The organism is Streptomyces solicavernae (assembly GCF_029968095.1).
Taxonomy (GTDB): Bacteria; Actinomycetota; Actinomycetes; order Streptomycetales; family Streptomycetaceae; genus Streptomyces; species Streptomyces solicavernae.
Window position 1 is genome coordinate 1 of record NZ_JASCIR010000008.1, and the last position, 55,804, is coordinate 55,804.

Annotated in this window: 52 protein-coding genes, 2 tRNA genes and 2 pseudogenes (1 of these 56 cut by a window edge); 33 read left to right on the top strand and 23 right to left on the bottom strand. The window is 70.5% G+C overall.

The features are described 5' to 3' along the window. Window positions 1–41 precede the first annotated feature (41 nt). Window positions 42–506: a type II toxin-antitoxin system PemK/MazF family toxin gene (locus QIS99_RS11905; protein WP_282513191.1), complete on the bottom strand. Its 465-nt coding sequence runs from the start codon at window positions 504–506 to the stop codon at window positions 42–44. A 164-nt stretch (window positions 507–670) separates the two neighbouring features. Continuing rightward, window positions 671–1,033 (bottom strand): annotated as a pseudogene (locus QIS99_RS11910) (XRE family transcriptional regulator); the annotation flags it as partial. A gap of 371 nt (window positions 1,034–1,404) precedes the next feature. Between QIS99_RS11910 and QIS99_RS11915 the strand changes: the two are divergent. Further along, window positions 1,405–2,157, top strand: a complete 753-nt coding sequence (locus QIS99_RS11915) for an MBL fold metallo-hydrolase (RefSeq protein WP_282513192.1) — start codon at window positions 1,405–1,407, stop codon at window positions 2,155–2,157. A gap of 198 nt (window positions 2,158–2,355) precedes the next feature. Here the strand turns inward: QIS99_RS11915 and QIS99_RS11920 are convergent, their stop codons facing one another. Beyond that, complete coding sequence (locus tag QIS99_RS11920; protein ID WP_282513377.1) at window positions 2,356–3,579, bottom strand: PTS transporter subunit EIIC; 1,224 nt, start codon at window positions 3,577–3,579, stop codon at window positions 2,356–2,358. 346 nt (window positions 3,580–3,925) lie between these two features. Beyond that, complete coding sequence (locus QIS99_RS11925) at window positions 3,926–5,167, bottom strand: PTS transporter subunit EIIC (protein ID WP_282513193.1); 1,242 nt, start codon at window positions 5,165–5,167, stop codon at window positions 3,926–3,928. 200 nt (window positions 5,168–5,367) lie between these two features. Between QIS99_RS11925 and QIS99_RS11930 the strand changes: the two genes are divergently transcribed. The 4 genes from QIS99_RS11930 to rdgB all read left to right on the top strand — a co-directional run bounded on the left by QIS99_RS11930 (window position 5,368) and on the right by rdgB (window position 7,848). After that, window positions 5,368–5,619 carry a PTS glucose/sucrose transporter subunit IIB gene (locus QIS99_RS11930; RefSeq protein ID WP_282513194.1) on the top strand — a complete coding sequence of 84 codons (252 nt, stop codon included), beginning with the start codon at window positions 5,368–5,370 and terminating at the stop codon, window positions 5,617–5,619. A 180-nt stretch (window positions 5,620–5,799) separates the two neighbouring features. Further along, a complete protein-coding gene (rph, locus tag QIS99_RS11935) occupies window positions 5,800–6,552 on the top strand; it encodes a ribonuclease PH (protein WP_282513195.1) in 753 nt (250 codons plus the stop codon). A gap of 89 nt (window positions 6,553–6,641) precedes the next feature. Continuing rightward, window positions 6,642–7,037, top strand: coding sequence for a hypothetical protein (locus QIS99_RS11940; protein WP_282513196.1), 396 nt, complete (start codon window positions 6,642–6,644; stop codon window positions 7,035–7,037). A 208-nt stretch (window positions 7,038–7,245) separates the two neighbouring features. Next, on the top strand, window positions 7,246–7,848 hold the full coding sequence (rdgB, locus tag QIS99_RS11945) for an RdgB/HAM1 family non-canonical purine NTP pyrophosphatase (RefSeq protein ID WP_282513197.1): 603 nt from the start codon (window positions 7,246–7,248) through the stop codon (window positions 7,846–7,848). Window positions 7,849–7,891: 43 nt separating this feature from the next. Here the strand turns inward: rdgB and QIS99_RS11950 are convergent. The 4 genes from QIS99_RS11950 to bcp all read right to left on the bottom strand — a co-directional run bounded on the left by QIS99_RS11950 (window position 7,892) and on the right by bcp (window position 9,933). Beyond that, window positions 7,892–7,969: transfer RNA gene (locus tag QIS99_RS11950), tRNA-Leu, on the bottom strand. A 15-nt stretch (window positions 7,970–7,984) separates the two neighbouring features. Beyond that, window positions 7,985–8,662, bottom strand: coding sequence for an HNH endonuclease signature motif containing protein (locus tag QIS99_RS11955; protein ID WP_282513198.1), 678 nt, complete (start codon window positions 8,660–8,662; stop codon window positions 7,985–7,987). Then, on the bottom strand, window positions 8,659–9,318 hold the full coding sequence (locus QIS99_RS11960; protein WP_282513199.1) for an HNH endonuclease signature motif containing protein: 660 nt from the start codon (window positions 9,316–9,318) through the stop codon (window positions 8,659–8,661). Before QIS99_RS11960 ends, QIS99_RS11955 begins: the two co-directional genes overlap by 4 nt. Before the next feature lie 147 nt (window positions 9,319–9,465). Next, complete coding sequence (bcp, locus tag QIS99_RS11965) at window positions 9,466–9,933, bottom strand: thioredoxin-dependent thiol peroxidase (protein ID WP_282513200.1); 468 nt, start codon at window positions 9,931–9,933, stop codon at window positions 9,466–9,468. 164 nt (window positions 9,934–10,097) lie between these two features. Between bcp and QIS99_RS11970 the strand changes: the two genes are divergently transcribed. After that, window positions 10,098–10,421 carry a DUF3618 domain-containing protein gene (locus QIS99_RS11970; protein ID WP_282513201.1) on the top strand — a complete coding sequence of 108 codons (324 nt, stop codon included), beginning with the start codon at window positions 10,098–10,100 and terminating at the stop codon, window positions 10,419–10,421. A 102-nt stretch (window positions 10,422–10,523) separates the two neighbouring features. Continuing rightward, complete coding sequence (locus QIS99_RS11975) at window positions 10,524–10,871, top strand: GroES family chaperonin (RefSeq protein ID WP_282513202.1); 348 nt, start codon at window positions 10,524–10,526, stop codon at window positions 10,869–10,871. Here QIS99_RS11975 and QIS99_RS11980 read toward each other — a convergent pair. After that, the gene (locus QIS99_RS11980) at window positions 10,852–13,167 is read right to left on the bottom strand and encodes a transglycosylase domain-containing protein (RefSeq protein WP_282513203.1); all 2,316 of its coding nucleotides are present in this window, start codon (window positions 13,165–13,167) and stop codon (window positions 10,852–10,854) included. The two genes, QIS99_RS11975 and QIS99_RS11980, sit on opposite strands and share 20 nt — an antisense overlap. Before the next feature lie 248 nt (window positions 13,168–13,415). Between QIS99_RS11980 and QIS99_RS11985 the strand changes: the two genes are divergently transcribed. After that, window positions 13,416–14,072, top strand: coding sequence for a DUF1707 SHOCT-like domain-containing protein (locus QIS99_RS11985; RefSeq protein ID WP_282513204.1), 657 nt, complete (start codon window positions 13,416–13,418; stop codon window positions 14,070–14,072). Between the two features lie 114 nt (window positions 14,073–14,186). On the opposite strand, the gene QIS99_RS11990 is transcribed toward QIS99_RS11985, so the two are convergent. Further along, on the bottom strand, window positions 14,187–15,500 hold the full coding sequence (locus tag QIS99_RS11990) for an SGNH/GDSL hydrolase family protein (protein WP_282513205.1): 1,314 nt from the start codon (window positions 15,498–15,500) through the stop codon (window positions 14,187–14,189). Between the two features lie 243 nt (window positions 15,501–15,743). Here QIS99_RS11990 and QIS99_RS11995 point away from each other — a divergent pair, with 243 nt between their 5' ends. The 4 genes from QIS99_RS11995 (at window position 15,744) to QIS99_RS12010 (ending at window position 19,771) form a co-directional block, all read left to right on the top strand. After that, window positions 15,744–17,240 (top strand): DUF445 domain-containing protein, encoded by a 1,497-nt coding sequence (locus QIS99_RS11995; protein WP_408909535.1) that lies wholly within the window; start codon window positions 15,744–15,746, stop codon window positions 17,238–17,240. Between the two features lie 164 nt (window positions 17,241–17,404). Beyond that, window positions 17,405–18,370, top strand: coding sequence for a GlxA family transcriptional regulator (locus tag QIS99_RS12000; protein WP_282513207.1), 966 nt, complete (start codon window positions 17,405–17,407; stop codon window positions 18,368–18,370). 108 nt (window positions 18,371–18,478) lie between these two features. Then, window positions 18,479–18,919 (top strand): hypothetical protein, encoded by a 441-nt coding sequence (locus QIS99_RS12005; protein ID WP_282513208.1) that lies wholly within the window; start codon window positions 18,479–18,481, stop codon window positions 18,917–18,919. 309 nt (window positions 18,920–19,228) lie between these two features. After that, complete coding sequence (locus QIS99_RS12010) at window positions 19,229–19,771, top strand: GNAT family N-acetyltransferase (RefSeq protein WP_282513209.1); 543 nt, start codon at window positions 19,229–19,231, stop codon at window positions 19,769–19,771. A gap of 35 nt (window positions 19,772–19,806) precedes the next feature. Here QIS99_RS12010 and QIS99_RS12015 read toward each other — a convergent pair whose 3' ends face one another. From QIS99_RS12015 to QIS99_RS12040, 6 genes are all read right to left on the bottom strand, one after another. Next, window positions 19,807–20,055 carry a hypothetical protein gene (locus QIS99_RS12015; RefSeq protein WP_282513210.1) on the bottom strand — a complete coding sequence of 83 codons (249 nt, stop codon included), beginning with the start codon at window positions 20,053–20,055 and terminating at the stop codon, window positions 19,807–19,809. After that, a complete protein-coding gene (locus QIS99_RS12020) occupies window positions 20,055–20,363 on the bottom strand; it encodes a hypothetical protein (protein ID WP_282513211.1) in 309 nt (102 codons plus the stop codon). The genes QIS99_RS12015 and QIS99_RS12020 overlap by 1 nt, the downstream gene beginning before the upstream one ends. Before the next feature lie 19 nt (window positions 20,364–20,382). After that, window positions 20,383–23,529, bottom strand: a complete 3,147-nt coding sequence (locus QIS99_RS12025; RefSeq protein WP_282513212.1) for a DUF3427 domain-containing protein — start codon at window positions 23,527–23,529, stop codon at window positions 20,383–20,385. 149 nt (window positions 23,530–23,678) lie between these two features. Next, window positions 23,679–24,044, bottom strand: a complete 366-nt coding sequence (locus QIS99_RS12030) for a hypothetical protein (RefSeq protein WP_282513213.1) — start codon at window positions 24,042–24,044, stop codon at window positions 23,679–23,681. A gap of 437 nt (window positions 24,045–24,481) precedes the next feature. Beyond that, window positions 24,482–25,732, bottom strand: a complete 1,251-nt coding sequence (locus QIS99_RS12035; protein WP_282513214.1) for a helix-turn-helix domain-containing protein — start codon at window positions 25,730–25,732, stop codon at window positions 24,482–24,484. Between the two features lie 98 nt (window positions 25,733–25,830). Continuing rightward, entirely contained in the window at window positions 25,831–26,814 is a 984-nt protein-coding gene (locus tag QIS99_RS12040) for a tetratricopeptide repeat protein (RefSeq protein WP_282513215.1), read from the bottom strand. A 148-nt stretch (window positions 26,815–26,962) separates the two neighbouring features. On the opposite strand from QIS99_RS12040, the gene QIS99_RS12045 reads away from it, so the two are divergent. The 5 genes from QIS99_RS12045 to QIS99_RS12065 all read left to right on the top strand — a co-directional run bounded on the left by QIS99_RS12045 (window position 26,963) and on the right by QIS99_RS12065 (window position 30,706). Continuing rightward, a complete protein-coding gene (locus QIS99_RS12045) occupies window positions 26,963–27,763 on the top strand; it encodes a class E sortase (protein WP_408909536.1) in 801 nt (266 codons plus the stop codon). 150 nt (window positions 27,764–27,913) lie between these two features. After that, window positions 27,914–28,240: a DUF6412 domain-containing protein gene (locus tag QIS99_RS12050; protein WP_408909537.1), complete on the top strand. Its 327-nt coding sequence runs from the start codon at window positions 27,914–27,916 to the stop codon at window positions 28,238–28,240. 92 nt (window positions 28,241–28,332) lie between these two features. Further along, on the top strand, window positions 28,333–29,100 hold the full coding sequence (locus QIS99_RS12055) for a YidC/Oxa1 family membrane protein insertase (protein WP_282513217.1): 768 nt from the start codon (window positions 28,333–28,335) through the stop codon (window positions 29,098–29,100). 167 nt (window positions 29,101–29,267) lie between these two features. After that, window positions 29,268–30,125 (top strand): fumarylacetoacetate hydrolase family protein, encoded by an 858-nt coding sequence (locus tag QIS99_RS12060; protein WP_282513218.1) that lies wholly within the window; start codon window positions 29,268–29,270, stop codon window positions 30,123–30,125. A 23-nt stretch (window positions 30,126–30,148) separates the two neighbouring features. After that, complete coding sequence (locus tag QIS99_RS12065; RefSeq protein ID WP_282513219.1) at window positions 30,149–30,706, top strand: Uma2 family endonuclease; 558 nt, start codon at window positions 30,149–30,151, stop codon at window positions 30,704–30,706. A 3-nt stretch (window positions 30,707–30,709) separates the two neighbouring features. On the opposite strand, the gene QIS99_RS12070 is transcribed toward QIS99_RS12065, so the two are convergent. Further along, complete coding sequence (locus QIS99_RS12070; protein ID WP_282513220.1) at window positions 30,710–31,846, bottom strand: Gfo/Idh/MocA family oxidoreductase; 1,137 nt, start codon at window positions 31,844–31,846, stop codon at window positions 30,710–30,712. Between the two features lie 55 nt (window positions 31,847–31,901). On the opposite strand from QIS99_RS12070, the gene QIS99_RS12075 reads away from it, so the two are divergent. From QIS99_RS12075 to QIS99_RS12115, 9 genes are all read left to right on the top strand, one after another. Continuing rightward, window positions 31,902–33,038 carry an ROK family transcriptional regulator gene (locus QIS99_RS12075; protein WP_282513221.1) on the top strand — a complete coding sequence of 379 codons (1,137 nt, stop codon included), beginning with the start codon at window positions 31,902–31,904 and terminating at the stop codon, window positions 33,036–33,038. A gap of 268 nt (window positions 33,039–33,306) precedes the next feature. Continuing rightward, window positions 33,307–34,080 carry a hypothetical protein gene (locus QIS99_RS12080; RefSeq protein WP_282513222.1) on the top strand — a complete coding sequence of 258 codons (774 nt, stop codon included), beginning with the start codon at window positions 33,307–33,309 and terminating at the stop codon, window positions 34,078–34,080. Window positions 34,081–34,089: 9 nt separating this feature from the next. After that, entirely contained in the window at window positions 34,090–34,854 is a 765-nt protein-coding gene (locus QIS99_RS12085; protein WP_282513223.1) for a GntR family transcriptional regulator, read from the top strand. A gap of 180 nt (window positions 34,855–35,034) precedes the next feature. Continuing rightward, on the top strand, window positions 35,035–36,156 hold the full coding sequence (locus tag QIS99_RS12090) for a TIGR03364 family FAD-dependent oxidoreductase (RefSeq protein ID WP_282513224.1): 1,122 nt from the start codon (window positions 35,035–35,037) through the stop codon (window positions 36,154–36,156). An 11-nt stretch (window positions 36,157–36,167) separates the two neighbouring features. Continuing rightward, window positions 36,168–36,863, top strand: coding sequence for a phosphonatase-like hydrolase (locus tag QIS99_RS12095; protein ID WP_282513225.1), 696 nt, complete (start codon window positions 36,168–36,170; stop codon window positions 36,861–36,863). Next, window positions 36,860–37,927, top strand: a complete 1,068-nt coding sequence (locus tag QIS99_RS12100; protein ID WP_282513226.1) for an ABC transporter ATP-binding protein — start codon at window positions 36,860–36,862, stop codon at window positions 37,925–37,927. The genes QIS99_RS12095 and QIS99_RS12100 overlap by 4 nt, the downstream gene beginning before the upstream one ends. Beyond that, entirely contained in the window at window positions 37,920–38,849 is a 930-nt protein-coding gene (locus QIS99_RS12105) for a 2-aminoethylphosphonate ABC transporter permease subunit (protein WP_408909538.1), read from the top strand. Before QIS99_RS12100 ends, QIS99_RS12105 begins: the two co-directional genes overlap by 8 nt. After that, window positions 38,836–39,633 (top strand): ABC transporter permease, encoded by a 798-nt coding sequence (locus QIS99_RS12110; protein WP_282513228.1) that lies wholly within the window; start codon window positions 38,836–38,838, stop codon window positions 39,631–39,633. The genes QIS99_RS12105 and QIS99_RS12110 overlap by 14 nt, the downstream gene beginning before the upstream one ends. A gap of 26 nt (window positions 39,634–39,659) precedes the next feature. After that, complete coding sequence (locus QIS99_RS12115; protein ID WP_282513229.1) at window positions 39,660–40,718, top strand: 2-aminoethylphosphonate ABC transporter substrate-binding protein; 1,059 nt, start codon at window positions 39,660–39,662, stop codon at window positions 40,716–40,718. 68 nt (window positions 40,719–40,786) lie between these two features. Here the strand turns inward: QIS99_RS12115 and QIS99_RS12120 are convergent, their stop codons facing one another. Both QIS99_RS12120 and QIS99_RS12125 read right to left on the bottom strand, forming a co-directional pair. Then, on the bottom strand, window positions 40,787–41,566 hold the full coding sequence (locus QIS99_RS12120; protein WP_282513379.1) for an HAD-IIA family hydrolase: 780 nt from the start codon (window positions 41,564–41,566) through the stop codon (window positions 40,787–40,789). Between the two features lie 243 nt (window positions 41,567–41,809). Then, a complete protein-coding gene (locus QIS99_RS12125) occupies window positions 41,810–43,168 on the bottom strand; it encodes a recombinase family protein (protein ID WP_282513230.1) in 1,359 nt (452 codons plus the stop codon). A 68-nt stretch (window positions 43,169–43,236) separates the two neighbouring features. Between QIS99_RS12125 and QIS99_RS12130 the strand changes: the two genes are divergently transcribed. The 3 genes from QIS99_RS12130 (at window position 43,237) to QIS99_RS12140 (ending at window position 45,526) form a co-directional block, all read left to right on the top strand. Further along, on the top strand, window positions 43,237–43,770 hold the full coding sequence (locus QIS99_RS12130; RefSeq protein WP_282513231.1) for a hypothetical protein: 534 nt from the start codon (window positions 43,237–43,239) through the stop codon (window positions 43,768–43,770). A 21-nt stretch (window positions 43,771–43,791) separates the two neighbouring features. After that, a complete protein-coding gene (locus QIS99_RS12135; protein ID WP_282513232.1) occupies window positions 43,792–44,433 on the top strand; it encodes a class F sortase in 642 nt (213 codons plus the stop codon). 82 nt (window positions 44,434–44,515) lie between these two features. After that, window positions 44,516–45,526 carry a glycoside hydrolase family 6 protein gene (locus tag QIS99_RS12140; RefSeq protein WP_282513233.1) on the top strand — a complete coding sequence of 337 codons (1,011 nt, stop codon included), beginning with the start codon at window positions 44,516–44,518 and terminating at the stop codon, window positions 45,524–45,526. Window positions 45,527–45,604: 78 nt separating this feature from the next. Here the strand turns inward: QIS99_RS12140 and glxA are convergent, their stop codons facing one another. From glxA to QIS99_RS12160, 4 genes are all read right to left on the bottom strand, one after another. After that, window positions 45,605–47,551, bottom strand: a complete 1,947-nt coding sequence (glxA, locus tag QIS99_RS12145) for a radical copper oxidase GlxA (RefSeq protein WP_282513234.1) — start codon at window positions 47,549–47,551, stop codon at window positions 45,605–45,607. Further along, window positions 47,548–49,614, bottom strand: coding sequence for a glycosyltransferase family 2 protein (locus QIS99_RS12150; RefSeq protein ID WP_282513235.1), 2,067 nt, complete (start codon window positions 49,612–49,614; stop codon window positions 47,548–47,550). Before QIS99_RS12150 ends, glxA begins: the two co-directional genes overlap by 4 nt. Before the next feature lie 310 nt (window positions 49,615–49,924). Beyond that, window positions 49,925–50,638, bottom strand: a complete 714-nt coding sequence (locus QIS99_RS12155; protein ID WP_282513236.1) for a FadR/GntR family transcriptional regulator — start codon at window positions 50,636–50,638, stop codon at window positions 49,925–49,927. Window positions 50,639–50,953: 315 nt separating this feature from the next. Further along, window positions 50,954–51,027, bottom strand: a tRNA-Lys gene (locus QIS99_RS12160). A gap of 248 nt (window positions 51,028–51,275) precedes the next feature. Between QIS99_RS12160 and QIS99_RS12165 the strand changes: the two are divergent. From QIS99_RS12165 to QIS99_RS12180, 4 genes and pseudogenes are all read left to right on the top strand, one after another. Beyond that, window positions 51,276–51,872 (top strand): annotated as a pseudogene (locus QIS99_RS12165) (peptidoglycan-binding protein); the annotation flags it as partial. Between the two features lie 91 nt (window positions 51,873–51,963). Next, complete coding sequence (locus QIS99_RS12170) at window positions 51,964–53,316, top strand: SPFH domain-containing protein (RefSeq protein WP_282513237.1); 1,353 nt, start codon at window positions 51,964–51,966, stop codon at window positions 53,314–53,316. A 196-nt stretch (window positions 53,317–53,512) separates the two neighbouring features. Further along, a complete protein-coding gene (locus QIS99_RS12175; protein WP_282513238.1) occupies window positions 53,513–54,112 on the top strand; it encodes a lytic polysaccharide monooxygenase auxiliary activity family 9 protein in 600 nt (199 codons plus the stop codon). A gap of 219 nt (window positions 54,113–54,331) precedes the next feature. Next, window positions 54,332–55,804 carry the 5' portion of an AMP-binding protein gene (locus QIS99_RS12180; RefSeq protein ID WP_282513380.1) on the top strand. Its footprint extends 192 nt past the window's final position, so 1,473 of the gene's 1,665 nt are visible here — the first part of the coding sequence; the start codon lies at window positions 54,332–54,334; the stop codon falls past the right edge of the window.

The following is a 55,804-nucleotide window of genomic DNA, read 5'->3' on the forward strand; positions in this document are numbered from 1 at the left end:
GGGGGGGGGGGGGGCCCCCCCCCCCCCCCCCCGCCCGGCCCCTACTCCACCAGGTACTTGACCTGATCCCAGAGCGCCGGGTCCACGATCCCGACCCGGCGCCTGAAGTCCCACAACGGGACCTCCCGCAACTCGTCCGTCTCCAGGAAACTCGGCCGCCCGTGCGCGTCGCCGACCGAACCGGGCGGCAGCGGGATCACCCCGGCCCGCTCGTCGTGGTATCTGCTGGTGATCTTCGCGACGAGGGCCCGCTTCCCGTGCACACTCAGCACCAGACAGGGCCGGTCCTTTTCCCCCGGCCCGTCCTCGTACGGAACCATCGCCCACCAGATCTCCCGCGCCTGCGGCCGCCGCTTCGGCAGCACCCGCGGCCCGGCCGGCGGACGCCCGCGGCCACCGGGCCGCGCACGGGCGCCGGCACGGAAACGCCCCAGGCCGTCCACGACCGCGGCGACCAGGGCAACGGCCACGACAGCAGCGAGCGCAAGCCACCACGACGTGTCCATGCCCCGACGGTACCGGCGCCCCCACCCTCCCGCGACGCCTTGCTCCTGCTTGCTATGCCTTGCGTTCCGCCACGAAGTATCCGCCCGCAAGCCACGGCGCGTGGACCTGCCGGACGGCCCTCGGAGCCCGCCAGCCCGCCGGTCCAGGCCCGTCCGGCAGCCGCTCAGACCGGTCGCCCCCGGCTCCACAGTTCCTCGGAGGACTCCGCGAATCGGTCGAACACGCCGCCTGCCTCCGCCCTGCACAGGTGCAGCAGCGGGGAGTCGTGGCCTACGAGGCGGGCCAGATGAGGCGTCACGAGCGCCGAATCGTCGAATCGGAACGTCGACAGGGATACGTGATGCACGGCGTCCTCGGCGTCACTGAACCGCACTTCGAGCCCGTCCAGCGGTCCGAGCCGCGCCACTTCGTCCAGCGTCATGCGGATGCGCGTGGAGACGGTCAGCGCCACGGCTTCGATGGTTTCGCGGTCCCGGGTGGTCTGGCACTCCGGGTCACCCAACAAGATGCGGATACGGCAGCCTGCGGCGGAGGGCGACATCCTCGGCAACGTACGCCCACGCCCCATGCCCCCGGGCCGCGGCACCTTCGTCTCACGCCGCCGCGGGAACCCGCTGGTGCAGACGGGACTCATGGACGGGCAGGGCTGATCGGGCAGCACTGATCGGGCAGGACTGCATCGAGCAGGACGCGTCGACCGGGGCTGCCGGAGTGCCCTGAACACACCCTCCAGTCCCGCGTCGAACGGCTGAGCCCCACGTAACCCGGATGGCAGCGCCCGTCAGGTGAGTTCCCCCACAACCACCCGGCCCGGAGGAGTGAGGCGGGGTTTTGCGCCTTACGCTCGACGGACCGCACAACCCCCGTCCTTCCTGCCAGCACGGAGGTTCCCGCTCCATGAAGCTCACCGTCGTCGGCTGCTCGGGCTCGTTTCCGTCCGCGGACTCGGCTTGTTCGAGCTACCTCGTCGAGGCCGACGGCTTCCGGCTGCTCCTCGACATGGGCAATGGCGCCCTGGGCGAGCTGCAGCGCCACTGCGGTCTCTACGACCTCGACGCGATCTTCCTCAGCCATCTGCACGCCGACCACTGCATCGACATGTGCGGCTACTTCGTCGCCCGGTACTACCGGCACGAGGGCGGCCGCTGCGACGCGCTTCCGGTCTACGGCCCCGAGGGCACGGAACAGCGCCTGACCACGGCGTACGCGGACACCCCGTCCGCCTCGTCGATGAGCGAGGTGTTCGACTTCCACACGCTGAAGCCGGCCGCCTTCGAGATCGGCCCGTTCTCCGTGCGCACCGAGAAGGTCGCCCACCCTGTGGAGGCGTACGCGATCCGCGTCGAGCACGGCGGGAAGACGCTCACGTACTCCGGTGACACCGGGGTCTGCGACGGCCTCGACGAACTCGCCGAGGGCGCCGACCTGTTCCTCTGCGAGGCCTCCTTCACCGCGGGCAAGGAAGACATCCCGGACCTGCACCTCAACGGCCGCGAGGCCGGCGAGACCGCGCGCCGCGCGGGCGCGCGCCGCCTCGTCCTCACCCACATTCCCCCGTGGACGGACCCCAGCATCAACCTGACGGACGCCCGCGCGGTGTACGACGGGCCGGTCGAGCTGGCGGCGCCCGGTGTGACGTACGAGCTCTAGAAAGGGACGTACGAGCTCTGGAAAGGGACGTACGAGCTCTGGAAAGGGACGTACGAGCTCTGGAAAGGGACGTACGAGCTCTGGAAAAGGACGTACGAGCTCTGGAAAAGAACCTCCCCGGAACGGCACGAGGGCCCGGCCGTCGATCGCGAGTCGATCGCAACGGCCGGGCCCTCGCCCGGTTCGGCGGCGCCGGAGCTACTTGCCCTCAGCCTTCTGCAGCTCCGCCAGCTCCTCGTCCGACTCCCGGCCAGGCGTCGGCAGGTTGAACTTCGTGATCGCGAAGCGGAAGACGACGTAGTAGACGACCGCGAAGCACAGGCCCACCAGGGCCAGGCCCCACGGGTTGGACGCGATGCCCAGATTGAGGACGTAGTCCACGGCACCCGCCGAGAAGCCGAAGCCGTCCTTCATGCCGAGCGCCCACGTCAGCGCCATCGAGACACCCGTGAGCACCGCGTGAATCGCGTACAGGACCGGCGCGATGAACATGAACGTGAACTCGATCGGCTCCGTGACACCCGTGACGAACGCCGTGAGCGCCAGCGAGAACATCATGCCGCCGACGACCTTGCGGCGCTCAGGACGCGCACAGTGCGTGATCGCCAGGCACGCCGCCGGGAGGGCGAACATCATGATCGGGAAGAAGCCCGTCATGAACTGCCCGGCGCTCGGGTCACCGGCGAGGAAGCGCGCGATGTCACCGTTCACCGTGCCGTCGGGACCCTCGTACGAACCCGCCTGGAACCACGGGAAGGAGTTGAGCAGATGGTGCATGCCGACCGGGATCAGCGCACGGTTGGCGACACCGAAGATGCCCGCCCCGACCGCACCCGAACCGACCAGCCACTCACCGAAGTTGTGCAGACCCGCGCCGAGCACCGGCCAGATGAAACCGAAGAGGATGCCGATGACCAGACCCGCGAAGGCCGACAGGATCGGGACGAGGCGGCGGCCGCCGAAGAAGCCCGCCCAGTCCGGCAGCTTGGTCCGGTAGAACTTCTGGTACAGCAGCGCCACCACGATGCCCATCACGACACCGCCGAGCACCTTCGCGTCCACCGGAGCCTCGACAAGGGCGACCTTGCCGTCGACGACCTGCTCCACCTTCGGCAGGTTCGGGTCCGTGAACGTGGCGAGCACCTTCTGGAAGACCAGGTAGCCGGTGACCGCCGCGAGCGCCGTGGAGCCGTCGGACTTCTTCGCGAAGCCGATGGCGATGCCCACGGCGAACAGCAGCGGCATGTTGTCGAGCAGCGCGCCGCCGCCCGCCGCCATATAGCCGGCGATCTGGTTGACGAAGTCCGGCAGGGACTCCTTGCCGAGCATGTCGTCCGCGCCCAGGCGGACCAGCAGCGCGCCGGCCGGCAGGACCGCGACCGGGAGCATGAGGCTGCGGCCGATGCGCTGGAGCACGGACATCAGGCCCGCGCCCTTCTTCTTGTCGGCCGCAGGTGCGGCAGCCGTGGACACAACTTCCTCCAGTGGGCATGGCGCCGCCAGGGGGCATGTGGGGACGGCGGCGTCGCTCAGGGGACCACGGCCACAGGCCGCGTGGTCTACACCAATAGTGGTGTAGACCTGTTGTAACACGGTGAGCGCGGGATAAGGAACCCTGGCCGAGGCCCACCCGGTAACGAACCGGCATACATGACGAAGGGCCCGGACATGACGAAAGGCCCGGACTGCCGCGCGCGATCCAGGCCCTCGGCCCCGCAAGATTCCGTCGTACGACCTCCCCGGCCACCCCCGCCGGACATGCCCTACCTCACTTCAAGTTCTCCCGCTCCATCTCCTCAATCTCCTCGTCCGACTCCCGCCCCGGCGTCTTCAGGTCGAACTTCGTAATGACAATGCGGAACAACACGTAATACACGACCGCGAAACACAGACCCACCGGAATGATCAGCACCGGCTTCGTCGCGAGATTCCAGTTCAGTACGTAGTCGAACAGGCCCGCCGAGAACGTGAAGCCTTCCCGGATGCCGAGCGCCCACGTCACCGCCATCGAGGCACCCGTGAGCAACGCGTGGATCCCGTACAGCGCAGGCGCGAGATAGACGAACGAGAACTCGATCGGCTCGGTCACCCCCGTCACGAACGACGTGAGCGCCAGCGACGCCATCATGCCGAGCGTCGCCTTGCGGCGCTCCGGCCGAGCACAGTGCGCGATCGCGAGACAGGCCGCGGGCAGCGCGAACATCATGATCGGGTAGAAGCCGGTGGTGAACATGCCCGCCTCCGGGTCACCCGCAAGGAACCGGAACACGTCACCGTGCACCTCCTCGCCCTCCGGCGTCGTATAACTGCCGAACTGGTACCACGCGAACGTGTTCAACAGCATGTGCATACCGAACGGGATCAGCGCCCGGTTGATCACCCCGAAGATGCCCGAACCCCACGCACCCCAGCTCGACAGCGTCTCCGCGAACGCATTGAACGCATCACCGATCGGCTGCCAGCCATACCCGAAGACCACCGCCAGCACCACGCTGAGAAACGACATCAGCACCGGAATGAACCGACGCCCGCTGAAGAACCCCAACCAGTCCGGCAGCCGCGTCCGGTGGTACTTCTCCCACACCTTCGCCGTGATCAGACCGACCACCACACCGCCGAGCACCCCCGGGGCGACCGGCTTCCCCGTCACATCGTCCTCGAACGCCTTGATCAGCACGTTGTTGAACACCAGGTACGCGACCACCGCAGCGAACGCCGTCGACCCGTCCGCCTTCTTCGCGAAACCGATCGCGACACCCACACAGAACAGCAGCGCCATGTTGTCGAGAATGCCGCCACCCGCGCCCGCAAAGATCGCCGCCAGCTTGTTCCAGCCCAGACCGTCCTTGCCGAACACGTCGTCCTGGCCGAGCCGGAGCAGCACACCCGCCGCCGGCAGCGCGGCGACCGGGAGTTGAAGGCTGCGCCCCAGCTTCTGGAGCCCGCCGAGGACGACCTGCTTCCAGCTCTTGGCCGGCCTGGGCCTTGCCGCGGAGCTTTCCGAACTCATGCAGTCCCTCCCGGAACGAGCCACGTTTGGCGGTCGTCCGAAACTGGTGTAGACCAGTGCGAGCATCGTCGTGCTGCCGGACGACCCCGGCGGTCGCCGATGAGCGCCATCATTCGGCACTCAATGGGCCAACGCCCGCGAACGTGCGCCAAACGTGGGTTACCGTGCAGACCGGACCAGGGTGGGCCGAACAAGCCCGTATGAGCAGGGAGAAGGACATGGCCAGTAAGGCTGAGAAGATCGTCGCCGGCCTCGGTGGCATCGACAACATCGACGAAGTCGAGGGCTGCATCACCCGCCTCCGCACCGAAGTCCACGACCCCGAGCTCGTCGACGAAGCCGCCCTCAAGGCCGCCGGCGCCCACGGCGTAGTCAAGATGGGCACCGCCATCCAGGTCGTCATCGGCACCGACGCCGACCCCATCGCCGCGGACATCGAAGACATGATGTGAGCCGACCCCGGCTCACCACCCCCGAAGGCCCCGCACCCGCCACCGACCAGGCAGGCACGGGGCCTTCGGCCCGCCACCGACCAGGCAGGCACGGAGCCTTCGGCCGCCACCGACCAAGCAGGCACGGGGCCTTCGGCCCGCCCGGAGGGCAACAACCCCACGGGCGATAGGCTCGACGCCATGTCTCGCTTCGACGGCCGCACGCCGCAACAGCTCCGCCCAGTCACCATCGAACGCGGCTGGAGCAAGCACGCCGAAGGCTCCGTCCTCGTCTCCTTCGGCGACACCAAGGTCTTCTGCACCGCCTCCGTCACCGAAGGCGTCCCCCGCTGGCGCAAGGGCAGCGGCGAAGGCTGGGTCACCGCCGAATACTCCATGCTCCCCCGCGCCACCAACACCCGCGGCGACCGCGAGTCCGTACGCGGCAAGATCGGCGGCCGCACCCACGAGATCAGCCGCCTCATCGGCCGCAGCCTCCGCGCCGTCATCGACTACAAAGCCCTCGGCGAGAACACCATCGTCCTCGACTGCGACGTCCTCCAGGCCGACGGCGGCACCCGCACCGCAGCCATCACCGGCGCCTACGTAGCCCTCGCCGACGCCGTCACCTGGGCCCAGTCCAAGAAGCTGATCCGCGCCAAGGCACAACCCCTCACCGGCACCGTCGCCGCCGTCAGCGTCGGCATCGTCGACGGCATCCCCCTCCTCGACCTCGCCTACGAGGAAGACGTCAAGGCCGACACCGACATGAACGTCGTCTGCACCGGCGACGGCCGCTTCGTAGAGGTCCAGGGCACCGCCGAAGCCGAACCCTTCGCCCGCGACGAACTCAACGCCCTCCTCGACCTCGCCGTCGCCGGCTGCGACGAACTCACCGCCCACCAGCGCAAGGCCCTGGAGGCAACGATCACACCCGGCACAGCAACCAACTGAGCCCCACCACGCGTTCTCACAGGTACGACACCAGCCCGGGAACACGGCGACCCGCCGCCCGCCCGGGCACAGCCAGGGAGGAACCGTTCATGGCTCCGCGCCGCCGACGTACCGCACGCATCGCCCTCGCCACCGCAACAGTGGCCCTCGTCACGCCGCTCGCCATCGGCTGCGGCGCCGTCGACACAGCACTCGACTGCGTACGGACCGCCGACGCCATCGCGAACAGCGCCGCCGATCTCCAGCAAGCCGTGGAGAACGCCGCCGACAACCCGCTCGAAGCCGAGAAGGCCCTCGACAAGATCGACAAGAACCTCGGCGAGATCGGCGACAAGACCGACAACGCCGACGTCGGCAAGGCCGTCGACGACCTCAGCAAGTCCGTCGACGAGGTCCGCAAGGCCATCGAGAACGGCGACCCGACCCCCGACATCTCCGGCGTCACCGACGCCACCGGCGAACTCACCAAGGCCTGCAAGCCGTAGCGCATCCGCAGGACCCCGCGCACGGGCGGGCGGTGACGGGCACCTGGCGGGCCCGCCACCGCCCGCCCATTCGTACGCCTCGCCCCTGCACGCCTCGCTCTTGCAAGCCCCGTCCTTGCACGCCTCGTCCTTGCAGGCCCCGCCCTTGCACGCCTCGCTCCTGCGCCCCCTCGCTCCTGCACTCCTCCCACGCGCCGATAATCGACGCATGACACGCCTGATCCTCGCCACCCGCAACGCCGGAAAAATCACCGAGCTCAAGGCCATCCTCGCCGAGGCCGGACTCCCGCACGACCTCGTCGGCGCCGACGCCTACCCCGACATCCCCGACGTCAAGGAGACCGGCGTCACCTTCGCCGAGAACGCCCTCCTCAAGGCCCACGCCCTCGCCCGCGCCACCGGCCTCCCCGCCGTCGCCGACGACTCCGGCCTCTGCGTCGACGTACTCGGCGGCGCCCCCGGCATCTTCTCCGCCCGCTGGGCCGGCCGCCACGGCGACGACACCGCGAACCTGGAACTGCTCCTGGCCCAGCTGTCGGACATCGCCGAACCCCACCGCGCCGCCCACTTCGCCTGCGCGGCGGCCCTCGCCCTCCCGGACGGCACGGAACGCGTCGTCGAGGGACAGTTGCGCGGCACGCTGCGGCACGAGCCGGCGGGCTCGGGGGGCTTCGGCTACGACCCGGTCCTCCAGCCGGAGGGGGAGAGCCGTACGTGTGCGGAGCTCAGCGCGGAGGAGAAGAACGCGATCAGCCATCGGGGGAAGGCGTTCCGGGCGCTGGTGCCGGTGGTTCGGGAGTTGTTGGGGTGAGCTGTACGACGAAGGGCGCCACCCGCTGGTGGCGCCCTTCGCGTGGTGGGCCCGGTGGGACTCGAACCCACGACATACCCGATCTAAACGGGCATCCTCTTGCCAGCTGGGATACGGGCCCGCGGCGCCGTCTACCTTACTGGTCGCTGCGGGCCTGTGGTGCCGAGGCCTGATGTCGACCTCCTCGACACCACGTACTAGTGACCGCATGACAGTTGGGGCACAGCAACCGCAGGTTCTCCTGTCGGTCGTCGCTCCAGTCGCCGTTGATGTGGTCGACCTCCAGGGTCATGGGGTCGCCGAGCCATTCGGGGCCGGTGCCGCATTCGGCGCATTTCTCCGGTACGCCTATCTCGCGGAGTGCCCGGCGCAGCAGGCGGGTTTTCGTCCGACTTCGCCCGTCGTGACGGACCAGGATCTTGTCCGCGCTTCTGGCCGACCCAGGCTTTCCGCGCTGATGTGCCTGTCCGAGGAAATGCGAGGTGTCGAGGTTGTCCTCGGCGATCCACTCGCGGAAGAGGTCGCGTTGGCGTGTCCCGTAAGGAGCCAGCCCCAGGGAGCGGAGGGTACCGGCTACGGAAGTTGCCTCCTTTACCGCGAGGCGGAGTTCGTCGGCAGGTGGCTTGGCGGCCAGGCCCGCCCTGCGGGGCATGTGCGAGACGTCGATCCCGAAGTGGTCGAAGCGACGGAAGAGGTAGCGGCTGAGGTTGTCGTACGGCCGGGTGCCGAGGAAGGCGATGACCTGGTTGATGTCGGAACACTGAGCGGCAGCCTCGGCCAGCAGCTCGCGGGTGTACTGCACCCCCCGGCTCATGAGGCACCGCCCCGGTTGCTGCGTCCCTTCCCGCGACCGCGGTAATTGTCCGTTGTGGAATGGCAGTTGGGGCACAGGATTCGTAGGTTCTCTATCCTGTTGTCCCGCCAGTTGCCGTCGATGTGGTCGACTTCGAGAGGGAGCGGGTGACCTCGCCATACCGCTTTCACACCGCAGCGGGCGCATTGCTCCGGGATGCCCAAGGAGGTCATCGCCCTTTTGAGGCGGTCGCTTTGAATGCGTCGCGCGCCCTCGACGGGTTGCGCGACGAGTAGCGCCCCCTGAGTGCGAGCCCGCCGTGTCTCGCCGCGGCGTGACGGTACCCGGAAGTGCGAGGTGTCGATCCCGTAAGCCTTGATCCTGCGGCTGATGTGCGTGTGGTGACCGCCCACGACATCCAGGCCGAGGTGCCGGAGCACGTCGCACATGTGCGTGGACGCCGAGACCGCAGCTTGCAGGACTTCCCGGGTCCACTTCACCCCTTCCCGCTCGAACTGGGACGTGTCCACGCCCAGCTTCCTCATGCGCTCCGCTATGTAGCGGCGCCTGGAGCTCTTCGGGTCGACTCCCAGCCGTTCCAACGCCTCCGACAACGTCCGCGCCCCCTTCGCCGCCTCCTCCAGCCGTTCCTTCGTGTACGGACTGCTTGCCCTCATCGGTTGCCCTCCCGTGTCGGCCGCGTGTTCGCGGTATCGCACGGAGTAACGAACCGAATATCGGATGGTTACGGCCGAAATGCGGAACGGCCCGCACCACTTGGGCGAATTCCAAGTGCGGGCCGTTCCGTAAAAGCGGGAGGGCGCTCAGATGCCCAAGTCGCGGATGATCTTCGCCACGTGGCCCGTCGCCTTGACGTTGTAGAAGGCGTGCTCGACCTTGCCGTCCTCGTCGACGACGACCGTGGAGCGGATGACTCCGGTGACGACCTTGCCGTACAGCTTCTTCTCGCCGAAGGCGCCGTACGACTCCAGGACCGTCTTGTCCGGGTCGCCGACCAGCGTGACCTTGAGGTTCTCCTTCTCGCGGAACTTCGCGAGCTTCTCCGGCTTGTCGGGGGAGACGCCGATGACGTCGTACCCGGCGGCCGTGAGCGCGTCGAGGTTGTCCGTGAAGTCGCAGGCCTGCTTGGTGCAGCCCGGGGTCAGGGCGGCCGGGTAGAAGTAGACGATGACCTTGCGGCCCTTGTGGTCCGCGAGCGAGATCTCGTTGCCGTCCGCGTCGGGCAGGGTGAAGGCGGGGGCGGTGTCGCCGGGCTGCAGGCGCTCGCTCATCTTCGGTCTCCTCAGGAGGTGGGTCGGTACGTCCGGGCGTACCGGAGAGCGTAATGGGGGGTGCTGTGCGGTGCGTTCGGCGCGGAGCTGACAGACTGTCCATCAGGACGGAAAGCGATCAGCGACTGATCAAGAGACCGAACACGATGACACGGAGGCGCGCGGTGTCGGAAGCTCAGGCCAGGACCCCCGCTGAGATCGAGGCGGACATCAAGCGGCGGCGCGCCCAGCTGGCCGAGACGCTCGACGAGATCGGGGTGCGGGTGCACCCGAAGACGGTCGTCGGGGACGCCAAGGCGCGTGTCGCGAGCACCATGGACCAGACCCTCGGCCGTGCGTATGTCTCCACCCATCGTGCCGTGAGTGATGTGAAGGCCCAGTTCGTGGACGCCGAGGGTGCGCCCCGGATGGAGCGGGTCGTTCCGGCGGCGCTCGCCGTGGTCGGGGTGGTGGGCCTGATCGCCCTGGCCCGGCGCAGGAAAGGCTGACCCGGCGCAGGAAAGGCTGACTCGGCGAAGGAAAGGCTGAGCCGCGCAGGAAAGGCTGACCCGGCGGCGTACGGGGCGGGTGTCGGCAGGTAGGTTCGGGGTGTGAGCGCCAACAGCCAGGAACACCACGACAAGCTGCCCATCCGGATGCTGCACGACCGCGTCCTCGTCCGCACCGATATCGCGGAGGGTGAGCGGCGGTCCACGGGCGGCATCGTCATCCCCGCGACCGCGGCCGTGGGGCGGCGGCTCGGGTGGGCCGAGGTGGTCGCCGTCGGGCAGAACGTCCGGACGGTGGAGCCTGGCGACCGTGTCCTGTACGACCCGGAGGACCGGGCCGAGGTCGAGGTGCGGGGTGTGGCGTACGTGCTGATGCGGGAGCGGGATCTGCACGCGGTGGCGGCGGACCGCTTCGAGGGGTCGGAGGACTCTACGGGGTTGTACCTGTAGGTGGTCGGGATGGGGTGCCGCCGCCGGTCGGCTCGGGTTGAAGCGGAGGCTGGGGTTGCTGCTCCGGCTGGGGTTCCTGCTCCGGCTGGGGTTGCTGCTCCGGCTGGGGTTCCGGCTGAGGCCGGGGTTGCTGCTGAGGCCGGGGTTGCTGCTCAGGCGGGGGTTCCTGCTCCGGCTCGGACTCCGGGGGCAGTAGTGGGGGTTGCTGCGCGCCCGGTTCCAGGATGAGGTCGAAGCCCTGGACCGGCCGGCCCTGCAGGGCGTTGCGCGTGAACTGGGCCCAGATGCGCGCCGGGTAGGCCCCGCCGTTGATGCGGGGTTGGCCGAGTGCGCCGTACAGCGGGGTCTGGCCGTAGGGCGGGTTCGGGTCCTGGCCGAGTACGGCGACGACCGTGGCGAGCTCGGGGGTGTAGCCGGCGAACCAGGCGGCCTTGTCCTCCTCGGCCGTGCCGGTCTTGCCGGCGGCGGGGCGGCCCGCGGCCTGGGCGGCGGTGCCGGTGCCGTTCTCGACGACGCTCTGCAGGATCGACGTGGTGGTGTCGGCGGCCTCGCGGCTGACGACCTGCCGTTTCTCCCGCGCGGGCAGCGCGATGCGCTCGCCGTGCTTGGTGATCTCCTCGACGAGGGTGTACGCGCCGTGCTCGCCGTGGTTCGCGAGGGTCGCGTACGCCTGGGTCATGTCGAGGACGCTGGCCGTGGCCGGGCCGAGGGCGATGGACGGGGAGGCGGTGAGGTCGGGGGTGGTGGCCGGGATGCCCAGGTCGACCGCGGTCTGCGCGACCTTGTCCGAGCCGACGTCGACGGCCATCTGCGCGTACACGGCGTTGACGGAGAGCTCGGTGGCGGCGCTGACGGTGATGTCTCCGTAGGAGCGCTGGTCCTCGTTCTCCGGGGCGTAGGTGCCGCCGGGCCAGCCTTGTACGGGGCGCTGGTTGGTGCCGTCGTAGACGGTGCCCGGGGTGATGGGGCGGCCGTCCTGGGTGGTGGAGCGGTTCTGCACGGCGGCGGTGAAGACGAACGGTTTGAAGGTGGAGCCGACCTGGTAGTCGCGGCGGGTGGCGTTGTTGACGTACTGCTTGGTGTAGTCGATGCCGCCGTACATGGCGACGACCTCGCCGGTGGTGGGGTCGATGGCGGCGCCGCCCGCGCGGACGTGGCCGTCGACCTTGCGGGCTTCCGGGTCGACCTGGGACAGGAGCTGGTCCTCGACGGCTTCGGCGAAGTCGTCCTGGCGGGGCTTCTGCAGGGTGGTGGTGATGCGGTAGCCGCCCTTGGCGAGGGTGTCGGTGTCGAGGATCTTGTGCTCGGCGAGGTAGTCCTCGACGGCCTTGACGACGTAGCCGCGCTGGCCGGACAGGCCGGAGGGGGCCTTGGCGGGGTTCGGGTCGGGGAACTTCATGGCGGCGCGGTCGGCCTGGGGGAGCCAGTTCTCCTTGACCATGCCGTCGAGGACGTAGTTCCAGCGGCCTACGGCGCGGGACTTGTTCTCGGGGTGGGCGGAGACGTCGTACGCGTTGGGGGAGTTGAGGAGGGTGGCGAGGTAGGCGCCTTCGGCGACGGTGAGGTGTTCGGCGTCCTTGCCGTAGTAGGCGTGGGCGGCGGCCTGGATGCCGTAGGCGTTGCGGCCGAAGTAGCTGGTGTTGAGGTAGCCGAGGAGGATGTCGTTCTTGCTGACCTGGCGGTCGAGTTTGATGGCGATGAAGAATTCCTTGGCCTTGCGGGTGACCGTCTGTTCCTGGCCGAGGTAGTAGTTCTTGACGAACTGCTGGGTGATCGTGGAGCCGGACTGTTTGCCCTTGCCGGTGAGGGTGTTCCAGGCGGCGCGGAGCATGGCCTGCGGGTCGACGGCGGACTCGGAGTGGAAGTCGCGGTCCTCGGCGGCGAGCACGGCGTGCTGGGTGTGTTTGGGTACCTGGCTGAGCGGGATGTTCTCGCGGTTGACCTCGCCGTCGCGGGCTAGTGGGGAGCCGTCGGCGTAGAGGTAGACGTTGCTCTGCTTGGTGGCGGCGGCGTTGGCGGGCGGGATGTCGACGAGGAGGTAGCCGGCGACGAGGCCGCCGCCGATGAGGAGGCAGAGCAGCAGGAAGGCGCCGAGGAGCATGCGCCAGGTGGGGAGGATCCGCCGCCGGCCGGAGGCTTTGCGCTTGGCCTTGCGGTCTGCTGTGCGGGCTGCTTTGTACTGCTGCTTGGCCTGTCTGCGGGTGAGGTTCTGCCTGCCGTCCCCGGCCGACGCCTGGGGCGCCTGAGGCTTGAGGGGCGCCTGAGGCTGCTGAGGCTCGTCGGGCTCGTCGCTCATGTCTTCCGGAACTCCCGTTTCGCCTGGATACATCCCTCGTACGACCTATTGGACACTGTTCCACCGCGATCGCGCCGCATCGGCGTCGTGTTCGGGCAGCGCGCGGCTCGACGTGATCTGCGAGGCGAAGGTGCGGTGGCGTCGGCGTGCCCGGTCGTGGGCCTGTCGGTCGGGGAGTCGGACATCGGGGCGGTCATGGCCCGGATGTACGGGGACCGATCCGCGGGACAGGCTCTAGGCTGACTTGTATGACCGACGAGTTGCCGGAGCTGCGGGCCTCGGACGCGGACCGGGAGCGGGTCGCCGAGCGGCTGCGGGAGGCCGTGGCGGAGGGCCGGCTCGACATGGAGGAGTTCCAGGAGCGCCTGGACGTCACGTACAAGGCGCGTACGTACGGCGAACTGGAACCCGTGACGCGCGACCTGCCGGAGGCCGCCGCAGCGTCCGCGCCGCCCGCGGTGCCTGCGCGGGCCGCCGGTGCGGGCGCGTGGGCCGGGCGGATCGGCGGCGCGGGGACCTCGGCCGGAGCGGTCGCGATCATGGGGGGTTTCTCCCGCAAGGGCGTGTGGACCGTGCCGCGCCGTTTCAACTGCTTCACGTTCTGCGGCGGCGGTGAAGTCGACCTGCGTGAGGCGAAGTTCGAGGCGCCGGAGGTCGTGGTCAACTGTGTGGCGATCATGGGCGGCGTCGATGTGGTCGTGCCGCCGGGCGTGGAGGTCGTGGTGCGCGGCGTCGGCGTCATGGGCGGCTTCGACGAGCGCCTGAGCGAGGACCCGCCGGAGCCGGGCGCCCCGCGCGTGATCGTCACGGGGTTCGCGTTCTGGGGCGGGGTGGGGGTCAAGCGGAAGCTGAGCAAGGCCGCGAAACGGCGCCGTAAGGAGTTGGGGGATGACTCCAGCCGGTGACTCCAGCCCGTCCGGCGCTTGAGGACGGGCCCGCAGGGTGATCGAGGGTGCGGCGGTCGAGGGTGCGGTGGTCGAGGGTGCCGTGACGGCGACGTGAGCCGACCCCGCCGGGGTTCACAGCTGCGCCGCCGCCGAACCCTTCAACGCTGACAGGTTGACCGCGTACGCCATCTTCTTGAAGCCCGCGTCGCTCGGGTGCAGGTGGTCCCCGGAGTCGTACTGCTCCTCCAGTTTGTGCGGCGCGTACGGGTCCCGCAGCGCGCGGTCGAAGTCCACGACCGCGTCGAACACCTTCCCGGCCCGGATCTCGTCGTTGATCTGGCGGCGGACCTGGTCCAGCTCCGGTGTGTAGCCCCGGTGCCCGCCGAACGGCATCAGCGTCGCGCCGAGCACCCGCAGGCCGCGCTCGTGCGCCTGCCGGGTCAGCTCCCGCAGCCCGTCGAGGACTTCGTCGGCGGAGGTCTGCTCCGGGTTGCGCAGGATGTCGTTGACGCCGAGGGCGATGACGACGGCCTTGACGCCCGTACGGGACAGCGCGTCGCGCTCGAAGCGGGACAGTCCGCTCGGGTTGTCGGCGGGGCGGCCGAGGCCGTCGGAGAGGATGCGGTTGCCGCTGATGCCCTGGTTGAGGACGCTGTAGCGGGGCCCGCCCTGCTCCTCGCGCAGCCGGTCCGAAAGGACGTCCGTCCAGCGGGCGTTGGCGCCCATCGTGGAGCTCACGCCGTCGGTCAGCGAGTCGCCGAGCACGACCACGGCGCCCTCGGCCTCACGGCTGAGCACGTCGACGGCTGCGAGGTAGCGCCAGTACGGGCTCTGCTGGGTGTACGCGTCGCCGCGCAGGTCCGAGACCCGGTCGCCGTCGGCCACGTAGCTGATCTGCCGGGCGTGCGGGTGGTAGGTCACCGGGCCCGACGGGGTGGGCGAGAACGTCGACACGAGCAGGTCGGCGTCGTGCGGGACGCGCAGCCTGACCGGGTCGCTGACGGCCTTGCCGCCCGGCTCGATGACGACGGAGTGGTTGCCGCCGAAGGAGAGGCGGCGCAGGGTTTTGGCGGCCGCGCCCGGGCTGTTGGGGGCGGCCGCCAGGGCTATGGAGGCGTGCGTGATGGACAGCGGTGTACGCCCGTACAGATTGGAGAGCGTGATGCGGGCGCTCGTACCGCCGACGCTGGTGTGCACGACGTTGCGGATGGAGCGGCCCGCGAAGCCGGCCTCGGTGCGCGGCTCGGCGGCCGCGGGCGAGGCGGACCAGGTGCCGACCCAGGTGCCGGAGGAGGCGGGGGCGGCGGAGCTCTTCGGGTGGCGCGGCCCGGCGCGCAGGTCGGCGTCCCGGGCATCGCCGGACACACCCACGTATATGGCCGCGGAGATCAGCACCACGACGGCCGCCAGGGCAGCCAGTAGGGCATAACCGTTACGCCTGGTCACGCGGCCTTTTTCTCCTCGGGCAGGGGAGCCCGGGGCTCCAGTTCGACAATCCCATCTTGGTACATGGGCAGGGAGGTCGCGCACGGCACCCCCTCCGCGACAACAAGACGCCGGGAACTCACGGTTCGTTCCAGGAGTAGGTCACGTAAGGGCAACGCCGGGACAATGTGACGGGGGGGCCGGGGAAGCCGGGGATGCCGGGGGAGCTGGGTTAGGACGGGGGCAGGTCGGACGGTGGAGCGGATGGAACGCAAGAAAGCCGAAGAGGCGGAAGAATCGGGTGAACGTGGCGTGAGGGAGCATTCCCCGGTGAACGGCCACTCATCCGGCACGCCTGGGACCGGGACCCCTGCTTCCTCTGGGACCGGGGCCCCTGCTTCCTCTGGGACCGGGGCCCCTGCTTCCCTTGGGACCGGAGCCTCTCCTGCCCCTGGGACCGGGGGCCCTGGTGCCGGGTCGCCTGCTTCCCCGGGCGCCGGTTTCACGTACAGCGCCGCCGACGAGGAGAAGTTCCGCGGCGTGCGCCGGATGAAGCTCACGGCGACCGGCCTGCTGCTGCTCGTCGCCCTCGTCTACGTCCTCGCCAAGTGGGCGCAGAGCGCCGGCGCGGGCGGCTGGACCGGGTATGTCGCGGCGGCCGCCGAGGCCGGGATGGTCGGCGCGCTCGCCGACTGGTTCGCCGTCACCGCGCTCTTCAAGCGCCCGCTCGGCCTGCCCATCCCGCACACCGCGATCATCCCGACCAAGAAGGACCAGCTCGGCGTCACCCTCGGGCAGTTCGTCGGCGAGAACTTCCTCTCCGAGGACGTCGTACGGCGCAGGCTGCGCGGCGTCGGCCTCGGCTCCCGGCTCGGCGCCTGGCTCGCCGAGCCCGAGCACGCCGACCGCGTCACCGCCGAGCTCTCCACCGCCCTGCGCGGCGCCCTCACCGTGCTGCGCGACTCCGACGTCCAGGCCGTCGTCGGCGAGGCGATCACGCGCCGCGCGGATGCCGCCGAGATCGCCCCGGGGCTCGGCAAGACCCTCGACAAGGTCGTCGCGGACGGCGGCCACCACCGCGTCGTCGACCTGGTGTGCGTCCGCGCCCACGACTGGCTGGTCGCGCACGCCGACTCCGTGATGGACGCGGTGGAGGGCGGCGCTCCGGGCTGGACGCCGCGCTTCGTCGACCGCAAGGTTGGCGAGCGGGTCTACAAGGAGCTGCTGCGCTTCGTCACCGAGATGCGGGACATGCCTGAGCACCCGGCCCGCGGCGCCATCGACCGCTTCCTCACCGACTTCGCCGCCGACCTGCAGTCCGACAGCGACACCCGGGCCCGCGTCGAACGCCTCAAGAGCGAGGTCCTGGGCCGCGGCGAGGTCCAGGACGTGATCGCCTCCGCCTGGTCCTCCGTACGCGCGATGATCGTCTCCGCCGCCGAGGACGAGCGCAGCGAGCTGCGCCTGCGGGTGCGGGCGTCCCTGCTGTCCCTCGGGCAGCGTCTGGCCACGGACCCGGAGCTGCAGCGCAAGGTGAACGCCTGGGTGGAGGACGCGGCGGTGTACGTGGTCACCACGTACCGCTCCGAGATCACGTCCCTGATCACCGAGACCGTGGCGGGCTGGGACGCCGAGCACACCTCGAAGAAGATCGAGGCCCACATCGGCCGTGACCTGCAGTTCATCCGCATCAACGGCACGGTGGTCGGCTCCCTCGCGGGCCTGGCGATCTACACGGTCTCGCGGACGTTCGGGGCATGAGGGGGTCTTCAGGCGTGAGGGGGTCTTCAGGCGTGAGCGGGTCTTCAGGCGTGAGCGGGTCTTCCGGGGAGAGGGCGCCTGTCGGAGGGAGGGCGCCCGTCGGGGGAAGGGCGCCTTCCGGGGGGAGGGCGCCTGGCGGCGGACGGAAGCCGTCCGGCGCGCGGGTGCCGCACCGGGTCGCGGTCCTGGTCCGGCACGGCGTGCTGCCGATGGAACTCGGCCTGGTCCACCAGCTGTTCGGCTCGGCCCGCTCCACGCACGGCGAGCCGCTGTACTCAGTGGTGACCTGCGCCCTCACCCCCGGCATGATCCGTACCGACGCAGACTTCCCGATCCGCGCGGACCACGGCCCCGAGGCCCTTCAGGAGGCGGACACGGTCCTCGTACCGGCCTCGCACGAGGAGGACGAGTCGTACGCGGACGGCCTGCCGCCCGCGCTGACCGCGGCCCTGGACCGGATCCCGCCCGGCTCCCGCATCGCCTCGATCTGCACCGGCGCCTTCGTCCTCGCCGCCCACGGCCTCCTCGACGGCCGCAGCGCCACCACGCACTGGCTGTCCACGGACCACTTCGCCCGCGCGCACCCCACGGTCCGGGTCGAGCCCGAGGTCCTCTACGTCGACGGCGGCCGCGTCCTGACCTCCGCGGGGGAGGCCGCGGGCATCGACCTGTGCCTGCACATGATCCGCTGCGACTTCGGCGCGGCCGTCGCCGCCGACGTGGCCCGCCGTACGGTGGTGCCGCCGCACCGTGAGGGCGGCCAGGCGCAGTACATCCCGCGCCCCGTCGCCGCGCCGGCCTCCTCGTCCACGTCCGCGGCCCGCGCCTGGGCCCTGAGCCGACTCGAACAGCCGCTCACACTCCGGGAGTTGGCGGACCGCGAGGCGATGAGCGTCCGTACGTTCAGCCGCCGCTTCCGGGAGGAGTCTGGCCTCACCCCGATGCAGTGGCTGGCCCAGCAACGCCTGGCGCGGGCCCGGCAGTTGCTGGAGGAGACGGACTGCACGGTGGACCGGGTGGCCGCCGAGTCGGGCTTCGGCACGGCGGCGTCCCTGCGCCAGCACTTCCAGACGGCGCTCGGGGTGTCGCCTCGGGCGTACCGGGTGACGTTTCGGGGGCCGGGGCGGTAGCCGAGCTGGGCCGGGACCGGGGACCGGGGGCCGGGTCGGGCTTCGGAGGTGACTTTTTGAGTACGCGTACTCAGTCGCCGGGCCCGTCCCCCACCGCACCCTGGACGTATGACGACGAACGCACTGAGCCCTCTCGCCCTGCGGCCGCTGCCCGAGCGGGGTCTGCTGCGGGCGACGGGGGCGGCGCTCGCGGCGGGCGCGTACCTCCTCTGCCTCCCCTGGGACCTGCGCAACCGAACCGAGGCGCCGGGCGCGCTGCAGGAGGTGACTCCGGTCACCGGCGCGGGAGTTGCCGCGCTCGCGGCCGTACTCCTGCTCCTCGCCGCCTCCTTGGGCGCCTGCGACCGCCTCGCCTGGACGATCCCGCTGATCGCGGCGCCCCCGGTGGTCCTGCTCTACGTGTCCCTGTCGACGCACGCGGCCCCGGACGCGTCGCCGTGGCCCTTGGCGTGGGCGTTCTTCGCGCTGCTGATCGTGGGCGGGGCGACGGGTGCGGCGCTGGCGGGCCGGGCGGTCGGCCGTTGGCGCGCGGGGCGGGCTCGGCCGTAGGCGCGTCGGGCGGGCTCGGCCGTAGGCGTGTGGGCTGCGGTCGTCGCGACACGCCCGGGAATCGACGGGACTCGGTCCCCGTCCGGGAACGTTCGAGACTGTGTGCGGCCGTCACGTGTGAAGTGCCCGTCTCGTGGCCATCTCCCTTTGGCCCAGGGCCAGTTGAAGATCACGTAGACGCGAATCCGTACCCCCACAACCCACCCGCACCATCACACACAGCGGAAACGACCTAGATTGGGACACAGCGGAATCGCCGCCACCACACCATCGGGTCGGCGGCCACCGAAGAGCAGTGGGAGACGCACGGTGATCTGTTACGGAGCGACCGTCCTGGACCTCGCCGAAGACCTGGTGGACACCTACGCCGAGGTGTTCTCCGCGCCCCCGTGGAACGAGGATGAGGAAACCATTCAGCGGTTCCACTACCGGCTCCGCAGCGACGCGGAACGCCGCCCCGGCTTCCGCGCCGCCCTCGCCCAGTCCCGCACCGGCATCGACGGCTTCGCCCTCGCCCGGCTGACGCCCCGCACGCTCCCGGACACCCCGACCTACGCGAAGGTCGTCTCCCAGCTGGGCGCGGCCCGGGTCGAAGAACTCCTCGTCGGTGCCCTGGAGTTGGACGAGCTCGCGGTCCGCCGCCCCGCCCGCCCCCAGGGCCTCGGCCGCACCCTCCTCGCGGAACTCGCCGCGGACGCCCCGTCGGGCCGAGCCTGGGTCCCGATGTCCCGCCACGCGAAGGCGGCGGTGGCGAGCTACCGGCGTTTGGGCTGGCGGGAGGTGGAGCCCCTGCCGGGGGCGGGGAACGGGGTGGTGGTGTTTCTTTCGCCTGGGCATCCGGCGGTGGTGTAGGGGGCTCCAGGTTGGTTACGGGGTGCCCTCATCCCTTACTCGACGTAGTGCGAGTCGCCCGGCTCGTCGTGCTCGGCGTGCGCGGCGATCACCTCGTCGGCAACGTCCTGCCGCCCGAACGCGCGGAAGAGTTCCGCGAGCGTGTTGGCTTCGGAGCACTGCAGGTGGCATTCGTAATCGTAGGTGAGTGTGGGCGCCAGATGCTGCCAGGCGTCCACGAACGCGGTTGCGGCACTGATGACTTGACGGTCACTGGGCATGAACTTCGCCGACGTCTCGTTCACTACCGCCCCTTCCGGTCTACGACCACCCACGACGCCAGCGCGACCCCACCTGCCGCGATCCCGACCGCCGGCCACGCCCCGACCTTCTTCGCCAGCGGATGCGCCGCCCCGAACCCGGCCACGTACGCCCCGGTGAGCGCCGCCGCGACCTTCCCTCCGGCCTGTTGCTGCCACTGCCGCGCGGCAACCGCCCCGGCCACAGCGAGCACGGCACCGCCGAGGGGACGCTTCTTGGTCCAGCGGGCTGTGGCGTATCCGGCGAGGAGGCCGGTGGCTGCTGTGGGGGTGGCGAGGGGGTAAGTGGGCATCGGGGCTCCAGGTTCTTGACTAGTTCGGCTTGGGGGACGAGTACATCCATACGTCGGCGGGGAGCTCATGCTCCAGCTGCCACGTAATGGCCATCGGCTTGCTTCCCGTGTGCTTGTCGTAGGTTGCAGGTCCGAGCAGCATCCACGGTTGTGACTTGCCGATGTCCGTGTTCTTGTAGCGGCGCAGAAACGGTAGGACGTGGCTTCCTTGCTGTACGTGCTGTTGATAGCGCAGGCCGGTCGGGGAGTTCTCCGACGTGGCGTTCTGGGACTCCCAGTGGAAGAGCGTGGTGCTCCGCGCATAGTCCTTGTATCGGACCGTGGGGGAGAAATCCTTTTCGTCCTTCTCCAGTGTGATGAGTAGCGCGTCGGTCTTGATGTCCTCGACCCACTGGACGCCCTGGGCGAAGGAGCCCGGCATCTGTCCGCCGAGGCGGGCGACGCCGAGAGCCGCCAAGATTTCGGATCGGTTGTAGGAGCTGTGCACCTTCAGAGGGAGGTGCGCGTGCGGCCCATCGAGAGGGATGGGGAAGTGCTCGATGCGCTCAAGTACGTACTGCAGCACCTGCTGCAACTCGCTGCGAAGCTCGGGCTGTTCGCGGAGCGACGCCAAGCCCTGTCCATAGCTGGTGAAACCACCTGCCTTGTCCCACAGATTGAAGAACAGCATGCGGGCGTACGTCTGGTCCCGCGGAGACAGGGCGTCGTAGTCGGGTGCGTTGTCGTCGATCAGGCGGAGATATGCCTGCGCCCGCTCCAGGTCATCGACGTGAAGAAACGCGTGCACGCGCTTGAGGAGATCTGCTTCGCCCGCGGGGCCAACTTCCTCAAGGACGCGGGCCCTGCGCAGAACAGCGGTCCAGGAATTGCTGCTCTTGTACAGCTCCTTGATCTCGCGGCGGCTCTCCCGAAGGTAACTCTTGAGGTCGGGCGTGCTGTACTCCCTGACCTCCTTCGCCAGGGTCTTCACGTTCGCCTTGATCTGGGTGCGAATGTTGTCGAGGACAAGGTCCTTCGACTTCCCCTCCAGCAGGATCTGGCACCCGGATGGCAGCTGCGGAAAGCCGTTCTCGATCTGGCCGATGAGGCGGTTGCGGGACGAGTTGGTCATCGCCCGGAACTGCTCTTCGAAGCGGAACTCCGCGCGATGTTGGCCGATGAAGTCGAGGACGGTGAGGACCGGCTTGTTGGCAGTTCGCCGCAGACCTCGTCCAAGCTGCTGCAGGAAAATGGTGGCGCTGTTAGTGGGGCGCAGAAGCAGGAGCGTGTCTACGTCGGGGATGTCCAGGCCTTCGTTGAAGAGATCAACGGAGAAGATCACCTGGATCTTCCCGTCGCGAAGGTCGGAGAGCGCCTTGTCCCGTACCGCATCCTTAGACTCGCTGTCCAGGGCGACGGCCCTGAAGCCAGCCTCGCGGAAGAAGTCTGCCATGAAGTGGGCGTGCTTCTTGTTGACGCAAAATCCGAGTGCGCGCATGGCGTTTGGGCGTGGGACCTTATCGAGGATCTGCTTGACCACGATCCGCGCGCGAGCGACGTTGTCGGTGTAGAGATCACCCAACTCGCTGTCGCTGTAGTTCCCTTGTCGCCAGCCCAGTTGAGTCAGGTCTGTTCCATCGGGAATTCCGAAGTAGTGGAAGGGGCAGAGGAGGTCGTTCTCCAGTGCTTCCCAAAGGCGCATTTCGGCGGCGATGCGCCCCTCGAAGTACTCGTCCTGAACGTTGTATCCGTCGGCCCGCTCGGGCGTGGCGGTCAGGCCGAGAAGTTGCTTCGGCTCGAAGTGCTTGATGACGCGCTCGTACGTCTGGGCCTTGGCGTGATGGAACTCGTCGATGACGATGATGTCGAAATGCCCAGGATCCAGCTGTTCGAGTCGGTCGGTGTTGAGTGACTGCACGCTGGCGAACACGTGCTGCCAGTCACGGGGGTCCGCGCCACCGTGGAGGAGTTCGCCGAACGAGGCATCGACCAGCACCTCCCGGTACGTCCGAAGGGACTGCCGAAGGATTTCCTTGCGGTGGGCGACGAACAGGAGGCGAGGGTTGTGTCCCTCGAATTTCGTACGCAGGTCGCGATAGTCCAGTGCCGCCATGACGGTCTTGCCCGTTCCCGTAGCCGCCACCAGGAGATTTTCGCGGTGCTGATGGATTTCACGCTCGACGCGCAGCCGCTCCAGCATGTCCTTCTGGTGCGGGTACGGTCGTACTTCCATCCCGGACAAGCTGATCGGTGCATCGTCGGCAGACCCGCCACCACCGGCCTGGAACAGAGCTTGATCGAGTCGGTCGCCGTCGGCATCCGGATCGTAGGGCTCGAAACTCGTGTCGTTCCAATACGAGTCAAAAGTCGCCTCGAACTTGCCCAGTACCGCGGGAGTGGCCACCGAGGAAAGGCGTACGTTCCACTCAAGACCGTCGAGCAGTGCCGCCTTGGAAAGGTTCGAGCTGCCCACGTACGCGGTATCGAAGCCGCTGCTGCGACGGAAAAGCCACGCCTTGGCGTGCAGCCGGGTGGACCTGATTTCGTAGTTGACCTTCACCTTGGCGCCGAAATCCCGAACAAGGCGGTCGAGCGCTATGCGTTCCGTAGCGCCGATGTAGGTCGTGGTGATGACACGGATCGGCACTCGGCGACGTTTCGCGTCACGCAGTGCGTCTTCGAGCACGCGGATGCCGTGCCACTTCACGAAGGCGCAGAGCAGGTCGATACGGTCCGCGGTGGCCAGCTCCGCGCGCAGTTCTGAGCCCAGGCTCGGGTCGTCCGGGGCGTTGGTGATCAGCGCGGTCTCGGAGAGCGGGGTGGCAGGACGTATCGCGTACACCCCCGGGGCCTCCCGCTCGGCCAGAGCAAGCAACTGCCGAGGGCCGTCCGCGATGAGACCGACGGCTGCGTCCACGTCGGCGTCTGGCGCGGCGAAGGCCAGCGACTCCATCATCTTGTTCGCCGCCTCCAGCCGCTTGTCATGCGGGAGTTGAAGCAGCCTGCGCTGAGCCGCTTCCGCGATGTGCCGGGCCAGCACATGAGGCGATGACTCCGAGCCGACCTCCGCATCGATGGCCTTCCAGCCGGCGGCTTCGAGCTCCTCTATCTGGTTCTGCAAGCTGTGGGTGACCAGCTTCTCGTAGACACCTGCGACCGGCTGAGTCGCGTCCCCCGTATCCACCACGTCTGCTCCCTCAAGTGTCAGGACTCGTTACGCCAAGTTCTAACAGGCGCTACTGACAGAGGTGGAGGCGGATCGATCCGAAGGCCCCGCCCCCTGATGAGCTAGCGGGGGCGGGGCGCACAGGGAGCCCCTGGTTTCAGGAAGCTGAACTAGCGGGCCGGTGCGGGAGGTTCCAGGTCGTCGTCGCCGTCAGGTGCGTCACCGGGTGTGCGCGGATCGGCATCCTCGTGCTCGGCTGTGGGAAGTCGCGCACCTCGGCTTTCGGCTACTCGAAGCACATCCTTCAGCGCTTCCGCCAACCGGCATGCAAGAAAGTGGAGTTCACCGGTGGAGATCTCCTGTTCCTTGAGCATGTGGGTCGCGTGCGTGAGGAGATCCGACCCCATGCCGAGCTGTACAGCTTCGATGTTGTCTGCGACCCGCGACAGATAGCCGTCTCCGTCACTTACGAGGAAGCACGGCTTCCCGTCCACTGCTGTCCAAGGAAGCAGCCTCAACGTTCCCGACTCGTTCACGATGCGCCCACCTCGACACCGTGGATCGAACGAGCCCCGAGGTCGATGCCGTGCACCGCGAACCAGAGGGCTCGGCGCCGAGCGCGCTGACGTTGGGCTTCTCGCCTTACTTCGTGGGCCACGAGGTAAGGCCGAACCAGCCCGATCTCCTCGCCCCTCAGGGGAGGGATGGAGCTGTGCCGAGAGGTAGGGGAGTGCGTAGTCGAGGGAGAGGAAACGCCCTCATGCGTGGATCGATGACGGCCTGGTGCGGGAAGTAACCAGCACAGCACTACTTCGAAGATCCGAGCGATACAGTGCGCCACGTCGACCTGCTTTCTCAGGTTGGCCATGCCCCCGGACCGGTCGCGCGGTCGCGGGGGTCTTCGGTAGTCACGTACGGACTGACCGTAGAGGCGCTGAGAAAGGAGAAGGGGCACAGTTTGTGCCCCTCATGTTCAGGCCGCCAAGAGGCCGATCTTTACGGCGAGTTCGCTGGCCCGTCGCCGCTGTGCCGGACTCTTCGCCTCGGCCTCCTCCAGGACGATGCGGCGGGCGTAGCCGTTGTAGCGAATGGTTTCCGGCGCCGCTTCATAGGCCTTGTCGAGGGCCGCGAGGGCCGCCTCGGCCTGGCCGTCGAGCTGATAGCCGCGGGCCTCCTCGATGCGGTGCCGGGCGCGTCGCGGCCGTGACGGAATCGTCGCAGCGTCTGCCGCAGCGGCCTGTCGGACACTCTCTCCACCGGCGTGCAATTCCACCGCGACCGTTACGGCGTGTGCCCCCATAACGGCTCGCGAGAATGAGGTGACGTGGTGGTAGTAGTCGACGGGTAGCCGCTCGGCCATGGTTCGTGCGGTGTCCCAGCAGCGCCATGCCGTACCCGTGTCTCCGCGGCGTGCGGCCGTGTATCCGGCTTCGAACTGAAGCGATCCTGCAATCGCGAGGACGTCGTGGTTTGCTTCCGGAAGGAGCGGTTCCAGGTAGCGCAGGGTCTGCAGGTTCACCGCATCCGCAGCGTCGAAATGGGCATGCCCGCTGTCGCGGTGAGCCTGCGTGGCCAACCAAGCAGCGACACCGAGGGCGTGCGGGTCTTCCGATTCCTGCGCCGCGATCAGGCTGCGCTCGACCACGCGCCACAGCAGGGATGAGTCGGGCTGGTATGCGAGGAAGAACTGGCTGAGGCTGTAGACCTCTGCCAACACGGCCTGGGCTGCTCGTCGTTCGGCTGCGGAGTTGGCCTGCCAGGCAGTCTGCTGCGCATCGCGGATCAGGTTCGGCAGCAGGGCCCCGATGACATCCCTGTGATGGGGAGAAGAATGCCGAGCGCGCCATGCGCGGGACAGCCGCTCCCGAAGGTGCGCAGTAGGTGTGGCTTCGTTATGCGAGGTCATGGGGTACGCGTTGATGGCGTCGCGGACTTGAGGAAGGCGGGCGTGTCCCGGGCCGATGAACAAGTCGACCGCCATGGACTGATCGCCGGTTAGGTCGGACAGATCACGCACGCGAAGGGCTTCCGCGATACGCAGCACCATGGGCAGTTTCGGCATGTGGAGCCGTCCGCCCTCAATCTGCTTGACCCAGCTCGGAGATTTCCCTACCAGACCGGCCAGAACAGACCGGCTCATTCCTCGACGGGTTCGCAGAATCTGCATGCGCTGGCCGAATGCGACCGGCTCCGTGAACGGGTCGGGGGTGGCGTCTGAAGACACGGACTTGCCCCTCTCTATGCAGCTCGTCATCGACAGCGTACGGGGACATGGCCGTGCCTGGTGATCGCTTGCGGAGAGTGGGGCGAGGGGGCGCGACCTCAGGCCCCGTGACACCCGGAATAAGCAACCCCCGACCCACACCAACACTCCCCCCTGGGCGGCCACTCCGCAGCCCGCCCCCGCGCGGCCAGCGTCGTCGCGTACTGGGGGAGGAGGGAGGCGTCGGTCGGCGATGAGGACTCCGAGGCGGCGAAGGCCTCGTAGGACGGGACCGTGGCCGTGACGATGCCGAGGTTGGGGGTGCCGGAGTCGGCGAGTTCGCGGAGGGAGGACTCTATGGCCGACAGGTGCTCCTCGTGGGAGGGGTACTCCGTGGCCAACGACGGGTACGCCGCGAGGAGTTCGGTCAGTTCCGTGCTCGGCCAGTGCAGGACCGCCACCGGGAACGGGCGGGAGAGGGCCGCGCGGTACGTGCCCAGCTCGGCGCGGAGGCGGGCGATCTCGGCGCGGAGCTCCGTGGGGTCCTCGGAGCCGAGGGACCAGATGCGCTTCGGGTCGTGCAGCTCGTCGAGGGAGACCGTGGACGTGCTGGACTCGTCGGCCCTGATGTCCCACGTGTCGTGGTCCAGGGCCAGGAGGCGGCGGACGCGGTGGCGGCCGAGGAGCAGCGGGACCGAGTCCTGCGGGGTCGGGCCGGTGGGGGAGATGAGGAGGGTGATCGCCTCGGTGAACGCCTCGTGCGCCTGGTGGAGCTCGTCGTGGGACTCCAGGGCCTCCGCCGCGATCACCCAGGGCGCGGGGTCGCGCGGGGCGGCCGTGCGGATGCCGTCGATGATCGCGCGGGCCTCCGCCTCGTGCCCGTACTCCCAGAGGTTCGACGCCTTGAGCGCGCGGACCAGGGCCGGGTTGCGGGGGGTACCGGCGAGCAGGTCGTCGTAGAGGGTCGTGGCGCGCTCGCGTTCGCCGGCCAGCTCCAGGTGCGCGGCGGCGTGCAGGAGCAGCTGTTCGGCGTCCTCGGGGTACTGCGCCGCAGTACGCAGCAGGCGTTCGGCTTCGGCGGTGTGGTCCGTTTCGGGGCGCATGGTGGACACCGTACTGCCGGGGTGGGGGGTCGGTGGAGAGCCGATTCGGTTCCGTCCGGGGAAGCTCCTGTGCCGCTGTGGCTCTGGTGAGTTGCGGTCGTACGGCTTATCCTCCGGCCCTGCCGACGGCGAGGTGGGGAGGGGCGCTGTGCGGGAGCGGGTTCCGGTGGTCGTCCAGGGTGCCCGGCGTTCCGGGCTCGCGCGGGCCGCCTGGTGCGGGGGCGAGATCGCCGTGACCGTGGGCCTCGTGCTGCTGCTGCTCGTCGTCCATCAGCTGTGGTGGACCAACCGGCAGGCCCGCGACGCCGCCGAGGAGAAGGTGGAGGCGTTGGAGCGGCAGTGGAGAAACCAGGACGGCCCGGCCGGGCCGTCCGGGCCGTCCGGGCCGTCCGAACCGGCCGGTCCCGCCGTCGGGCCCACGCCCACCGAACCCGGGAACGCCCCCGCCGACGACCGGCCCGCCGCCCGGGAATCCCGGGGGCCCGCCCCGCCCCGCTGGGACCAGGCCTACGCCGTCCTCTCCATCCCGAAGCTCGGCGTGCGCGTGCCCGTCGCGGAGGGGGTCGGGAAGGCGGGCGTGCTCGACAAGGGGTACGTGGGGCACTACCCGCGCACCGCGCAGCCCGGGCGGCCCGGGAACTTCGCCGTGGCCGGGCACCGCAACACCCACGGCGAGCCGTTCCGGTACGTGAACCGGCTGCGCCCCGGCGACCGGATCGAGGTGCGGACGGCCCAGGCCTCGTACACGTACGAAGTGGACCGCACCCTGCCGCAGACCCTGCCGGGCGACGGCGGCGTCATCGACCCGGTGCCGCGCAGCGCGGTGAAGGCGGGGGCCGGGTACGAGGAGCGCGGGTACTACATCACGCTGACGACCTGTACGCCCGAGTTCAGCTCCGAGTACCGGCTCGTGGTCTGGGGGAAGCTGCAGTCCGCGCGGGCCCGGTGAACCGTAAGGGCGCTGCGCGGGCGGGGCGGGCAGGGCGGACGCGGAGGTGCCGGGCTCGGACCCGGGTACGCGGGTGGTGACCTCGGGAACTTTCCGGGCCCCTGGCGCGTGAGTACCAGTAGCGTCGACCGAGAACCCGACCGGAGAGGAGTGCGCCCCGTGACCGACGGCTTCAAGGCCTCGCGGCCCGTAGGCACGCTCCTCGCGCTGCTCGTCCTGCTCGTGCAGGTGCTGCTCGTCGACACCGGCAGCCTCTCCGCCGCCGTGGCCCTCGCCGCCACCGCCGCGGCCGGCTCCGCCCTCGCGGTGTGCACGGTGCTCTCGGCGCGGTTCGCGCCCGCCGTCGCGCCCGCGCGGGTCCGTACGGCGATCCGGGACCGGGAGCAGAGAACCGCGTTCCTGCCGCAGCGCGACCCCGACGCCTCCGGGCGCACCCGTCCCCGAGCCCCGGGACGCCTCGTCCCGACGGCCGCGTAGGGGAACACCCGCAAGTCAGCGTCCCCCTCGCGGGCCGTCATGCCGACCACCCCTGATCCGGCACGACGAGACCCCCGGAGGGCTCCTCACCCATGTCCGACTTCTTCAGCGCGTTCGCCGACCTGGTCGCGCGCCTCGCCGACCTGCTCCAGCCGCTCTTCCACGGCTCCGCGACGGCGGCGGCGATCGTCCTGTTCACCATGGCCGTACGCCTTGCCGTGCACCCCCTCTCGCGGGCGGCCGCGCGCGGGCAGAAGGCGCGGGCCCGGCTCGCCCCGCAGCTGGCCGAGTTGCGCAGGAAGCACGCCAAGAGCCCGGAGCGGATGCAGAAGGCGGTCATGGAGCTGCACGCCAAGGAGCAGGTGTCGCCGCTCTCCGGCTGCCTGCCGAGCCTGCTGCAGCTGCCCGCGTTCTTCCTGATGTACCACCTGTTCTCCACCGCCGAGCTGGGCGGCGAGCCCAACGCGCTGCTCGGCCACAGCCTGCTCGCCGCGCCCCTCGACGGCCGCTGGCACGACGCGCTCGACGGCGGCGCCTTCGGCCCGGCGGGTCTGGTGTACGTGGCGCTGTTCGCCCTGGTCGCGGGCGTGGCGACGTTCAACTACCGGCGTACGAAGCAGCAGATGGCGGCCAACCCGCTGCCCGTGCCCGGGGCCGAGGAGGGGCAGAGCGTGCCCGGAATGGGGGCGATGGTGAGGTTCATGCCGCTGATGTCCTTCATGACGCTCGTGACCGTGGCGGTCGTGCCGCTCGCCGCCGCCCTGTACGTGGTCACGTCCACGACGTGGAGCGCGGTGGAACGGGCCTGGCTGTACCGGGACGTGCCGGGCGGGGCGGGGGCGGTCGCGCCCGCCGTCTGACCGTACGGCCTGCGGTGTTCTGTGAGCGTGGTTACCGGTCCGTCATATGAACGCGGTATTGCGGAGTGGACGCAGAGCTTGGAGGATCGGCCAATCCTCCGATGTGGCCGCACCCCATCGGCGGTGCCAGCCAACCGGCCCACCCAGTGGACCAGGGGAGTGTGAAGATGAAGCTGCTGCGAGTCGGAACGGTCGGCGCGGAGCGCCCGGCGCTGCTCGACGAGGGCGGCGTCCTGCGTGACCTGTCCGGCCTCGTCACGGATGTGGACGGGGCCCTGCTCGCCGACGAGTCGGCCCTGGCCCGGGTCCGCGAGGCGGCCGCCGCCGGCACGCTGCCCGCGCTCGACGCGGAGGGGCTGCGCGTCGGCGCGCCGCTCGGCCGGATCGGCAAGGTCGTGTGCATCGGGCTGAACTACCACGACCACGCGCGCGAGACCGGCGCCGCGATCCCCGGGGAGCCGATCGTCTTCTTCAAGGCGGCGGACACGGTGGTCGGCCCGAACGACACCGTGCTCGTACCGCGCAAGTCGGAGAAGACCGACTGGGAGGTCGAGCTGGCCGTCGTCATCGGCAGCACCGCGCGCTACGTCGACACCGCGGAGGAGGCCCTGACGCATGTCGCGGGGTACGCGGTGGCGAACGACGTGTCCGAGCGCGAGTTCCAGATCGAGCGCGGCGGCACCTGGGACAAGGGCAAGAACTGCGAGACGTTCAACCCGCTCGGCCCGTGGTTCGTCACCGCCGACGAGGTGCCGGACCCGCAGGCGCTCTCCCTGAGGCTGTGGGTCAACGGCGAGCTGAAGCAGGACGGCACGACGGCCGAGCAGATCTTCCCGGTGGGCGAAGTGGTGCGGTACGTCAGCCAGTTCATGACCCTGTACCCGGGCGACGTGATCAACACGGGTACGCCTGCGGGGGTCGCGATGGGGGCGGCGGAGCCCAAGCCGTATCTGCGGTCGGGGGATGTGGTGGAGCTGGAGATCGAAGGGTTGGGCAGGCAGCGCCAGGAGCTCAGGGACGCGTAGCCTGGAGCGTGAAGGAGGGCACCATGACAGTTGCGCAGCCCGAAGTGACGCTTGAGGAGTTCGACGCGTTCGACGCAGCGGCGCCGGAGGGCCTTCACGTCGAGTTGATCAACGGGAGGCTTCTGGTGACTCCGGCTCCGGATGGGGATCACGACTGGAACGTGGTCTGCATCAGGCGGCAGATCGAAGCGCGGGATCTAGGGCTGTGCCTGTACCAAGAACGCGGCTTGGCGGTACCTGCCTACCGGGCGGGCCGCGCGAGGGTCGACGGGGCGGTTGCGTCTGAGGAGTACTTCCGAGGGCAGCCGCCCTGGGCCGACCCCTCGGGAGTCCTGCTTGTGATCGAGGTGACCTCGGGCCGTGACGAGGACGCCGAGGTCGACCGAGTTGAGAAGCGTGACGCGTACGCCCAGGCCGGGCTCCCGGTCTATCTGCTCGTCGACCGCCAGCGTGGCGAGGCGGTTGTTCACTGGGACCCGGAGGGCGGCCGTTACCTGCACCAAACGAACGCCGCCTTCGGTGCGAAGCTCAGACTGCCCAAGCCGTTTGGCTACGACCTGGACACGTCCAAACTGGGCTGAACCTCACAGCGTCACCGCCACACCCTCCCGAGCCGACCTCCGCGCCGCCTCAAGCACGTCCAGGGCGGCCGCCGCCTCGTGGGCGGTGACCGGGTTCGGGGCGCCCTCGCGGAGTGCGGCGGCGATCGCGGCGTAGTACGCGGGGTAGTCGCCCGGCAGCGTCGGCTCGGGGCGGCCGCCGCCGGTCAGCGGGGACTCCCCGGAGCCGACCCGGCCCCACAGGCCCTCCGGTTCCACGCCCCAGGGCTCGGCCCCGCCGGGGCGCAGGCCCTCGCGCAGGGCGGCCTCCTGCGGGTCGAGGCCGTACTTCACGTACCCGGCGCTGGAGCCCAACACCCGGAAGCGCGGGCCGAGTTGGGCGGTCGTGGCGGAGACGTACAGGTGCGAGCGGACGCCGTTCGCATGCGTGACCGCGAGGAACGTGTCGTCGTCGGCCTCCGCTCCGGGGCGGCGTACGTCGGACTCCGCGTACACCGAGACCGCCGGGCCGAAGAGCACCAGGGCCTGGTCGACGACGTGGCTGCCCAGGTCGTAGAGGAGGCCGCCGATCTCCTCGGGGGCGCCGGACTCGCGCCAGCCGCCCTTGGGCTGCGGGCGCCAGCGCTCGAAGCGGGACTCGAAGCGCTGGATCTCGCCCAGCTCGCCCTCGTCGAGCAGCTTGCGCAGGGTGCGGAAGTCGTTGTCCCAGCGGCGGTTCTGGAAGACCGAGAGCAGCAGACCCCGCTCCTCCGCGAGGGCGGCGAGCGCGCGCGCCTGTGCCGCGGTGCCGGCGAGCGGCTTGTCGACGACGGCCGGCAGGCCCGCCTTCAGGGCGGCGGTGGCGACCGGTACGTGCGTCTTGTTCGGCGACGCCACGACGATCAGGTCGAGCTCGCCGGCCCGCTCCCACAGCTCGTCCGCCGAGGCCGCGCAGCGCAGTCCGGGGCCGAACTCCGCGCGGGCCTGCGCCTGCCGCTCGGGGTTCGAGGTGACGACGGTGTCGAGCGCGAGGCCCTCGGTGGCCGCGATCAGCGGGGCGTGGAAGACGGAACCCGCGAGTCCGTACCCCACGAGGCCGACGCGCAGCGGGGCCGCGGCCGCGGGGGAAGCCGAGGGGGAGGAGGGCGTCGGGGAACCCTGGGAGGAGTCCTGGGAGGTCATGCGCCCACTTAAGCAACGGTGTTGCCAAAGTGCAACCGGAGGGGAGAATGGCGGAGTGACCCCACGCAGCCCCCGCAGCCCGCGCATCCCCCGCAGCCCTCGCACCCGTAACGCCGCCCTCGTCCTCGACCTGCTGCGGAGCGCCGGACAGGAGGGGATCAGCCGGCTCGAACTCGCCGAGCGGACCGGGCTCACCCCGCAGGCCGTCAGCAAGATCACCGCACGTCTGCGGGACGAGGGCCTCGCGGCCGAGGCCGGGCGGCGGGCGTCGACGGGCGGCAAGCCGCGCACCGTCCTGCGGCTGGTGCCGGGCGCGGGCGGCGCCGTCGGGCTCCACCTGGACCGGGACGAGCTGACCGCCGTCGCCGTCGACCTCGCCGGCACCCCGCTCGCCGAACGCCGCGCCCCGCTGGCCTTCGCCTCCGGCGCCGAGGCGGTGGTGGACACGGCGGTACGGGAGGTCGGGGCGCTCCTCGAAGAGTGCGGGGCGGGGGCGCCGGGGGGCGTCTCGGGGGGCGTCTCGGGGGGACGTCCGCCGGGGGTCGGGGTCGCGCTGCCCGGTCCGCTCGACCACGGCGCCGGGGTCCTGCACCGCGTCACCGGGTTCCCCGAGTGGGACGGCTTCCCGCTGCGCGACGCGCTGGGCGGCCGGCTCGGTCTGCCCGTCGTCGTCGACAAGGACACCAACGCCGCCGCCCTCGGCCTCGCCCTCGCCGGGGCGACCGCCTCCGCGCACGGCTCGTTCGCGTATCTGCACCTCGGTACGGGGCTCGGCGCCGGGCTTGTGCTCGGGGGCGCGCTGCACCGCGGGGCGCGGACCGGCGCGGGTGAATTCGGCCACCAGGTCGTGCAGTTGGACGGGCCGCGCTGCGAGTGCGGCAACCGGGGCTGCGTCGAGGCGCTGTGCCTCGCCGCGGTCGCCGCGGGCCGGCCGGACGAGGCGGCGCGGGTCCTCGGCGAGGGCGCCGCGAACCTGGTGGGCCTCCTCGACGTGGACCTCGTGCTGCTCGGCGGGCGGACGGTGGCGGGGGATGCGGCCCGGTACGTACGGGGGGTCGAGGCGGTCCTGGCGGCCCGCGCCCGGCGGGTGGGCGGGACGCCGGTGCCGGTGCGGGCGGTGCCCGGGGAGCGGGGCGTGGCGGAGGGGGCGGCGCAGTTGGTCCTGGCCCCGATGTTCGGCCGGGCGGGCTGAGGTTTCCCGTCCGAGGTGCTCCGGAGGTTTCCCGTCCGAGGTGCTCCGGAGGGCTCCCCTCCGAGACGCTCCGGAGGGCGCTCCCCGAGGTGCCCCGGGAGGGTGCTGCCCGAGGTGCCCCCCAGAGGGAAAAGAGCAAGCCGGGGTGCGCCGACGGAGGGGGATCGGGGCGCCGATCAGCCCCACCGCGCCGTGGCGGCACCGCACCCCTGCACCCGGATGGCACCGTCGGAGCCCCGCCCGCATCCGCGATCAGCAAAGGTCTCCCATGCGACTGCGCAGCGCTCCCACCCTCGGTGGCCTCGCCGCCGCCCTCGCGCTCGGCCCGGTGGCCGTGCCCGCGGCCGCGTACGAGAACCGGCCAGGGCCCGTCGCCCAGGGCATGACCTGCGACGACGGGGACAGTGCGGACTTCCCGGTGACCAGCCGCGTGTACGGCGGGCCCGGCGCCTTCCAGCCCGGGGACCGGCCGCGGACCTGGCGCCTCGACCTCGTCAACACCTCGGAGCGGACCTGCGGCGCGATCCACCCGGTCGTCGTCCTCACCGACCGCGACCGAGAGCTGCGCCCCGCCCAGCTGCGCCTGGAGTTCCGCGACCCCGACGGCCGCTGGCTCCCGGTGCGCTTCGAGCGGTCCGACCAGGACGAGAACATCGGAGCCTTCGGCGGCCGCGGCGACAGTGACTTCGCCGGGTTCTCCCTCGCCCCCGGCGCCACCCTCACCGTCCCCGTCCGCCTCGCGTTCACCGCCGACGCCGCGGAGAACGAGGTCACCGCGCAGGTCGCCGTGGTCCAGCGGCGCGAGGACGACGGCGACTGGGTCGGGCAGTCCGGCGCGTACACCTTCACGGTCGGCGCGGAGCGGGACCCGGGCGAGGTGCGGCGGCCGGACGCCCTGGCGGAGACCGGTGCGCGGCGGGGGCGGGTGCTGATGGGCTACGGGGCCGCCGCCGGGCTGCTGGTGGCCGGCGGCGCGGCCCTGGTCCTGGGCGCGCGGCGGCTGCGGGGGCGGACCGTACGGAGCTCCGCGTACCGGATCTAGAGTTCCCCCGTGGACTACCCCAGCGAGCAGCAGCCCGGCGCCCCCGTGCGGGCGGGCGTTCCGGAGCACGGACGGATCCCCAAGTACTACGCGGTGAAGACGCAGATAGCGTCCCTGCTCGACGAGCTCGGGGAGGGTGAACTACTGCCCACCGAGCGGGAGTTGACCGTGAAGTACGGCGTCGCCCGCGAGACCGTGCGGCAGGCGCTGCGGGAGCTGCTGCTGGAAGGGCGGCTGCGGCGGGCCGGGCGCGGCACCGTCGTCGCGGGGCCGAAGCTGGAGCAGCCGCTCGCCCTCGCCAGCTACACCGAGGGCGTACGGCGGCAGGGCCGCAGGCCGGGCCGGACGCTGATCTCCCTGGACCGCTTCCCGTGCCCGGACGCGCTCGCAGGCGAGATCGAGGCCGAGCGCGGCGAGCCCGTCTGGCACCTGGAGCGGGTGCTGCTCGCGGACGACGAGCGGGTGGGTCTGGAGAGCACGTACGTGACCGTGGCGCGGGTGCCGCGGCTCGACGTGGACTTCGACCCGGACTCGTCGTTCTACGCGTATCTGCACGACGAGCTGAGCATCGGCTTCGGCGCCGCCGACGAGCGGATCGAGACCGTCCTCGCCACCCCGCGCGAGGCGCTGCTCATCGGCACGCCGCCCGCGCTGCCCATGCTGCTCATCCACCGGGTGTCGCGGGACACCGAGGGGCGGCGCCTGGAGCGGGTGCGGACGCTGTTCCGCGGGGATCGCTTCAGCTTCACCACGCATCTGGCCGGCCGTAACTGACGCTCGCCCGTCCGCCCCGAACTGCCCCGACAGACACGGCTGTTCGGGCATTTCAGGCGTCCGGACGGGGAAATCAGATCACGGAAAGATAACGGGTCTAGGCCAAGCTTGGGTGCGCGTTCACCGTCCCGTTGCTCCGCGGTATGAACCGGGACACCGGCCGCCCGCACCGTTTCCGCCATGAGAGTCATCGTCGTAGGAGCCGGCGTGGTGGGAACCATGCACGCCTGGCAGGCAGTGGAGCGCGGCCACGAGGTCGTGCAGATCGAGCGCGAGACCGAGGCCCGCGGCGCCTCGCTGCGCAACTTCGGACAGATATGGGTCAGCGGCCGCGCGGGCGGCGAGGAGCTGGAGACCGCGCTGCGCGCCCGCGAGCTGTGGGAGTCCATCGGCGCCCGCGTCCCGAAGCTCGGCTTCCGCGCCAACGGCTCCCTGACGCCCGTACGCACCGCCGCCGAGACCGCCGTCGCCGAGGCCGCCCTGGCCCGCGACGACGCCCCCGCCCGCGGCTACAAGCTGCTCACCCCGGCCGAGGCCCGCGCCCTCAACCCGGCCCTGCGCGGCGAGTTCGAGGCCGCCCTGTACTGCGAGCGGGACGCCGCCGTCGAGCCGCGCACCGCCCAACTCGCCCTGAAGGAAGCCCTCCTTGCCTCCGGCCGCTACACCTTCCTCGGCGGCCGCGAGGTGCGCGAGGTCATCGGCGAGCGCGCCGTCCGCGACGACCACGGCGACGTGCACAGCGGCGACGCCGTCGTCCTGTGCACCGGCGCCTGGCTCGGCGGCCTCGTCCGCGAGCTGGCCCCCGACCTGCCCGTGCGCCGCGTACGCCTCCAGATGATGCAGACCGACCCGCTCGGCGAGACCCTGCCGACCTCCGTGGCCGACGCCGACAGCTTCCGCTACTACCCGGCGTACAAGTCCGAGGCCCTCGACGCCCTGGGCGCCGGACAGGCCCAGACGCCGACCGCCGCCGCGCACAAGATGCAGCTGCTCATGGTGCAGCGCAAGGACGGCGGCCTGACCATCGGCGACACCCACGAGTACGAGCACCCCTTCGCCTTCGACGTCGTCGAGGAGCCCTACGAACACCTGCGGCAGGTCGTCGAGTCCTTCCTCGGCCGCCCGCTGCCCCGTATCCAACGCCGCTGGGCCGGGGTGTACGCGCAGTGCACCGACACCTCCCGCGTCGTCCACCGCCAGCAGGTCCGCGACGGCGTATGGCTGGTCACCGGGCCCGGCGGGCGCGGCATGACCTGCTCCCCTGCGATCGCCGAGAAGACCGCCGACGAGATCGGCTGGTGAGGAAGTTGACCATGAATACGTTTGCATCCCGCCTCGTCGTCCTCGACATGGCCGGCACCACCGTCGCCGACGGCGGCCTCGTCGAGCAGGCCTTCTCCCGCGCCGCCGGACAGCTCGGCGTCGAACCCGGCTCCGCGGACCACGAGCAGAAGCTCCAGTACGTCCGCGACACCATGGGCGAGTCGAAGATCACCGTCTTCCGGGCGCTGTTCGGCGCCGAAGACCTCGCCCAGCGCGCCAACACCGCCTTCGAGGCCGCGTACGGCGAACTCGTCGACGGCGGCCGCATCGCCCCCATCCCCGGCGCCCGCGAGGCGGTCGAGGAGCTGCGCGCGCAGGGCCGCACCGTCGTCCTCACCACCGGCTTCGCCCGCGTCACCCAGGACGCCATCCTCGACGCCCTCGGCTGGCGCGACCTGGTCGAACTGACCCTCTGCCCGGCCGACGCGGGCGGCCGCGGCCGCCCCTACCCCGACATGGTCCTCGCCGCGCTCCTGCGCACCGGCGCCGCAGACGACGTCCGCGAGATCGCCGTCGCCGGGGACACCGCGTACGACATGCGCTCCGGTGCCCGCTCCGGCGCCGGGACCGTCGCGGGCGTACTCACCGGGGCCCACGACAAGGACGCCCTGACGGCCGCGGGAGCGACGCACGTGCTGGGTTCCGTCGCCGAACTGCCGTCTTTGCTCGGGGAGTTCGGGCGATGAGCGGCGGGAGTGACATCGGCATCCGCTTCGACGGTGTGAGTGTCGCGTACGGCGCGAACACCGTGCTCGACTCCCTCGACCTGACCGTCGAGCGCGGCGAGGTCATGGCGCTGCTCGGCCCGTCCGGCTCCGGCAAGACCACCGCGCTGCGGGCGGTCGCCGGATTCGTGCAGCCGGTACGCGGCCGGGTCCTCATCGGCGACCGGGACGTCACCGACCTGCCGCCGCACCGCCGCGGCGTCGGCATGGTCGTGCAGAGCTACGCGCTCTTCCCGCACCTGCGCGTCGAGGACAACGTCGCCTTCGGCCTCAAGGCGCAGAAGGCCGACAAGGCCGGGATCCCCGCGCGGGTCGCCGAGGCCCTGGAAATGACCGGCATGGCCGGGTACGCCAAGCGGTACCCGCGCGAGCTCTCCGGCGGCCAGCAGCAGCGCGTCGCCATCGCCCGCGCGCTCGCCATCCGGCCCGGCGTGCTGCTCCTCGACGAGCCGCTGTCGGCGCTCGACGCGCAGCTCAGGTCCGGCATGCTCGCCGAACTGGCCCGGCTGCACCGCGAGTTGCCCGAGGTGTCCATTCTGTACGTCACTCACGACCAGGTCGAAGCCCTCACCCTGGCCGACCGGATCGCCGTCATGGACCAGGCCCGCCTGCAGGACTGCGGCACGCCGCAGGAGCTGTACCGGTCGCCGCGTACGGAGTTCACGGCGTCGTTCGTGGGCAACGCGAATCTGTTGCCGGTGCGGGTGGGCGACGGGCAAGTGCGGCTCGGCGACGCCGAGTTGACGGTCGACACGGCGGGTGTCGCGGCCGGGACGACGGCCACTCTCTGCGTACGGCCGCACCTTGTGGGGCTTGGCGAGGGCGTCAACGCGTTGCGCGGGACCGTCGCCGAGGTGCAGTGGCGCGGGGCCACGCATCGGCTGTACGTCGACGTCGCCGGGCAGCGGGTCAAGGCGGATGTGCGGGAGTTGCGGGTTCCGCCCGCGCTGGGGGAGCGGGTTGCCCTGCACTTTGCGCCGGAGGATGCGGTGCTGCTGTCTGCGGGGGTGAGCGCCGATGAGTAGTCCACCTGGGACCTTGACCGAATCGCGCCCGGCACGTGGGGCTGTGCCCACCCCCCTACCGCCGGGGGGACCCCCAGCCCTGCGGAACATCAGCCCACGGCCGAGGCAGAAGACGGGATGGTGGGCCCTGCCGCCCGTCGTCGCCCTCGCGTTCGTCTTCCTCTACCCCCTCGTCCTCCTCGTCCAGCAGTCCCTCACGCCGCTCGAAGGCGGAACCTCCGTGAGGCCGTACGCGGACGTGTTCGCCGACCCCGCGTTCCGGGAAGCGCTCGGGACGACCGTGTGGCTGGCCCTCGCGGCGACCGTCGGATGTCTGGTCCTGGGGTTCGTGCTCGCCCTGGTCATCGCGTTCGTGCCGTTCCCCGGGGCGAAGGCCGTCGCCCGGTTCGTGGACGTGTTCCTGTCCTTCCCGTCCTTCCTGATCACGCTCGCGCTGCTCTTCGTGTACGGCACCGTCGGCATGGCCAACGGGATGTGGACGGACGTCACCGGCGCGGCGAGCGGGCCCTTCCAGTTCCTGACCACGCCCTGGGGCGTGCTCCTCGCCGAGATCACGTACTTCACGCCGTTCGTGATGCGGCCGCTGCTCGCCGCGTTCTCGCAGATCGACACCGCGCAGATCGAGGCCGCCTCCTCGCTCGGCGCCAAGGCCCCGCGGATCGTGCGGCAGATCATCCTGCCCGAGGCGCTGCCCGCGCTCGCCGCCGGCGGCAGCCTCGTACTGATCATGTGTCTCAACGAGTTCGGGATCGTCCTGTTCACCGGGGCGAAGGGCGTGACGACCCTGCCGACGCTCGTCTACAGCAAGGCGATCCTGGAGTCCGACTGGACCGGCGCCTGCGTCGTCGCCGTCGTCAACGTCGTGATCTCCGTGAGCCTCTACGGCCTGTACCGGGTGGTGAGCCGTCGTGCTGGTGCATAGCCGCAAGGGCAAGTGGACGCTCTGGGCGCTGTTCCTGGTCCTGTTCGTGCCGCTGTTCGCGCTGCCCCTGCTCGTGATCGTCGCCGCGTCCTTCGCCACCAACTGGTCCGGCGCCTTCCCCTCCGGGCCGACCGTCGAGCACTACGCCGCCGCCACCCGCGGCGAGTCCCTGGAGGCGCTCACCACCAGCCTCGTCACGGCGCTGGCCGCCAGCCTGCTCGCGCTCCTCATGGGCAGCTGGGCCGCGCTCGCCGCGCACGCCCTGCCGAAGCGGGGCAAGCGGCTCCTCGACACGCTGTTCGTGCTGCCCGTCGCCGTGCCCTCGGTGGTCGTCGGCCTCGCCGTGCTCGTCGCGTTCTCGCAGCCGCCGTTCCTGCTCAACGGCACCCGCTGGATCGTGATCCTCGCCCACACCGTCCTGGTCACGGCCTTCGCGTACCAGTCCGTCTCGGCCGCGATCGTCCGCCTCGACCCGGCCTACGAGCAGGCCGCCGCGTCCCTCGGCGCCAAGCCCTCGTACGTCCTGTGGAAGGTGAAGCTGCCGCTGCTGCTGCCGTCCCTGAACGCGGCCGCCGGGCTCTGCTTCGCCCTGTCCATGGGCGAGTTGAGCGCCACGATGATGCTCTACCCGCCGGACTGGATGCCGCTGCCCGTCCGCATCTTCACGGCCACCGACCGCGGCTCCCTCTTCACCGGCTCCGCCGTCGCCGTGGTCCTCATGGGCGCCACGCTGCTCGTGCTGCTCGCGGTCTCCCGCATCCGTACCAGAGCTTCCTACCGCTGAATCCCCGCAAGGAGAGTCACCACGTCATGCGCATCAAAGCCATAGCCGCCACCGCCGGCAGCCTCGTCCTCGCCGCCTCCCTCACCGCCTGCGGCGGCGCCGCCTCCGCCGACGAGAAGGTCGTCACCGTCTACAGCGCCGACGGCCTCAAGGGCGAGAACGGCGACGGCTGGTACGACCAGATCTTCAAGGACTTCGAGAACAAGACCGGCATCAAGGTCGAGTACGTCGAGGGCGGCTCGGGCGAGATGGTGCAGCGGGCGCTGCGCGAGAAGTCCAACACCCAGGCCGACGTCATGGTCACCCTGCCGCCGTTCATCCAGCAGGCCGGCAGCAAGGGCCTGCTGGCGAAGTACGAGCCGAAGGGCGCGGAGCAGGTCAGCGGCGCCGACAAGGCGGCCGACGGCACCTGGACCGCCGTCGTCAACAACTACTTCTCCTTCATCTACAACAAGAAGGAGCTGCAGCAGCCCCCGGCCACCTGGGAGGAGCTGCTCGACGCCAAGTACAAGAACAAGCTCCAGTACTCCACCCCCGGCGTCGCCGGCGACGGCACCGCCGTCCTCATCAAGGCCATGCACGACTTCGGCTCCAAGGACAAGGCCATGGCCTACCTGAAGAAGCTGCAGGCCAACAACGTCGGCCCGTCCTCGTCCACGTCGAAGCTCGCGCCCAAGACGGACAAGGGCGAGCTGCTCGTGGCCAACGGCGACGTGCAGATGAACTTCGCCCAGTCCAAGTCCATGCCGAACCTCGGCATCTGGTTCCCGAAGACCTCCTCCAAGCCCGGCTCCAAGCCCACCACCTTCGCCCTGCCGTACGCGGCGGGCCTGGTCAAGGGCGCCCCGCACACCGAGAACGGCAAGAAGCTCCTCGACTTCATGCTGAGCGAGAAGGCCCAGCAGCAGGTCAGCTCGGTCGGCGGCGGCTTCGCGGCCCGGGGCGACATCAAGGCCACCGACGCCAACGCGATCGCCCTGACCAAGCTGATGGAAGGCGTCGAGGTCTTCCGGCCCGACTGGTCGGACATCGAGAAGAACCTCCCGTCCTACGTGGACGACTGGAAGGCGGCGACCGGCAGCTGAGCCTGTGCACGCCCGCCTGTCCGCAGGCCGAACGGGCCGGGCCCGGCCCGGGCCCGGCCCGTGCCTGCTCAGACGAGGTCCACCAGGTCCGCGATCGAGTCCACGACCTTCGTCGGCCGGTACGGGTACTGGTCGATGTCTCCCTTCGCTGTCAGCCCGGTGAGGACGAGGAATGTCTCCATTCCGGCTTCCAGGCCGGCGAGCACATCCGTGTCCATCCGGTCGCCGATCATGGCGGAGGTCTCGGAGTGGGCTCCGATGACGTTCAGCCCGGTCCGCATCATCAGGGGGTTCGGCTTGCCTACGAAGTACGGTTCCTTGCCTGTTGCCTTCGTGATCAGGGCCGCCACCGAACCTGTCGCGGGCAGAGCTCCCTCCGGAGACGGCCCGGTGTTGTCCGGGTTGGTGCAGATGAAGCGGGAACCGTTGTTGATCAGGCGGATGGCCTTGGTCAGGGCCTCGAACGAATAGGTCCGAGTCTCACCAAGGATCACGAAATCGGGGTCGGCATCGGTCAGCACGTACCCCGCGTCGTGCAGGGCGGTGGTGAGGCCGGCCTCGCCGATCACGTATGCCGTGCCATTCGGGTGCTGGGTGTCGAGGAACGTCGCCGTCGCGAGGGCTGAGGTCCAGATGTTCTCCACCGGCACTTCAAGGCCGATCCGGTTGAGGCGGGCGTGCAGATCCCGGGCTGTGTAGATGGAGTTGTTGGTGAGCACCAGGAAGGGCCGCCCTGACGCGCGCAGCTTCTTGATGAAGGCATCCGCACCGGGCACCGGGACGCCCTCGTGCATCAGTACCCCATCCATGTCGGTGAGCCACGATTCAATGGGCTTGCGCTCTGTCATAGCGGCGGACTCCTGCCGTGCGTAGGCCATGGTGGTGCCCATGCTATGCACCCGTTCACTCCCAGGGATCTCCTCGACCGGTGATGAAGTGCTGCCCGCGGGACGTTGCGCTGCGGAGGCGGCCGACCAGGTGTGACGCCTCAGTTCTCTATCTCCATATGATTTCGATCAACTCCGGCCGGAAAACGCCGCGTTGGGCTCCACCTTTGCCCGCCGGCTTGATGACCACTGCCTCGATGCAGGTCAGTATCTGATGGCGCTTGGTGTCGACCGTGCACTGGTCCCACTCGCGGACGATACGGGCAGCGGCCGAGCCGATCCCCGCCGGAGCGGCGGCAAGAACGGAGGCTTTCTCCAGATCGCCCTCTCCTTGACCTCCAGGCGACTGATCTCGCGAGCGAACTCGGCGAGTGAGAACAGGTCATCGGCCCGGAGCCGGCGGGCCTCCACTTTGGCGGCCCTGATCTGTTCCAACGTATCCTTCGCCAGGGCAAGGCCGGGGTCTCTCTCCTCGGCCGTCCTCGTGTCAAGGGATCGTTGCCTGAACTTGCCGAGCAGGGCCTGCTCCACGTACTCCTCCACCGGCGGGCCGCTGCGGGACAGCCGTCCGCATCCTCCGTCCGCCGCGCGGCAGTAGTAGTAATAGCCGTGCCTCTCATGACTGGCGGTCCCTCGCTGGTAGATGCCGGAGACCAGACCCGTGCCGCACCTCGCGCAGCGGGCGATGCCGGTCAGCAGGCGCTTGGTCATCGTGGACCGCCGCTTCCGTCCCGTTCCGCTGTTCTTGCGGGAGTCCAGTGCGTCGACCAACTCTCGCCACTCCTCGGGCCCCAGAATGGTCTGCCAGTGGCCCATCACCGGGCTGCCGTCGGTGCGTTCGACCAGCCACTCGACCGGGTCGACCCGCCCGGACCGTTCGCGTACCCCCTGTGGGATGTAGGAGCGGAAGCCGCACAGCCTCGGATTCCTCAGTACGTACAGCACGCTGCTGTAGCCGATGGTCTTTCCCTCGGGCGTTTGCGGCCCGCGCACACCGAGCTCCGCCCATTCCCGGTGGACCGTGGAGACCTTCTTGCCCAGCAGCACGTCCTCGCGTGCGCGCCGGATGAGTTCGGCTTCACGTTCGTCGATGCGCTCCGCGTCCCGCCACCCGAAGGCGCGCTGTCCCTTGTGCGGTCTCCCGTCGCGGGCGTCGGCGAGCTTTTGCCGCGATACCCGTCGCGCAGCGTCGGAAGAGAATTTGTTCGCGATCGTCACGTAGATACGAGCCTGGAAACGGCCGTCCGCGGTCGTGAGGTCGTAGTCGCCAGCCACGGTACCGAAGACCATCGGGCGCCGGGCCTGCTCGTAAGTGTCGATCAGCCGTTCGATATCGCGGGGCTGGCGGGCTATACGGTCGATGTTGTACGCCAGGATGCCACTGATCACCCCACGGTCGAGATCAAAGACCAGTTCCTCGAACCCGGCACGCCTCGCCTGCCGTTTGTACGCGGAGGTGTCGTTGTCCTCGCGGTGAACGGTGCAGCCTCTGGCCGTGGCGAGATCGTAGACGTCTTCACGCTGCCGGGCGATGCCGTCCCGCCCGTCCCGGCCATCGCCCACTGACCGGCTGTCACTCGTTGGGCCCACCCCCGGAAGCGGCGCGGGAACGGTCGGCGCAGCCTCGGTGTATGCGCCGACCAGTCCCCGCCCTCTGTCTCACCGTCCTCCTCGCGCTGGCGCCGGAGGTGGCCGTCGCCGCGGGACCGGGCGTGACCGTCGACCCGTCGAGCGCCGTGCCCGGCGACGAGGTGCGGCTCACCGTCACCGGCTGCGAGGGCCGCACCGGCGCCGCCAGATCCGAGGCGTTCGTCGCCGACGGCTCCCTCGACGGCCGGGGCGAGAAGGGCTCCCCGCTGGCCGGCAAGGCGATGATCCGGTCGACGGTCACCCCCGGCACGTACGACATCTCCGTGACCTGCGACGGCCAGGACGGCAAGGCCAAGGGCAGCTTCACCGTCGTACGCGAACGACCGCCCTCGCCCTCCGGGTCGCCGACCGCGCCGATCCGGGCCGGGGGCGGCGGCACCGCCTCGATGGCCGAGGCCGAGGCCGACGACGAGGGGCCGGGCCTGCGGCACGCCGTGATCGGCGGCGTCCTCGCCGCCGCGGCCGTCCTCGCCGTGACCGGGCGGATACTGCGCCGACGCCGCCGCCCCGAGTAGCCGGTACGGGGCGAGGACACCGTGTCCGAGGCGCGTACCTCCCGTTCCGCCCGGCTCGCCACCGTGGCCGCCTGGCTGCTGCTGCTCGTCGGCCTGTGGCTGTGGGGCCGCGAGCTGTCCATCCTGCCGGGCCTGCCCGGCACCGGCGACGTCTCCGCCGCCGGCGTCCAGCTCCCGCCCGCCCACGACCCGTTGCCCGCGGCCCGCCCGCGCCGCGTCGACATACCGGCGATCGGCGTGCGCGCCCCCGTCGTCGACCGCGGCCTCGACCAGGACCGGGCCATAGAGCCGCCGCCGTACGACCGGCCGGGCGCCGTCGGCTGGTACGCGGGCGGCACCCGGCCCGGCGCCGAGGGTGCCGCCCTGTTCGTCGGCCATGTCGACACCGCGTCCGACCCCGCGGTCTTCTACGACCTCAGCGCGCTGAAGCAGGGCCAGAAGGTGCGCGTGGCCCGCGCCGACGGCTCGCTCGCCGAGTTCACCGTCGAGGACGTCCAGGTCATCGAGCGGGACGACTTCGACGCGGGCAAGGCGTACGGGGAGCGCCGGGCGGGCCGGGCCGAGCTGCGCCTGATCACCTGCGGCGGCACCTTCGACCCCGCCACCGGCAGCTATTCGTCCAATGTGGTGGTCTCCGCCTACTTGACGGGAACCGGACCGTGATGTGGTGCGTGTGCCAGGATGGGGAGCCCGACAGCGCGACGGCCCGACAGCCCGACAGCCCGACAGTCCGAGGGGGAAATCGATGTACGGCAGGAAGGCGTCCGCGGCAGTCGTGGGGGCGGCGCTGCTGATCGCGGGGTGTTCGTCGGACGGTGGCGGCAAGGCCCCGGAGCCCAGTGCCTCGCCGGTGAGGCAGCAGCCGAAGGGCAGCGACCCGTACTGGGTCGACCCGGAGGGCAACGCGGCCCGGCAGGTCGCCACGTACCGCGCGGACGGGAACGAGGCGGACGCGAAGCTGATCGAGAAGATCGCGAGCCAGCCCGTCGCCGAGTGGATCACCGACCCCGACAACGCCGCGGCCGAGGCGCAGGTCCGCGAGCAGACCGAGGCCGCGACGAAGGCCGGCCGGGACGCGCTGCTCGCCCTGTACAACATCCCGCACCGCGACTGCGGCCAGTACTCGAAGGGCGGCGCCGCCGACGGCAACGCGTACCGGGCGTGGATCGACGCCGTCGCCCGGGGCATCGGCGACCGGCGGGCCACGGTCATCCTGGAGCCGGACGCGCTGCTGCACGTCGTCGACGGCTGCACGCCGGGCGAGTTCCACGGGGAGCGGTTCGACCTGCTCAAGGGCGCCATCGAGAAGCTGAAGTCGCTGGAGAACACCAAGGTCTACCTGGACGGCGGCAACCCCGGCGGCCCGAAGCCGGACGACCTGTACCAGCCGCTGAAGTCGTCCGGCATCGACCGGGCCGACGGCTTCGCGGTGAACGTGTCGAACTACTACGGCACCGCGGAGTCCACCGCCTTCGGCAAGGAGCTCTCGGTGAAGTTCGGCAACAAACCGTTCGTCATCGACACCAGCCGCAACGGCAACGGCCCCTACACGGAGGGGAATCCGGACGAGCGCTGGTGCAATCCGCCCGGCCGCGCGCTCGGCGAGGCCCCGACCACGAAGACCGCCGACGAGGCCGTGGACGCGTACCTCTGGATCAAGCGGCCCGGCGAGTCCGACGGCGAGTGCAAGGGCGGCCCGCCGGCCGGCGAGTGGTGGCCGGAGTACGCGCTGGGGCTCGCGAAGGCCGCCGAGTAGCCCTGCCGGTACGTGAGTTGAGGGCGCCCCCGCTCCGTCGGCGGGGGCGCCCTCGACGCGTACGTACTACTCGCGAACCTACTCGGGAACCTCCACCCACACCGCCTCGCTCGGGCGGCCCTGGTCGTCCGTGACGAACAGCATGTACCAGCCGGGCTGGACCAGGTTCTTGTTCTCCGGGACCGTGACCGTGACGTTGTCGCCCGAGGTCTTCAGGCCCAGCTCGATGGAGCGCTGGTCGATGTCGGTGACGTGCGTGGACGCGCTCGGCTTGATCAGGCGGGCGTTCTTCAGGTCCTTCGCCTGCCGGGAGGTGAACGTCGCGGAGGTGCCGCGCTCGATGGTCTCCTCGCCGCCGGTGAGGACCGGCCTGGTGCCGTTGTAGAGGTACGGCGGCGTGTAGATCCCGATGCGCTGCTCGAACTTGCCGGGCTTGGTGTTCGCGGCGTCCGAGAAGAGGGAGTCCGAGCCGAAGACGACGACCCGGCCGTCGGGGAGCAGCAGCGAGCCCGAGTGGTAGTTGCGGCCCACCAACGGATCGGCCACGCGCCGCAGTTCCTCGCCGCCCGGCGCGAGGATGCGGGCCTGAAGGATGTTGGAGCCGCCGCGGCCGCGGTAGTCCTCGGAGCCACCGGTGATCAGGACGCTGTCGTCGGGGAGGATCGAGGACTGCGGGTAGCGGGTGCCCTTGTCCAGGGACGGGCCGTCCTTGAAGACCGGGTTGTCGTCCTTGAGGTCGATGATCCGGGTCTTCTCGCTGGACTTCTCGGACTCGCCGACGCCTCCGCCGCCGATCACCATGAACCGCTGGTCCTGCGCGGGCGGCAGCATCACGGTGCCCGCGGTCTCCATCAGCTCCGGGTCGCTGAGGCCCTTGACCTTGGTGAACTCGTTGGTGTCGAAGTCCCAGACGCCGGGGTCGCGGCCCACGTCGTCCGGGCCGTACCCGGCGTTCGCGCCCGAGTAGAACAGCTTGCCGCTCGGCAGGATGAACACCGCCGGGTAGGTCGGGAACTGCCGCTCCTGCGGGACGTACGACCACTCCTTGGTGTCCGGGTCGTACACCTCGTTGCGGTCGCCCGGCACGATCTGGCCGATGTCGTCCAGGCCGGACAGGGCGAGGATTCTGCCGTCGGAGAGCGTGGTGAGCGTCGGGTACCAGCGGGCCTCGTTCATCGGGTCGACCTTGATGTACTTCTCGGCGACCGGGTCGAACTCGTAGGCGTCCCTGATGCCCTGGAAGTCCTTCTTGTCCAGGGCGAGCTTCTGCGCGATGCCGTACGTGTTGCGGGCGTCGGCGCCCTTGAGGCCCTGCACCCGGTAGTTGTCCTGGGTGCCGGTCGCGTACTTCTTGCCGCTCTTCTGCGCCTCGACGTACACGCGGCCGAGGCCCGGGTCGTTGCGTACGAACGCGCCGGTGGCCTCGTCGAAGACCTTCTTCGCGCGCTCCACGACCACCGGGTCCTTGGAGACGAAGGTCTTGCCGTTTTCCTTGCCGGTGAAGCGGGTGCCGGCGGGCAGCGTGATCGGCTCGTCCGGGTTCTCGTTGTGCACGATCATCAGGCCGCCGGCCTTGGTGACGTCGCCTTCGAGTTTCTCGTACCGCTTGGTGCCGCCCGCCACCAGGAGTTTGCCGTCCGGGAGCTGGGTGTGGCCGGTGCAGAACAGGTCGTTGGGTGTGGGGATCTTCTTGAAGGTCTCCTTGACCGGGTCCCAGAGGATCGTGTCGAACTTCTTCGCGTCGAAGTTCTTCTCGTTGTTCCCGGAGCCCGCGACGAGCAGCACCTTGCCGGTGTGCAGGACGGCCGCGTGGATGGTGTTGAGCCGGTACTTCTCGGGGATGTCGACGAGGTCCCAGTGCCCGTTCTCGGCCTTGTACTCGGGTCTGTTGATCTTGTACTGGTGGTACTGCTCGGAGCCGAACCGCCAGAGCCACGGGCCGTTCATGCCGGCGAGGGCCACCACCACCGCCGTGCCTATCGCGAAGCGGCGGGCCCGGCGGCGGCCGGTGGAGCGGTCGTTCATTTCTTATGTCCCCCAAGAGAAATCTGTACGGTCTCGTCGCCGGCCTGCGCCGGTTCGGCAGCCGCCCAACTCGGCCGGCGGCGTGGCGCATGCGCGCCGGGCAGCCGCGGGTCGGGCGGCTGCGGTACGGGCTGCGGTACGGGTTGCTGTACGGCTTGCGGTACGGGCTGCGCCGGTTCCTGCGGTACGACGACGGGCTGCTGCAGTGTGTCCCCGGGCCGCGGTTCCGGCGCGGCCGAAGGAGTCGGACTTCCGGGTGCCGCGGCCGACTTGCGGCGCTTCTTCTCCTGCCGCCACGTGTACCGCCACGCGAAGATCGGCGCCGCCGTGATCAGCAGCGCGAACGAGGCCCAGGTGATCATCGCCGGGTGGGCGTTCCCGTACACGAACGCGGCGGCGATCGAACCGGCGAAGACCAGGATGAAGAACAGGTGGATGCGGAAGGTCCCGAACAGCGTGTCCGGGCTGGCCGACTCACCCTTCGGGGTCACCACGAACTTGGACTTGCGGCGCAGCACCGCGTCCATGAGCGAGCGGGCGTAGATCGGCGCGGAAAGGGCCGACATCACCATGCCCGCCACACCGCCGGACCCTTCCGGCTCGTGCGGGGAGACGTTGTGCCGCCGGTTCCACACGTACAGGCCGATCTGCAGCGCCGAGGCGTTGCCGTACAGCATCAGCCAGATCGTCGGGTCGATGTTCACACCCGAGGCGCCGAGGCCCAGGAACAGGGCGCAACTCAGCGCCGCGAGGATCCAGTTGAGGGCCGACATCGGGTAGAAGATGATCATCATCGTGTAGTTGAAGAGCTTGCCCGGAGGCAGGGAGTACCAGCCCTTCCAGTACTGCTTGAGGATCGTCTCGTACGTCCCGCGCGACCAGCGCAGCTGCTGCGTGAAGAAGTCCGTCCAGGCGTTCGGGCCCTCGCCGACCGCCAGCACGTCCGGGGTGTAGACCGACCTCCACTTCTTGCCGGTGACCGGGTTCCGGTGGCGGTGGATCTCGAAGCCGGTCGCCATGTCCTCGGTGATCGAGTCGTACAGGCCGCCGATCTGCTGGAGCGCCCTGATGCGTACGGCGTTGGAGGTGCCGACGAACATCGGCGCGCCGTAGCGGTTGCCCGCGCGCTGGATCAGGGCGTGGAAGAGGAACTGCTGGGACTCGGCGGCCTTGGTGACGAACGTGTCGTAGTTGCCGTACACCTGCGGGCCGATGACGAAGCCGACGTCCGGGTCGCGGAAGTAGCCGAGCATCCGTTCCAGGTAGTTGGGCAGCGGGACGTGGTCGGTGTCGACGGAGGCGAAGTAGTCGTACGCGTCGCCGTGCGCGTCCAGCCAGGCGTTGTAGTTGCCGTGCTTGGTCCTGGCGCGGTGCGGGCCCTTCGTCTGGTTCCACTTCTCGACTCCCTTGCGGGAGAAGTGGTGCACGCCCAGGCGCGCGCAGACCTCCTTCACCTCCGGGTCGTCGCCCTCGTCGAGCAGCCAGACGTGCAGCAGTCCGCGGTGCCGGATCCTGACGGCGGCTTCGAGCGTCTTGGTCACCATCTCGATCGGCTCCTTGCCGGGCACGAACGAGGTGAGGAACGCGACGCGGGTGCCGGTCTCGGGCACGACGGGGACCGGGTCGCGGGCGACGAGGGTGGCGTGCGCGTTGGACAGCACGTTCATGCAGCGGAAGAACTCGATCAGGCCGATCGAGACGAGCATGACGACGTCGAGGTGTTCGAGATACGCGTTCGGTACGTAGTCCCGCTTCGTCCAGTGCTCGGGCTGGAGCAGCCAGGCGAGCAGCACGAGCGAGAGCAGCGGCGCGGCGCCCAGCATGAGGGCGGCCCGGATGCGGTGCGGCTCCTGGGAGAGCAGGGAGCGGTAGCGGACCTTGTACGGCGTGCCGGGGTCGGGCTGCGTGAGGGGGCCGGCAAGCCGGCTGTAGTGCTCGTAGTCGTACCGCGGCAGCGATTTCTTCAGCCGCCGGAACCCGCCCGTCCGGTTCGACAGGACCCGCAGCTGGGTCGTCCGGGACGGGTCGGATCCGGGTCCGGCGCCCGTAGGCGTCGACGTCATGAGTCATCCCCCCGCACGCGGTCGGTCGCCGCGTGGTCGTCGGTCTGGTCACCGCCGGGTCCCCCCTGCACCCGGCGGTCGCATCAGTGGCGGGCCACCGGTCGTTGAGACGCGCAGAACGCCTCGGCGGTTCGCCCCCATTCAACTCCGGCGCACCGGCCATCACATGGTGTTCACGATTCACGCAAGGGTTCTACGTCGCCACGATGATCGCAAGGCGGGAATCCCCTGGTTGCGCATCATTCGCGCGCTTTGCGGCGGGAGTTGGTCCTTCCGGTCCTTCCGGTCCTTCCGGTCCTTCCGCTTCCCCTCAGGCCGTCGGCGCGGCCGCGCCCGCCTCGCCCGTGCCCGCCTCGGGTGAGCCGAGCCGCTTGCGGAGGTTGCCGAAGTGCTCGCGTACGGCCTGCTCGGACCGGAGCGTGTCGCCGGAGCGGACCGCGTCGAGGATCTCCCGGTGCTGGCGGCAGGTCACCTTCGGGTCGTGCGGGAAGTCCACGAGGTCGGTGCGTACGCGGTGGAAGGCGTCCCAGAACGCCTCCAGGACCTCGCCGAGCAGCGGGTTGCGCAGGCAGCGGTAGAGCGTCGCGTGGAAGGCGCGGTCGGTCTCGGCGGCCACCGTGCCGACGGCGGCCTCGCTCTCCATCCGGTCCACGAGCGCGTCGAGTTCGGCGAGGTCGCTCGCCGGGACCTGGCCGGCGAGCCGTGCGAGCAGCCCGGTCTCCACGGCCTCGCGCAGTTCGAGGAGTTGCAGCAGACTGTCCTCACCGCGGTAGTGGCCCGCGACGGTACGGAACGCGAGGCCGTCGATCATCGGCGCCATCGACATCGGGCCCACGTAGGTGCCGAAGCCGTGCCGGATCTCGACGATGCCCATCGCCACCAGCGCCTTCAACGCCTCCCGTACGGAGTTGCGGCTCACGCCGAGCAGCTCCATCAGCTCGGGCTCGGTGGGCAGCGGGGCGCCGGAGGGCAGCCGCCGGTCGATGATGAGCTTCTTGATCCGCTCCTGTATGTCGCGCGCCATGGGCCAAAGGTATCCGGCGCGTGGCGGGGCGGGGGCGGTGAGGTGTCCACGGGGTTCCCGCGGGGCGTTTGGTGGAGTGCGCACGCGAGCACACACGATCGCATGCGACCGCGCACGACTGCGCACGACGAAGGCCCCTCGCTTTCGCGAGGGGCCTTCGTGTGTCGGTGCGCCGCCAGGGACTCGAACCCCGGACCCGCTGATGCTGTATTCATCCGGGGGTAACCCCCGGACCCCCAGCCGTTTGTTGGGTGCTGCGGGATCCCGGAGCGTGACAAAGGCCCTCCGCCGGAGCGAAGGGCCTTCGTGTGTCGGTGCGCCGCCAGGGACTCGAACCCCGGACCCGCTGATTAAGAGTCAGCTGCTCTAACCAACTGAGCTAGCGGCGCCTGCTGACCTGGAGAACTCTACCGGATCCCGGAGGGTGCTCCGGACCGCGCGGACGCCGCGCGGCCGCCCGGCGGGCGGTGCGGGCGGCCGTCCCCGCCGGGGGGCGTACAGCATTCGGACCGTCAGCATGCGGTCCGATCGGACAGTTGAGAAACTGACCGTCGTGCAGCAATGCGGACATTCAGGGCAGGAAAGCGATCCGGGCGGCGCACCGGGATGTGAGCCGAATCGCATCGCGGCCGACACGGCGTACCGGTACAAGAACCTCCGGCCGATGGCGCGGGGCCCGGCGCCCGGCACGGTCCGGCGCTATCCCGGCGCCGATGCGTTCGGCCCCGGCGCGCGCAGCCCGTACGTCACCCAGCTCGGGCGCCTCCTCGTCCGGCGTGGCGGCGGCCGCTTCTACCGCTCCGGGCCCTCGCCGGTCTGGGGCGAGGCGGACCGCAGGGCGACCCTCGCCTTTCAGCGTGCCCAGGGCTGGACGGGCGACGCGGCGAACGGGCTGCCAGGGCCGCTGACCTGGGCGTACCTGGTCGAGGGCGCGGGTCGGGACATCCCCGGCCCGGGTGGCGGGGGCGGGGGTGGGGGTGTGGCGGTGCCCGAGTATCCCGGCAAGTCGGCGTTCCGGCCGGGCCGGTCGGGCGTGCATGTGGAGCGGCTCGGCCGGCAGCTGCTGCGGAAAGGGTTCGGCCGGCACTACCGGCAGGGCCTGGGCCCAGGCCCTGACTGGGACGAGTGCGACCGCCGCAACGTCGAGGACTTCCAACGCGCCCAGGGCTGGCGCGGCGGCGCAGCGGACGGCTACCCGGGCCCGGAGACCTGGCGCCGCCTCTTCCTCGGCTGAGCGGACGGCAGGGACGACGGATTCACGGCAGTACGGGCAGTGCGGGCAGTACGGGCAGTACGGGCAGTACGGCGGAGGTGCGGAGGTACTGATGGGATCCACGACCGGCAGGAGCGGAGAGCGGGGCGTACGGGCGAGGGCCGCCACGCCCAGCGGCACCGGCGGAACTGGTGGCACCGGCGAGACCGGAGAGTCCGGCACCCCCACCATCACCCCGAACCCCACCATCACCCCGAACCCCACCATCAGCTCGAACCCCACGACCCCCCCGAACCCCGCCACGACCCCGAACCCCACGACCACCCGCAGCCCCCGCCTGATCCAGACCGGGGCGGCCACCGAGATCCCCCTCCACCTCCTCTTCCGCGACGACCCGGGCCCCGGCCCCGGCCCCGGCCCCGGCTCCGATGCCGTCCCCGTACACCTCCCGCCGACCGTCGTCGGCCGCAGGCGGGGCACCGGCGAGCAGTCGCGGGCGGGGGCCGGGCGCCCGGTGTCCGGGCCGTCGCCCGCGCGGGCCGTCGTGCCGACGCGGGTGGCGGTGCCCGTCGAGGTCACCGAGCGGCGGGGGTGGTCGTGGGCGGGGGCGGCCGCCGTGGCCGCCGGGCTCGCCGGTCTCGGCGGATGCGTGGCGGGCGGCTGGTGGGCGGGGGTCCTTCCCGCGTACGCCGTGCGGCTGGCGCGGTTGCCGGAACAGCTCGGGGCGGGGCTCGGCCCGGCGCAGTGGGCGGTGCTCGCCGGATCGGGTGCGCTGTCGCTGTTCGCGTTCGGGGGGCTGGGGAGGGGGCGGGTCGGCCGGGCGTGGGTGCTGTCGCTGTTCGGGCGGTACCGGGGGAGCGTGCGGCGCACCGGCCTGGTGTGGATCAACCCGCTGCTGAAACGGCGCCGGGTCGACGTACGCCTGCGGCACTGGCGCAGTGAGCCCCTGCCGGGGGTGGACGCGCACGGGGTGGCGCTGCGCGTGCAGCTGCTCGTCGTCTGGCGGGTCAGGGACACGGCGCGGGCGGCGCTCGGGGCCGAGGATCCCGTGACGTATCTGCGTGAGTGTGTGGAGGCCGCGCTCGCCGGGGTTCTGTCGCAGCTTCCGGTGGACGCGCCAGCGAGCGGCGTGGGCGGGGCGACGCTGCGCAACGCTGAGGCGGTCGGCGACGCGCTCACCCGGCGGGTGGCCGCGGACGCGGAGGCGGCCGGTGTCGAGGTGTTCGCGGTGCGGCCGACGGGGATCGACTACGCGCCCGAGGTGGCCGAGTCGGTACGCCGCCGTCGGCTCGCCGCCCTGGAGGCCCGGGACCGGGACACGGCCCTGTCCCAGCTCGTCGACTCGGTGGAGGACACGGTCACCCGGCTCACCGTGCAGGGGCTGGTCGAACTGGACGACCGCGAACGCAAGGCGCTGGTGAAGGACTTGACGGTGGCGTTCTGCACGGAGCGGACCGAGCGCTGAGGTCCGCGGGCGGCCGCCGTTCCGGTTGTCCGAAATCCACCCCTCATTGGTATGGACATGTCTATGGACACGGCCAACTGCCGCCCATAACCTGTGACTTGGTCTAGACCGCAGCACTGCGCACGGCTCACAGAACTCCCTCGTAGAACTCCCTCACAGAACTCCCCCCGTTCTCCAGGAGCACAGGAGTAGCAGCATGCGTAAACGGATGTACGCGGCAGCGGTGGGCATCGCCACCGTCGGCGCCTTCACCTTCTCCACGGGCGGCGCCAGCGGCCACGGCTACACCGACTCCCCCATCAGCCGCCAGAAGCTCTGCGCCAACGGGACCGTCACCGGCTGCGGTGCCATCCAGTGGGAGCCGCAGAGCGTCGAGGGCCCCAAGGGCTTCCCGGCCGCCGGGCCCGCCGACGGCGAGATCTGCTCGGCGGGACTCGGCCGGTTCGACTCGCTCAACTCACCGGCCAAGCCCGGCGGCGGCGCCTGGCCGGCCACCAAGGTGACCAGCGGCGGCAGCCAGAGCTTCCGCTGGCAGTTCACCGCCCGGCACTCCACGACCGACTTCAAGTACTACGTCACCAAGGACGGCTGGGACGACAGCAAGCCGCTGACCAGGGCCGCCCTCGAAACGACGCCGTTCTTCACCGTGCCGTACAACAACCAGCAGCCGCCCGCCACGCTCGAACACACCGGGCAGCTCCCCAGCGGCAAGTCCGGCCACCACATCATCCTGTCCGTCTGGACGATCGCCGACACGGGCAACGCCTTCTACGCCTGCTCGGACGTCACGTTCTGACACTTCCCGCCGCCGGGCTCTTCCCGCTGCCGGGCTTTCTCCTACCGGGCTCTTCCCCCCCCGCCGGGCTTTCTCCTACCGGGCTCTTCCCCCCACCGGCCCGGGTGCCCTGCGCGCACCGCACCCCCCATGCCGCGGTGCGCGCAGGCGGTCCGGTTCCGGTTCCGCTCCGCCTCTCCATTTCTGACGGTCAGTCAATTATGGTGCGGCGCCATGGGGATGAACGGTACCGCCGCAACCGTCGCCGATCTCGTGCGCGCGCAGTGGGACGACCACCGTCCCGGACTCCGCTGCGAGGACCGCGTACTCACTCACCACCAGGTCGCCGCCGGGGCCGCCGCGCGGGCCGCGCTGCTCGTGGACCTGCTGCCGCCCGGGGCCGAGCCACACGTGGGCGTGCTGCTCGACAACACCCCGGAATACCCGCTGTGGTTGAGCGCGGCCGCGCTCGCGGGCGCGGCCGTCGCCGGGATCAACCCGACGCGGCGAGGCGCCGAACTCGCGCGCGACATCCTGCACACCGAGTGCCGCGTCCTGCTCACCGAGCGCACCCATCTGGTCCTCCTCGACGGCCTCGAACTTCCCGGCGTACGCATCCTCGTGACCGGCACGGACGCGTACGAGCAGCTGCTCGCCCCCTACGCCGACGCCGCCCCCGGCGACGCCGTGCTCGCCCCGCCGGACCCCGCGCGCCGCATGCTGCTCTACTTCACGTCCGGCTCGACCGGCGCGCCCAAGGCGGCGATCTGCACCCAGGGACGGCTCGCCGCGGCCGGGCGTTCCCTGGCCGGGCAGTTCGACGTGGGCCGGGATGACGTGCACTACATCTGCATGCCGATGTTCCACGGCAACGCGGTGATCGCCGACTGGTCCCCGGCCCTCGCCGCGGGCGCCGCGGTCGCCCTGCGCCGCAGGTTCTCGGCCTCCGGTTTCCTCGACGACGTACGGGCGTACGGGGCCACGTACTTCACCTATGTGGGCCGCGCCGTGCAGTACCTCCTGGCCACGCCCGAGCGCCCGGACGACCGGGACCATCCGCTGCGCCTGGGCTTCGGCACCGAGGCGGGCGCGGTGGACGCGGCCCGGTTCGCGGAGCGGTTCGGGGTGCGCCTGGTGGAGGGGTACGGCTCGTCCGAGGGCGGCGCCGCTCTCCGGCGCACCCCGGGCACCCCGCCCGCCGCGATCGGCCGCGCGGCGCCCGGCGACAACCTGGCGGTGGTCGACCCGGCCTCGGGCGCGGAGTGTCCGCCGGCGCGTTTCGACGGCGCCGGGCGGCTGCTCAACGGGGCGGAGGCGATAGGGGAGTTGGTCAACCGGGGCCGCAGCCCGTTCGAGGGATACTGGCGCAACCCGGCGGCCGACGCGGACCGGGTGCGCGGGGGCTGGTACTGGACCGGCGACCTGTTCTTCCGCGACGCCGACGGCTTCCTCTACTTCGCGGGCCGTACGGATGACCGGATGCGCGTCGACAGCGAGAATCTGGCCGCCGCGATGATCGAGAACATCCTCGCCCGGTACGAGCGGGCCGCGGCGGTCGCGGTCTGCGCGGTGCCCGACCCGGTGGCCGGCGATCAGGTGATGGCGACCCTCGCCCTGGCCGACGGCCCCTTCGACCCGGACGACTTCGGCCGGTTCCTCGCGGCGCAGGACGACCTGGGCCCGAAGATGCTGCCCCGCTTCGTCCGTACGGTG

Coding starts and splice junctions, on each gene's coding strand:
- QIS99_RS11905 (WP_282513191.1), bottom strand. CDS start 506: ATGGACACGTCGTGGTGGCTTGCGCTCGCTGCTGTCGTGGCCGTTGCC.
- QIS99_RS11915 (WP_282513192.1), top strand. CDS start 1,405: ATGAAGCTCACCGTCGTCGGCTGCTCGGGCTCGTTTCCGTCCGCGGAC.
- QIS99_RS11920 (WP_282513377.1), bottom strand. CDS start 3,579: ATGTCCGTGCTCCAGCGCATCGGCCGCAGCCTCATGCTCCCGGTCGCG.
- QIS99_RS11925 (WP_282513193.1), bottom strand. CDS start 5,167: ATGAGTTCGGAAAGCTCCGCGGCAAGGCCCAGGCCGGCCAAGAGCTGG.
- QIS99_RS11930 (WP_282513194.1), top strand. CDS start 5,368: ATGAGCAGGGAGAAGGACATGGCCAGTAAGGCTGAGAAGATCGTCGCC.
- rph (WP_282513195.1), top strand. CDS start 5,800: ATGTCTCGCTTCGACGGCCGCACGCCGCAACAGCTCCGCCCAGTCACC.
- QIS99_RS11940 (WP_282513196.1), top strand. CDS start 6,642: ATGGCTCCGCGCCGCCGACGTACCGCACGCATCGCCCTCGCCACCGCA.
- rdgB (WP_282513197.1), top strand. CDS start 7,246: ATGACACGCCTGATCCTCGCCACCCGCAACGCCGGAAAAATCACCGAG.
- QIS99_RS11955 (WP_282513198.1), bottom strand. CDS start 8,662: ATGAGCCGGGGGGTGCAGTACACCCGCGAGCTGCTGGCCGAGGCTGCC.
- QIS99_RS11960 (WP_282513199.1), bottom strand. CDS start 9,318: ATGAGGGCAAGCAGTCCGTACACGAAGGAACGGCTGGAGGAGGCGGCG.
- bcp (WP_282513200.1), bottom strand. CDS start 9,933: ATGAGCGAGCGCCTGCAGCCCGGCGACACCGCCCCCGCCTTCACCCTG.
- QIS99_RS11980 (WP_282513203.1), bottom strand. CDS start 13,167: ATGAGCGACGAGCCCGACGAGCCTCAGCAGCCTCAGGCGCCCCTCAAG.
- QIS99_RS11985 (WP_282513204.1), top strand. CDS start 13,416: ATGACCGACGAGTTGCCGGAGCTGCGGGCCTCGGACGCGGACCGGGAG.
- QIS99_RS11995 (WP_408909535.1), top strand. CDS start 15,744: ATGGAACGCAAGAAAGCCGAAGAGGCGGAAGAATCGGGTGAACGTGGC.
- QIS99_RS12005 (WP_282513208.1), top strand. CDS start 18,479: ATGACGACGAACGCACTGAGCCCTCTCGCCCTGCGGCCGCTGCCCGAG.
- QIS99_RS12020 (WP_282513211.1), bottom strand. CDS start 20,363: ATGCCCACTTACCCCCTCGCCACCCCCACAGCAGCCACCGGCCTCCTC.
- QIS99_RS12040 (WP_282513215.1), bottom strand. CDS start 26,814: ATGCGCCCCGAAACGGACCACACCGCCGAAGCCGAACGCCTGCTGCGT.
- QIS99_RS12055 (WP_282513217.1), top strand. CDS start 28,333: ATGTCCGACTTCTTCAGCGCGTTCGCCGACCTGGTCGCGCGCCTCGCC.
- QIS99_RS12060 (WP_282513218.1), top strand. CDS start 29,268: ATGAAGCTGCTGCGAGTCGGAACGGTCGGCGCGGAGCGCCCGGCGCTG.
- QIS99_RS12065 (WP_282513219.1), top strand. CDS start 30,149: ATGACAGTTGCGCAGCCCGAAGTGACGCTTGAGGAGTTCGACGCGTTC.
- QIS99_RS12070 (WP_282513220.1), bottom strand. CDS start 31,846: ATGACCTCCCAGGACTCCTCCCAGGGTTCCCCGACGCCCTCCTCCCCC.
- QIS99_RS12080 (WP_282513222.1), top strand. CDS start 33,307: ATGCGACTGCGCAGCGCTCCCACCCTCGGTGGCCTCGCCGCCGCCCTC.
- QIS99_RS12090 (WP_282513224.1), top strand. CDS start 35,035: ATGAGAGTCATCGTCGTAGGAGCCGGCGTGGTGGGAACCATGCACGCC.
- QIS99_RS12095 (WP_282513225.1), top strand. CDS start 36,168: ATGAATACGTTTGCATCCCGCCTCGTCGTCCTCGACATGGCCGGCACC.
- QIS99_RS12100 (WP_282513226.1), top strand. CDS start 36,860: ATGAGCGGCGGGAGTGACATCGGCATCCGCTTCGACGGTGTGAGTGTC.
- QIS99_RS12105 (WP_408909538.1), top strand. CDS start 37,920: ATGAGTAGTCCACCTGGGACCTTGACCGAATCGCGCCCGGCACGTGGG.
- QIS99_RS12115 (WP_282513229.1), top strand. CDS start 39,660: ATGCGCATCAAAGCCATAGCCGCCACCGCCGGCAGCCTCGTCCTCGCC.
- QIS99_RS12120 (WP_282513379.1), bottom strand. CDS start 41,566: ATGACAGAGCGCAAGCCCATTGAATCGTGGCTCACCGACATGGATGGG.
- QIS99_RS12130 (WP_282513231.1), top strand. CDS start 43,237: ATGCGCCGACCAGTCCCCGCCCTCTGTCTCACCGTCCTCCTCGCGCTG.
- QIS99_RS12140 (WP_282513233.1), top strand. CDS start 44,516: ATGTACGGCAGGAAGGCGTCCGCGGCAGTCGTGGGGGCGGCGCTGCTG.
- glxA (WP_282513234.1), bottom strand. CDS start 47,551: ATGAACGACCGCTCCACCGGCCGCCGCCGGGCCCGCCGCTTCGCGATA.
- QIS99_RS12150 (WP_282513235.1), bottom strand. CDS start 49,614: ATGACGTCGACGCCTACGGGCGCCGGACCCGGATCCGACCCGTCCCGG.
- QIS99_RS12155 (WP_282513236.1), bottom strand. CDS start 50,638: ATGGCGCGCGACATACAGGAGCGGATCAAGAAGCTCATCATCGACCGG.
- QIS99_RS12170 (WP_282513237.1), top strand. CDS start 51,964: ATGGGATCCACGACCGGCAGGAGCGGAGAGCGGGGCGTACGGGCGAGG.
- QIS99_RS12175 (WP_282513238.1), top strand. CDS start 53,513: ATGCGTAAACGGATGTACGCGGCAGCGGTGGGCATCGCCACCGTCGGC.